General features: G+C 70.3%; 56 protein-coding genes (2 of these 56 running past the window's edge). 15 read left to right on the top strand and 41 right to left on the bottom strand.

Annotated features, from left to right (window positions below; genetic code table 11):
- Together LL946_RS05350 and LL946_RS05355 are read left to right on the top strand one after the other, a co-directional pair.
- Positions 1-27, top strand: partial view of a hypothetical protein gene (locus LL946_RS05350; RefSeq protein ID WP_404385531.1) — the 3' portion only. Its footprint begins 468 nt before the window's first position; 27 of the gene's 495 nt are visible here — the last part of the coding sequence; the start codon falls outside the window, past its left edge; it ends in the stop codon at positions 25-27.
- Positions 28-32: 5 nt separating this feature from the next.
- On the top strand, positions 33-524 hold the full coding sequence (locus LL946_RS05355) for a DinB family protein (RefSeq protein WP_404385533.1): 492 nt from the start codon (positions 33-35) through the stop codon (positions 522-524).
- Between the two features lie 24 nt (positions 525-548).
- Here LL946_RS05355 and LL946_RS05360 read toward each other — a convergent pair whose 3' ends face one another.
- Genes LL946_RS05360 through LL946_RS05380 form a run of 5 tightly spaced genes read right to left on the bottom strand, consistent with a single transcriptional unit; the run spans position 549 to position 7875 of the window.
- The gene (locus LL946_RS05360; RefSeq protein WP_404385535.1) at positions 549-968 is read right to left on the bottom strand and encodes a hypothetical protein; all 420 of its coding nucleotides are present in this window, start codon (positions 966-968) and stop codon (positions 549-551) included.
- A complete protein-coding gene (gene narI / locus LL946_RS05365; RefSeq protein WP_404385537.1) occupies positions 965-1702 on the bottom strand; it encodes a respiratory nitrate reductase subunit gamma in 738 nt (245 codons plus the stop codon). Before narI ends, LL946_RS05360 begins: the two co-directional genes overlap by 4 nt.
- Positions 1699-2418 (bottom strand): nitrate reductase molybdenum cofactor assembly chaperone, encoded by a 720-nt coding sequence (gene narJ / locus LL946_RS05370; RefSeq protein WP_404385539.1) that lies wholly within the window; start codon positions 2416-2418, stop codon positions 1699-1701. The genes narI and narJ overlap by 4 nt, the downstream gene beginning before the upstream one ends.
- Entirely contained in the window at positions 2415-4148 is a 1734-nt protein-coding gene (gene narH, locus LL946_RS05375; RefSeq protein WP_404385541.1) for a nitrate reductase subunit beta, read from the bottom strand. The genes narJ and narH overlap by 4 nt, the downstream gene beginning before the upstream one ends.
- Position 4149: 1 nt before the next feature.
- Positions 4150-7875 carry a nitrate reductase subunit alpha gene (locus LL946_RS05380; RefSeq protein WP_404385543.1) on the bottom strand — a complete coding sequence of 1242 codons (3726 nt, stop codon included), beginning with the start codon at positions 7873-7875 and terminating at the stop codon, positions 4150-4152.
- A 202-nt stretch (positions 7876-8077) separates the two neighbouring features.
- Here LL946_RS05380 and LL946_RS05385 point away from each other — a divergent pair, with 202 nt between their 5' ends.
- Positions 8078-9472, top strand: a complete 1395-nt coding sequence (locus tag LL946_RS05385; RefSeq protein ID WP_404385545.1) for a nitrate/nitrite transporter — start codon at positions 8078-8080, stop codon at positions 9470-9472.
- On the top strand, positions 9469-10869 hold the full coding sequence (locus LL946_RS05390; RefSeq protein WP_404385547.1) for an MFS transporter: 1401 nt from the start codon (positions 9469-9471) through the stop codon (positions 10867-10869). Before LL946_RS05385 ends, LL946_RS05390 begins: the two co-directional genes overlap by 4 nt.
- A gap of 24 nt (positions 10870-10893) precedes the next feature.
- Here LL946_RS05390 and LL946_RS05395 read toward each other — a convergent pair whose 3' ends face one another.
- Positions 10894-11178, bottom strand: a complete 285-nt coding sequence (locus LL946_RS05395) for a Rho termination factor N-terminal domain-containing protein (RefSeq protein ID WP_404385549.1) — start codon at positions 11176-11178, stop codon at positions 10894-10896.
- A 164-nt stretch (positions 11179-11342) separates the two neighbouring features.
- Here LL946_RS05395 and LL946_RS05400 point away from each other — a divergent pair, with 164 nt between their 5' ends.
- Positions 11343-12017, top strand: a complete 675-nt coding sequence (locus tag LL946_RS05400) for a DedA family protein (protein ID WP_404386797.1) — start codon at positions 11343-11345, stop codon at positions 12015-12017.
- A 6-nt stretch (positions 12018-12023) separates the two neighbouring features.
- Here the strand turns inward: LL946_RS05400 and LL946_RS05405 are convergent, their stop codons facing one another.
- The 5 genes from LL946_RS05405 to LL946_RS05425 all read right to left on the bottom strand — a co-directional run bounded on the left by LL946_RS05405 (position 12024) and on the right by LL946_RS05425 (position 16473).
- Positions 12024-12656, bottom strand: coding sequence for a response regulator (locus tag LL946_RS05405; RefSeq protein ID WP_404385551.1), 633 nt, complete (start codon positions 12654-12656; stop codon positions 12024-12026).
- Positions 12653-13867 (bottom strand): sensor histidine kinase, encoded by a 1215-nt coding sequence (locus LL946_RS05410; protein ID WP_404385553.1) that lies wholly within the window; start codon positions 13865-13867, stop codon positions 12653-12655. Before LL946_RS05410 ends, LL946_RS05405 begins: the two co-directional genes overlap by 4 nt.
- Positions 13868-13874: 7 nt before the next feature.
- The gene (locus LL946_RS05415; protein WP_404385555.1) at positions 13875-14672 is read right to left on the bottom strand and encodes an ABC transporter permease; all 798 of its coding nucleotides are present in this window, start codon (positions 14670-14672) and stop codon (positions 13875-13877) included.
- On the bottom strand, positions 14669-15559 hold the full coding sequence (locus LL946_RS05420) for an ABC transporter ATP-binding protein (protein WP_404385557.1): 891 nt from the start codon (positions 15557-15559) through the stop codon (positions 14669-14671). The genes LL946_RS05415 and LL946_RS05420 overlap by 4 nt, the downstream gene beginning before the upstream one ends.
- 137 nt (positions 15560-15696) lie before the next feature.
- Positions 15697-16473 carry an SDR family NAD(P)-dependent oxidoreductase gene (locus tag LL946_RS05425; RefSeq protein ID WP_404385559.1) on the bottom strand — a complete coding sequence of 259 codons (777 nt, stop codon included), beginning with the start codon at positions 16471-16473 and terminating at the stop codon, positions 15697-15699.
- 80 nt (positions 16474-16553) lie between these two features.
- On the opposite strand from LL946_RS05425, the gene LL946_RS05430 reads away from it, so the two are divergent.
- Positions 16554-18086 carry a DUF222 domain-containing protein gene (locus LL946_RS05430; RefSeq protein WP_404385561.1) on the top strand — a complete coding sequence of 511 codons (1533 nt, stop codon included), beginning with the start codon at positions 16554-16556 and terminating at the stop codon, positions 18084-18086.
- Between the two features lie 14 nt (positions 18087-18100).
- Here LL946_RS05430 and LL946_RS05435 read toward each other — a convergent pair whose 3' ends face one another.
- The 4 genes from LL946_RS05435 to LL946_RS05450 form a co-directional block, all read right to left on the bottom strand.
- Positions 18101-18529: an FHA domain-containing protein gene (locus LL946_RS05435; RefSeq protein ID WP_404385563.1), complete on the bottom strand. Its 429-nt coding sequence runs from the start codon at positions 18527-18529 to the stop codon at positions 18101-18103.
- Between the two features lie 9 nt (positions 18530-18538).
- Positions 18539-19294, bottom strand: coding sequence for a LemA family protein (locus tag LL946_RS05440; protein WP_404385565.1), 756 nt, complete (start codon positions 19292-19294; stop codon positions 18539-18541).
- A 68-nt stretch (positions 19295-19362) separates the two neighbouring features.
- Entirely contained in the window at positions 19363-19917 is a 555-nt protein-coding gene (gene pyrE / locus LL946_RS05445; protein ID WP_404385567.1) for an orotate phosphoribosyltransferase, read from the bottom strand.
- 10 nt (positions 19918-19927) lie between these two features.
- Entirely contained in the window at positions 19928-20713 is a 786-nt protein-coding gene (locus tag LL946_RS05450; RefSeq protein ID WP_404385569.1) for an SDR family NAD(P)-dependent oxidoreductase, read from the bottom strand.
- Positions 20714-20759: 46 nt separating this feature from the next.
- Here LL946_RS05450 and LL946_RS05455 point away from each other — a divergent pair, with 46 nt between their 5' ends.
- Together LL946_RS05455 and LL946_RS05460 are read left to right on the top strand one after the other, a co-directional pair.
- Positions 20760-21545, top strand: coding sequence for an exodeoxyribonuclease III (locus LL946_RS05455; protein WP_404385571.1), 786 nt, complete (start codon positions 20760-20762; stop codon positions 21543-21545).
- A complete protein-coding gene (locus LL946_RS05460; protein ID WP_404385573.1) occupies positions 21542-22411 on the top strand; it encodes an alpha/beta fold hydrolase in 870 nt (289 codons plus the stop codon). Before LL946_RS05455 ends, LL946_RS05460 begins: the two co-directional genes overlap by 4 nt.
- 13 nt (positions 22412-22424) lie before the next feature.
- Here the strand turns inward: LL946_RS05460 and LL946_RS05465 are convergent, their stop codons facing one another.
- The 3 genes from LL946_RS05465 to LL946_RS05475 all read right to left on the bottom strand — a co-directional run bounded on the left by LL946_RS05465 (position 22425) and on the right by LL946_RS05475 (position 25526).
- Positions 22425-24281: a hypothetical protein gene (locus tag LL946_RS05465; RefSeq protein WP_404385575.1), complete on the bottom strand. Its 1857-nt coding sequence runs from the start codon at positions 24279-24281 to the stop codon at positions 22425-22427.
- A gap of 82 nt (positions 24282-24363) precedes the next feature.
- Entirely contained in the window at positions 24364-24999 is a 636-nt protein-coding gene (locus LL946_RS05470; protein ID WP_404385577.1) for a hypothetical protein, read from the bottom strand.
- Positions 24996-25526: an RNA polymerase sigma factor gene (locus tag LL946_RS05475; protein ID WP_404385579.1), complete on the bottom strand. Its 531-nt coding sequence runs from the start codon at positions 25524-25526 to the stop codon at positions 24996-24998. The genes LL946_RS05470 and LL946_RS05475 overlap by 4 nt, the downstream gene beginning before the upstream one ends.
- A 144-nt stretch (positions 25527-25670) precedes the next feature.
- Between LL946_RS05475 and LL946_RS05480 the strand changes: the two genes are divergently transcribed.
- Positions 25671-26198 carry a superoxide dismutase family protein gene (locus tag LL946_RS05480; protein ID WP_404385581.1) on the top strand — a complete coding sequence of 176 codons (528 nt, stop codon included), beginning with the start codon at positions 25671-25673 and terminating at the stop codon, positions 26196-26198.
- A gap of 249 nt (positions 26199-26447) precedes the next feature.
- Here LL946_RS05480 and LL946_RS05485 read toward each other — a convergent pair whose 3' ends face one another.
- The 7 genes from LL946_RS05485 to LL946_RS05515 form a co-directional block, all read right to left on the bottom strand.
- Positions 26448-28085 (bottom strand): MFS transporter, encoded by a 1638-nt coding sequence (locus tag LL946_RS05485; RefSeq protein WP_404385583.1) that lies wholly within the window; start codon positions 28083-28085, stop codon positions 26448-26450.
- Positions 28066-28761 carry an LppX_LprAFG lipoprotein gene (locus tag LL946_RS05490; protein ID WP_404385585.1) on the bottom strand — a complete coding sequence of 232 codons (696 nt, stop codon included), beginning with the start codon at positions 28759-28761 and terminating at the stop codon, positions 28066-28068. Before LL946_RS05490 ends, LL946_RS05485 begins: the two co-directional genes overlap by 20 nt.
- Before the next feature lie 47 nt (positions 28762-28808).
- Positions 28809-29837 carry a hypothetical protein gene (locus LL946_RS05495; protein ID WP_404385587.1) on the bottom strand — a complete coding sequence of 343 codons (1029 nt, stop codon included), beginning with the start codon at positions 29835-29837 and terminating at the stop codon, positions 28809-28811.
- A 69-nt stretch (positions 29838-29906) separates the two neighbouring features.
- Positions 29907-31535, bottom strand: coding sequence for a D-glucuronyl C5-epimerase family protein (locus LL946_RS05500; RefSeq protein ID WP_404385589.1), 1629 nt, complete (start codon positions 31533-31535; stop codon positions 29907-29909).
- Positions 31536-31723: 188 nt separating this feature from the next.
- Positions 31724-34288 carry an ATP-dependent chaperone ClpB gene (gene clpB / locus LL946_RS05505; protein ID WP_404385591.1) on the bottom strand — a complete coding sequence of 855 codons (2565 nt, stop codon included), beginning with the start codon at positions 34286-34288 and terminating at the stop codon, positions 31724-31726.
- 100 nt (positions 34289-34388) lie between these two features.
- Positions 34389-35942 carry an LCP family protein gene (locus LL946_RS05510; protein ID WP_404385593.1) on the bottom strand — a complete coding sequence of 518 codons (1554 nt, stop codon included), beginning with the start codon at positions 35940-35942 and terminating at the stop codon, positions 34389-34391.
- Positions 35943-35972: 30 nt separating this feature from the next.
- On the bottom strand, positions 35973-36794 hold the full coding sequence (locus LL946_RS05515) for an SGNH/GDSL hydrolase family protein (RefSeq protein ID WP_404385597.1): 822 nt from the start codon (positions 36792-36794) through the stop codon (positions 35973-35975).
- A 133-nt stretch (positions 36795-36927) separates the two neighbouring features.
- Here LL946_RS05515 and LL946_RS05520 point away from each other — a divergent pair, with 133 nt between their 5' ends.
- Complete coding sequence (locus tag LL946_RS05520) at positions 36928-37827, top strand: SGNH/GDSL hydrolase family protein (RefSeq protein ID WP_404385599.1); 900 nt, start codon at positions 36928-36930, stop codon at positions 37825-37827.
- Here the strand turns inward: LL946_RS05520 and LL946_RS05525 are convergent.
- The 7 genes from LL946_RS05525 to LL946_RS05555 all read right to left on the bottom strand — a co-directional run bounded on the left by LL946_RS05525 (position 37787) and on the right by LL946_RS05555 (position 44246).
- Positions 37787-38305: a gluconokinase gene (locus LL946_RS05525; RefSeq protein ID WP_404385601.1), complete on the bottom strand. Its 519-nt coding sequence runs from the start codon at positions 38303-38305 to the stop codon at positions 37787-37789. The two genes, LL946_RS05520 and LL946_RS05525, sit on opposite strands and share 41 nt — an antisense overlap.
- Positions 38302-39243 carry a sugar kinase gene (locus LL946_RS05530; protein WP_404385603.1) on the bottom strand — a complete coding sequence of 314 codons (942 nt, stop codon included), beginning with the start codon at positions 39241-39243 and terminating at the stop codon, positions 38302-38304. Before LL946_RS05530 ends, LL946_RS05525 begins: the two co-directional genes overlap by 4 nt.
- The gene (locus tag LL946_RS05535; RefSeq protein WP_404385605.1) at positions 39240-39839 is read right to left on the bottom strand and encodes a bifunctional 4-hydroxy-2-oxoglutarate aldolase/2-dehydro-3-deoxy-phosphogluconate aldolase; all 600 of its coding nucleotides are present in this window, start codon (positions 39837-39839) and stop codon (positions 39240-39242) included. Before LL946_RS05535 ends, LL946_RS05530 begins: the two co-directional genes overlap by 4 nt.
- Before the next feature lie 44 nt (positions 39840-39883).
- The gene (gene dgoD / locus LL946_RS05540) at positions 39884-41035 is read right to left on the bottom strand and encodes a galactonate dehydratase (RefSeq protein WP_404385607.1); all 1152 of its coding nucleotides are present in this window, start codon (positions 41033-41035) and stop codon (positions 39884-39886) included.
- A gap of 5 nt (positions 41036-41040) precedes the next feature.
- Positions 41041-41856: a carbohydrate ABC transporter permease gene (locus LL946_RS05545; protein ID WP_404385609.1), complete on the bottom strand. Its 816-nt coding sequence runs from the start codon at positions 41854-41856 to the stop codon at positions 41041-41043.
- The gene (locus tag LL946_RS05550; protein WP_404385611.1) at positions 41856-42773 is read right to left on the bottom strand and encodes a carbohydrate ABC transporter permease; all 918 of its coding nucleotides are present in this window, start codon (positions 42771-42773) and stop codon (positions 41856-41858) included. The genes LL946_RS05545 and LL946_RS05550 overlap by 1 nt, the downstream gene beginning before the upstream one ends.
- 180 nt (positions 42774-42953) lie before the next feature.
- A complete protein-coding gene (locus LL946_RS05555) occupies positions 42954-44246 on the bottom strand; it encodes an ABC transporter substrate-binding protein (RefSeq protein ID WP_404385613.1) in 1293 nt (430 codons plus the stop codon).
- A gap of 137 nt (positions 44247-44383) precedes the next feature.
- On the opposite strand from LL946_RS05555, the gene LL946_RS05560 reads away from it, so the two are divergent.
- Positions 44384-45133, top strand: coding sequence for a FadR/GntR family transcriptional regulator (locus tag LL946_RS05560; protein ID WP_404385615.1), 750 nt, complete (start codon positions 44384-44386; stop codon positions 45131-45133).
- Between the two features lie 142 nt (positions 45134-45275).
- Here the strand turns inward: LL946_RS05560 and LL946_RS05565 are convergent, their stop codons facing one another.
- From LL946_RS05565 to dnaK, 8 genes are all read right to left on the bottom strand, one after another.
- Positions 45276-46379 (bottom strand): substrate-binding domain-containing protein, encoded by a 1104-nt coding sequence (locus LL946_RS05565; protein WP_404385617.1) that lies wholly within the window; start codon positions 46377-46379, stop codon positions 45276-45278.
- Positions 46380-46466: 87 nt separating this feature from the next.
- Entirely contained in the window at positions 46467-47717 is a 1251-nt protein-coding gene (mmsB, locus tag LL946_RS05570; protein ID WP_404385619.1) for a multiple monosaccharide ABC transporter permease, read from the bottom strand.
- Positions 47714-49240 (bottom strand): multiple monosaccharide ABC transporter ATP-binding protein, encoded by a 1527-nt coding sequence (gene mmsA / locus LL946_RS05575; protein ID WP_404386799.1) that lies wholly within the window; start codon positions 49238-49240, stop codon positions 47714-47716. The genes mmsB and mmsA overlap by 4 nt, the downstream gene beginning before the upstream one ends.
- Positions 49241-49450: 210 nt before the next feature.
- Complete coding sequence (locus LL946_RS05580; protein WP_404385621.1) at positions 49451-49720, bottom strand: hypothetical protein; 270 nt, start codon at positions 49718-49720, stop codon at positions 49451-49453.
- A 27-nt stretch (positions 49721-49747) separates the two neighbouring features.
- Complete coding sequence (locus LL946_RS05585) at positions 49748-50206, bottom strand: heat shock protein transcriptional repressor HspR (protein ID WP_404385623.1); 459 nt, start codon at positions 50204-50206, stop codon at positions 49748-49750.
- 2 nt (positions 50207-50208) lie between these two features.
- Entirely contained in the window at positions 50209-51246 is a 1038-nt protein-coding gene (locus LL946_RS05590) for a DnaJ C-terminal domain-containing protein (protein WP_404385625.1), read from the bottom strand.
- Positions 51247-51319: 73 nt separating this feature from the next.
- On the bottom strand, positions 51320-51979 hold the full coding sequence (gene grpE / locus LL946_RS05595; protein WP_404385627.1) for a nucleotide exchange factor GrpE: 660 nt from the start codon (positions 51977-51979) through the stop codon (positions 51320-51322).
- A complete protein-coding gene (gene dnaK, locus LL946_RS05600; protein WP_404385629.1) occupies positions 51976-53877 on the bottom strand; it encodes a molecular chaperone DnaK in 1902 nt (633 codons plus the stop codon). The genes grpE and dnaK overlap by 4 nt, the downstream gene beginning before the upstream one ends.
- Positions 53878-54069: 192 nt before the next feature.
- Between dnaK and LL946_RS05605 the strand changes: the two genes are divergently transcribed.
- The 4 genes from LL946_RS05605 to LL946_RS05620 all read left to right on the top strand — a co-directional run bounded on the left by LL946_RS05605 (position 54070) and on the right by LL946_RS05620 (position 56137).
- Complete coding sequence (locus tag LL946_RS05605) at positions 54070-54216, top strand: hypothetical protein (RefSeq protein ID WP_404385631.1); 147 nt, start codon at positions 54070-54072, stop codon at positions 54214-54216.
- A 78-nt stretch (positions 54217-54294) separates the two neighbouring features.
- The gene (locus tag LL946_RS05610; protein WP_404385633.1) at positions 54295-54915 is read left to right on the top strand and encodes a hypothetical protein; all 621 of its coding nucleotides are present in this window, start codon (positions 54295-54297) and stop codon (positions 54913-54915) included.
- A complete protein-coding gene (locus tag LL946_RS05615; protein WP_404385635.1) occupies positions 54912-55511 on the top strand; it encodes a hypothetical protein in 600 nt (199 codons plus the stop codon). Before LL946_RS05610 ends, LL946_RS05615 begins: the two co-directional genes overlap by 4 nt.
- Positions 55508-56137 carry a hypothetical protein gene (locus tag LL946_RS05620; RefSeq protein ID WP_404385637.1) on the top strand — a complete coding sequence of 210 codons (630 nt, stop codon included), beginning with the start codon at positions 55508-55510 and terminating at the stop codon, positions 56135-56137. Before LL946_RS05615 ends, LL946_RS05620 begins: the two co-directional genes overlap by 4 nt.
- On the opposite strand, the gene LL946_RS05625 is transcribed toward LL946_RS05620, so the two are convergent.
- A protein-coding gene (locus tag LL946_RS05625; protein ID WP_404385639.1) for a hypothetical protein crosses the window boundary here: on the bottom strand, positions 56115-56232 show its 3' end. Its footprint extends 1178 nt past the window's final position; only the last 118 of its 1296 coding nucleotides appear in the window; its start codon lies beyond the right edge, outside the window — the gene reads right to left on this strand; the stop codon is at positions 56115-56117. The genes LL946_RS05620 and LL946_RS05625 overlap by 23 nt on opposite strands.

The following is a 56232-nucleotide window of genomic DNA, read 5'->3' on the forward strand; positions in this document are numbered from 1 at the left end:
CGCCGAGGTGCCCGGCAGCCACAATGACGCTCATGACCACACAGCTGCTGGGCGAGAGGGACAACTACGCGGACTACCTCCGCAGCCGACGCGAGGGCTTCGTGCGCAAGTGCGAGGGGCTGACGCCCGAGCAGCTCGCGCTGCGGTCGGTGCCGCCGTCGACGATGTCGCTGCTCGGCATGGTCCGCCACCTCGCCGAGGTCGAGCGGGTCTGGTGGCGGCGCACTCTTGACGGTCGGCAGCCCGACCGGCTGTGGGGCCCGCGCGGCCACGACGACGACTGGAACGGCGCCGTCGGTGAGCAGGCGGCCGTCGACGATGCGTGGGCGGCCTGGCGCGAGGAGGTCGCCTTCGGCGAGCAGTGGCTCGCCGAGCATGACGACATGGGCGCCGTCGTCGACGGCGGGCACCACGGGCAGCTCAACGTCCGCGACGTCGTCGTCCACCTCATCGAGGAGTACGCCCAGCACCTGGGCCACGCCGACCTGCTGCGCGAGTGCATCGACGGCCGCACCGGGCAGTAGCCCTCGCCGGCTGGCGACGACGGGTCAGTCGACCGAGACGGTGAGGAGGCAGACGCTGTCCACGTCGGCCCTGACGTCGTGCCGCGCCTGCGGGATGACGCGGCCCGACCCGGCCGGCAGGGTCCAGGACCGTCCGCCGCTGCTGAGCACCACCTCGCCCGCGAGGCAGACGAGCGAGGCCGGACCCGGGGCGTCGTGGTCCGGCAGGCCGCCACCGGCAGGAAGCCCGAGGAGGAGCGCCTTCTGCCCCGGCTGGCGGACGACGACGCGGACCGCCTGGGCACGGCCGCCCTCGCGCGCCTCCGCGACGAGTCGTGCGCTCTCGTCGACGAGGTCGACGACCGGCTCGTCGGTGCCGACCACATCGGCGGAGCCCTCCCCGTGGTGGGTGTCGTGGGCCTCGCCGTCGTGGGCCTCGCCGTTGTGGGACCCGCCGTGGCTCACTGCACCTTCTCCCAGCCTCGCTTGGGGGCACGGCTTCCCGTTGCCCGTCCGGTCCGCTCGTCACGGCTGCGGTAGACGATGTAGGGCCGGGTGAAGTAGCCGAGCGGCGCCGAGAACACGTGCACGAGACGGGTGAACGGCCACATGGCGATGAGGACGAACGCGAGGAAGGCGTGCAGCTTGAACCCCAGCGGCGCCGAGGCCATGAGGCTCGCGTCCGGCTGGAACCAGAAGATCTGTCGGAACCACGGAGAGACGCCGTCGCGGTAGTTGTACTCGCCGCCGATCGTGAACAGGCTTCCCGCGATGGTGTTCCACATGCCCAGGACGATGACGGTGCCGAGCACGGCATACATGACCTTGTCGTTGACCGTGGTGGCCGAGAAGACCGGGCCCACGGTCCGGCGGCGGTAGACGAGGATCGCCAGCCCGACGACCGCCGCGATGCCGGCTGGGATGCCGCCCGCGAGCGCGATGACGTGGTAGGCCTCGTGGCTCAGCCCGACGGCGTCGGTCCAGTCCTGGGGCAGGAGGAGCCCCATGACGTGGCCGAGAACGACCCCGAGCATGCCGAAGTGGAAGAGCGGGCTGCCGATGCGCAGCAGCTTGCTCTCGTAGAGCTGGGAGCTGCGCGTGGTCCAGCCGAACTTGTCGTAGCGGTAGCGCCAGACGTGCCCGACGACGAAGACCGCGAGGCAGATGTAGGGGAAGATCACCCACAGGAAGGTGCTCAACGCGGGCCTCCGATCGTGACGGGCGTGGGACCGCTGGGCTGGTGGTCCTCGGACCCGGGCAGGGCGTACGGCGCGTTCATCTCGGTGCTCAGCCCCACGAGCTCGGCCGGCGGGCCCTCCTCGATGAGCCGGGCGAGCGCCTGGTGGTCGTCACCCGCGAGCACGGGCAGCGTTGCCCTGAGGGCCTCGACGACGTCGAGCCACGGCGAGGCGCGCTCGACGAGGGCAACCCGGAGCAGCTCGATGCCGACGCGGTGGTCGTTGAGCAGTCGCCAGGTCGTCCCAGCGTCCACGGTCGCGCCGAACTCGAGGACGACGCAGAGGTGGTCGGGCAGCTCGGCGTCCTCGTCGGTGAACTGCACGCCGTGACGCCGGTAGTCCTGCTTGATCCGCACGAGGGCCGCGCCACGGTTGCGGGTGTCGCCGTGGAGGAAGTAGGTGAGGTGCAGGCAGCAGCGACGGGTGACGTCGAAGGTGTCGACGTAGTCCCGCTGGAGCTCGCCCAGAGAGGTGTCGGCGACGTGGGCGAGGAAGCGGCGCAACGGCATACGGACGCGCTCGGGAAGTCCGTCGACCACCTCGGTGAGCATGGGCACCCGCTCGAGCAGGGTCTCGTCGGGGTAGTCGAGCAGGAGGGAGACCACCTGCCACGCGCTCGCCTGGTGCTCCGGAGACAGCGTGGAGGACGAACGGCGGTGACGCCGCCAGGGCATCATGACCGGGCCTCGCCGTCGGTGCCCGAGCCGGTGCCGCCGTTGCTGGGCTCGGGGAGGTCCTCGCCCTGGCGGTCGGCCGGTGTGGGCGGGAAGATCCCGGGCGGCGCGCCCTTGCCGTCCCAGTTGAGCAGGTTGACCCGGCCGCGCGTCGTGCCGCCGCCGACCAGGGTCTCGGAGGTCTGGCGCTCCTGGAGCATGCGGAAGTTCTCGACCGCCACCGGTGTGGCCGACCCCCGCCCGGAGCCCTCGCCGAACGGGCCCGACAGCTCCATCAGCTCGTCGTCGTAGCTCGTGACCGGGCAGTCGGTGGCCAGCTCCTCGAGCCCGTGCGCCTCCTCGACGTGAGCGGTCGGGATGACGTAGCGGTCCTCGTACTTGGCGATGGCGAGCAGCCGGAACATGTCGTACATCTCCTCCTCCGTCATGCCGACGGCGGCGGGGATGTGCTCCTGCGGGTCGCGCCCGAGGTTGATGTCGCGCATGTAGGACCGCATGGCCGCGAGCTTGCGCAGCACGAGGTCGACGGGGGGGGTGTCACCGGCGGTGAAGAGGTTCGCGAGGTACTCGACCGGGATCCTCAGGGCGTCGATGGCGCCGAAGAGGTTGTCGGAGTCCTCCGCGTCGTGGCCGGTGTCCTTGAGGACGTCGACGACCGGCGAGAGCGGCGGGATGTACCAGACCATCGGCATCGTCCGGTACTCCGGGTGCAGCGGCAGCGCGACCTTGTAGGTGTTGATGAGCGCGTTGACGGGCGACCGCTGTGCGGCCGAGATCCAGTCTCCCGGTATGCCGGCACGCTCCGCCTCGCGCTGGACCTCGGGGTCGAACGGGTCGAGGAAGACCGAGCGCTGCGCCTCGTAGAGGTCGTGGTCGTCCTCGACCGAGGCGGCCTCGAGCACCTTGTCGGCGTCGTAGAGCATGAGGCCGATGTAGCGCAGCCGCCCGACGCACGTCTCCGCGCAGACGGTGGGGATGCCCACCTCGATGCGGGGGTAGCAGAAGGTGCACTTCTCGGCCTTGCCGGTCTTGTGGTTGAAGTAGACCTTCTTGTAGGGGCAGCCCGTGACGCACATGCGCCAGCCGCGGCACTTGTCCTGGTCGACGAGGACGATGCCGTCCTCCTCGCGCTTGTAGATCGCGCCGCTCGGGCACGACGCCGCGCACGACGGGTTGAGGCAGTGCTCGCAGATGCGCGGCAGGTAGAACATGAACGTGTCGTCGAAGGCGAGGGTGACCTTGTCCTCGATGCCCTTGAGCATCGGGTCCTTGGCGGCGTGCTCCTGGCTGCCCCCGAGGTCGTCGTCCCAGTTGGCCGACCACTCGATGTTGACCGGCTTGCCGGAGATGAGCGAGTGCGGGCGGGCGACGGGGAAGTGCTTCTGGGAGGGCGCGGTCAGCAGGGTCTCGTAGTCGTACGTCCACGGCTCGTAGTAGTCGCTCAGCGCCGGCATCTTCGGGTTCGAGAAGATGTTGAGCAGCTTGCTCAGCCGGCCGCCGGCGCGCAGGGTGAGCCGTCCGCCGTTGGTCCGGGTCCAGCCGCCCTTCCACTTCTCCTGGTCCTGGTAGCCGCGCGGGTAGCCCAGTCCCGGACGGGTCTCGACGTTGTTGAACCAGACGTACTCCATGCCGGAGCGGTTGGTCCACGCCTGCTTGCAGGTCACCGAGCAGGTGTGGCACCCGATGCACTTGTCGAGGTTCATGACCATCGCCATCTGCGCCATGACCTTCATGTCAGTACTCCACCTTCGCGGTGCGCTTGCGGATCATCGTGACCTCGTCGCGGTTGTTGCCGATCGGCCCGATGTAGTTGAAGAAGTAGGCGAGCTGGGCGTAGCCGCCGACGATGTGGTTCGGCTTGAGCAGGATGCGGGTCAGGCTGTTGTGGATGCCGCCCCGCTTGCCGTCGCGCTCGGTGAGCGGCACGTCGATGAGCCGGTCCTGGGCGTGGTGCATGTAGACCGTGCCCTCGGGCATCCGGTGGCTGACGATGGCGCGGGCGGCGACCACGCCGTTGCGGTTGACCATCTCGATCCAGTCGTTGTCCTTGATCCCGGCCTTGGCGGCGTCCTGGTCCGACATCCACACCGACTGCCCACCGCGGGAGAGGGCGAGCATGAACAGGTTGTCCTGGTACTCCGAGTGGATCGACCACTTGTTGTGCGGGGTGAGGTAGCGGACCGAGACGGCCACCCCCTGGCCCTCCGCCTGGCTCATCTCACCGATCGGGGCCTCGCCGAAGAGCCGGGTCATGTTGAGCGGTGGGCGGTAGACCGGGAGCATCTCGCCCATCCCGAGGAACCAGTCGTGGTCGACGTAGAACTGCTGGCGACCGGTGAGGGTGTGGAAGGGCTTGTGCCGCTCGATGTTGATGGTGAACGGGCTGTAGCGCCGGCCACCGGACTCCGACCCCGACCACTCGGGGCTCGTGATGACCGGCACGGGGGCGACCTGCGTGTCCGCGAAGGTGATCTGCTTGCCCTCGTGCTCGGCGGCGAGGTCGGCGAGCTGGGTGCCCGTCCGCTTCTCGAGGAACCGGAAGCCCTGGGTGGCGAGGTGCCCGTTGGAGACCCCGGCCAGGTGAAGCATCGCGTCGGCCATCTGGATGTCGGTCTCGACCTTGGGCTGCCCGTCGCCGGCACCGCCTCGCCGAACACCGTTGCGGCCGCGCAGGATGTCCATCTCGCGCTTGACGTCGTAGGCGACGCCCTTGGTGAGCATGCCGACCTTCTCCAGGAGCGGGCCGATGCTCGTCATCTTGTCGTAGATGGCGGTGTAGTCGCGCTCGGCCACGGCGATGACCGGCATGGTCTTCCCGGGCACGGGCTCGCACTCGCCGGCTCGCCAGTCCTTGACCTCGCCGTGGACCGTCGCCATCGCCTCCGGGGTGTCGTGCCAGAGGGGCTTGGCGATGACGTCCTTGCGGGTGCCGAGGTGCTCGACGGCCAGCTCGCTGAACTTCTTGGCGATGGCCTTCCACGTGTCCCAGTCCGACTTCGTCTGCCACGGCGGGCTGATCGCCGGGTTGAACGAGTGGATGAACGGGTGCATGTCGGTCGTCGACAGGTCGTGCTTCTCGTACCAGGTCGCTGCTGGGAGGACGACGTCGGAGAGGATCGTCGAGCTCGTCATCCGGAAGTCGAGCGTGAGAAGCAGGTCGAGCTTGCCGTCGAGCGCCGTTTCGGCCCAATCGACACTCGTCGGCCGCTGGTCCTGCGACGCCTCGACCGCCGTGGCCGCGCTGTCGGTGCCGAGGAGGTGTCGCAGGAAGTACTCGTTGCCCTTGGCCGAGCTCCCGAGGAGGTTGGAGCGCCAGAGCGAGAGCACCCGGGGGTGGTTGGTGCCCGACTCCGGGTCCTCGACCGCGAAGCGCAGCCGGCCCTCCTTGAGCTCCTGCGCGACGTATGCCGGGGCCTCCATCCCGGAGGCCGCCGCGTCGTCGGCGAGGTCGAGCGAGCTGCGGTCGAACGTGGGGTAGCTCGGGGTCCACCCGAGGCGCACCGACTGCGACAGCAGGTCCATGACGCTCTTGCCCTCGAAGATCCCGGTGCCGGAGTCGAGGTCGTCAGCGGTGAAGGTGTCGTAGCGGTACTGCGAGGTGTGGACGTACCAGTACGCCGTCTGGTTCATGTGCCGCGGCGGGCGCTGCCAGTCGAGCGCGAACGCCATGTGCTGGAAGCCCATGATCGGGCGGATCTTCTCCTGGCCCACGTAGTGCGCCCAGCCGCCGCCGTTGCGTCCCTGACAGCCGGTGATCGTCGTGAGCAGCAGGATCGCCCGGTAGATCTGGTCGCTGTGGAACCAGTGGTTGGTGCCGGCGCCGAGCAGGATCATCCCGCGGCCGTCGGTGTCGATCGCGTTCTGGGCCCACTCGCGTGCGAGCCGCTCGACCTGCGCCGCCGGGACGCCCGTGAGCTCCTCCTGCCACGCGGGCGTCGCAGGCACGGTCGGGTCGTCGTAGCCGGTCGGCCAGGCGCCGGGGAGCCCGTCGCGGGCCACGCCGTACTGGGCGAGGAGGAGGTCGAGCACCGTCGTGACGACGCGGTCACCGATGCGGCGCACCGGCACCCCCCGCGGCTCGTGCGCGACCTTGCCGTCGGCGGCGTCGAAGCGCGGCAGCGAGACCTCGACCGCGTCGTCGTGGGTGCCGTGGAGGGTGAGCAGCGGGTCGACGTCACCGAGCTCGAGGTTCCACCTGCCCAGGCCTTCGTCACCGAAGCGGTCACCGATCGACCCGTTGAGCACGGTGAGCTCGCCGGTGCGGCCGTCGATGACGGCGGGCTTCCACATCGCGTTCTCGGAGTCGGACTTCGGCCCGCCGTCGACGTCGCCGGCGACGAGGTACTTGCCGGGGCGGTGCACGCCGTCCTCGCCGGGCACGAGGCAGACGAGGTTCGCGAGGTCGGTGTACTGCTTGTTGTAGTCGGTGAAGAACGGGACCTGCTGGTCGACGAAGAACTCCTTGAGGATGACGTGACCCATGGCCATCGCGAGCGCACCGTCGGTGCCCGGCCCGAGCGTCACCCACTCGTCGGCGAACTTGACGTTCTCGGCGTAGTCGGGCGCGACGGCGATGACCTTCTGCCCGCGGTAGCGGGCCTCGGTCATCCAGTGCGCGTCGGGCGTGCGCGTCAGGGGGACGTTCGAGCCCCACATGATGAGGTATGCCGCGTCCCACCAGTCGCCGGACTCCGGCACGTCGGTCTGGTCGCCGAACATCTGGGGTGAGGCGTTGGGCAGGTCGGCGTACCAGTCGTAGAACGAGAGCATCGGCGCGCCGACGAGCTCGAGGAAGCGGGCTCCCGACGCGTAGGACACCGGCGACATCGCCGGGATCGGTGAGAAGCCGGCGATGCGGTCGGGGCCGTGGGCCTTGACGGTGTAGACGTGGGCCGCCGCGACGATCTCGACGACCTCCTCCCAGGAGGAGCGGACGAGGCCGCCCTTGCCCCGCGCCCTCTTGTAGCGAGCCGCCTTCTCGGGGTCGTCCACGATGGAGGCCCATGCGAGCACCGGATCGCCACCGTGGGCCTTCTTGGCCTCACGGAACATCCCGAGCAGGACGCCACGGACGTAGGGGTAGCGGATGCGGGTGGGCGAGTACGTGTACCAGGAGAAGGCCGCTCCGCGCGGGCAGCCGCGCGGCTCGTAGTCGGGTCGGTCGGCCCCGGCGGAGGGGTAGTCGGTCTGCTGCGCCTCCCAGGTGATGATCCCGTCCTTGACGTAGACCTTCCACGAGCAGGACCCCGTGCAGTTGACTCCGTGGGTGGAGCGCACGACCTTGTCGTGGCTCCAGCGGTCCCGGTAGAACGAGTCGCCGCCGCGCCCGCCCTCGAGGCTGAGGGTGCGCCGATCGTCCGACACCTCGCCTCTGGTGAAGAACCTGCGGGTCCCCACGAGGGCGTCGGCGAGAGGGCCGTCGAATCCTGGTCGGGTGGTGGCCTGCTCGCTCGTGGTCACGGCTCTCCTCGTCGACGTTGACGCTGGTGCGCACAACGGTGCCAGCCAACCGGCTCCAGCGCCACCGTGGCAAGGACCAACGTCCCGGGTCGTGTCTTCTCATGACGGGACCTAAGACCCTGCGGCGGCGGCCCGAGGACTTCTACGGTCGACGTGCCGACGGTCGATCGCTACCGTCACGTCGAGGGTGGAAGGAGAGACCGTGTCGGAGCAGCACCGACCTGCGGGGGATGTGAGGGACGAGCGCCCCGCGCGCCGGGTCCTCGTGATGTCGACGACGGCCTTCACGGTGATGTTCGCCGTGTGGCTGATGTTCGGCATCCTGGGCATCCCGATCCGCAAGGAGTTCGGGCTCACCGACGTCGAGCTCTCGTGGCTCAGCGCGGTCGCCGTCCTCAACGGATCGCTCTGGCGCCTGCCGGCCGGCATGGTCACCGACCGGATCGGCGGCCGCAAGGTCTTCGCAGCCATGCTCGCCTTCACCGCGATCCCGGCCTACCTCGTCTCCCAGGCGCAGAGCTACGGGATGCTGCTCGTCCTGGCCTTCCTCGTCGGCTTCGCCGGCAACTCCTTCAGCGCGGGCATCTCGTGGAACTCGGCGTGGACGCCGCGCAACCGGCAGGGCTTCGCGCTCGGCGTGTTCGGTGCCGGCAACGTCGGCGCCTCGGTGACCAAGTTCATCGGCCCGGCGCTCATCACCGGCACGGCCGGCGCGACGTACTTCGGTGTCGTGGAGGGCGGCTGGCGCATCGTGCCCGTCATCTACGCGGTGCTGCTCCTCGTCCTCGCGGCCCTCGTCCTGGTCATCACACCGGCGCACGACCGCAAGCCGGGCCGCGGCCGGCCGTTGCGCGAGCAGCTCCGGCCTCTGCGCGAGCTGCGGGTCTGGCGGTTCAGCCTCTACTACGTCGCCGTCTTCGGTGCCTACGTCGCCCTCGCGGCCTGGCTGCCGAAGTACTACGTCGACAACTTCGACGTGAGCCTCAGCACCGCCGCCCTGCTCACCGCCACGTTCATCTTCCCCGCGTCCCTGCTGCGCCCGGTCGGGGGCTGGTTCAGCGACCGGTGGGGCGCCCGGCGGGCGATGTACTGGACCTTCGGCGCGATGATGGCGACGTCGCTCTTCCTGTCCATGCCGGGCGGCTACATCGTCCTGCAGACGCGCACCGGACCCAAGGACATCCTCCCGTACGAGATCGGCCTGTGGCCGTTCGCCATCGCCGTCTTCCTGCTCGGCTGCGCGATGGGCGTGGGCAAAGCCGCCGTGTTCAAGCACATCCCCGAGTACTTCCCCAAGGACGTGGGGGCGGTCGGGGGTCTCGTCGGCATGCTCGGTGGCCTCGGCGGGTTCTTCCTCCCGCCCCTCTTCGCCTACAGCCAGCGGTGGACAGGCCTGCCCTCGAGCACCTTCTTCGTCCTCTTCCTGCTCACCGCGGTCTGCAGCATCTGGATGCACTGGACCGTCGTCCACATGCTCCACACCCACTCCCCCGAGCTCGCCACGGCGCTCGAGGCTCCCGTCGACGGCCGTGACCCGGCTGCGGCCAGCACCACCCCGGCAGAGTCCCACCCCATCCCCCAGGAGGCACGCGCATGAGCAGCACGACGACGAGTCGCACAGGTGGTGAGTGGCTCGACGCCTGGGACCCCGAGAACGAGGAGACCTGGGACAAGAGGCTCGCCTGGACGACGCTCTCGATCACGACGTTCACCCTGACCCTCTGCTTCGCCTCGTGGTTCCTCGCCAGCGCCATCGCTCCCAAGCTCACCAACCTCGGGTTCGACCTCACCCAGAGCCAGCTCTACTGGCTCACGTCCCTGCCGGGCCTCGCCGGCGGCCTCATGCGGCTCGGGTGGATGGTCATGCCCCCCATCCTCGGCACCCGCAAGCTCGTCACGCTCACGACGCTGCTGCTCATCTTCCCGGTGCTCGGCTGGGCCGTCCGCATCCAGGACCCGACGACGCCCTACTGGGAGCTTCTGGCCCTGTCGTTCCTCTCCGGCATCGGTGGCGGTGCCTTCTCCGGCTTCATGCCGAGCACCTCCTACTTCTTTCCACGACGCCTGCAGGGCACGGCTCTCGGGCTCCAGGCCGGCATCGGCAACTTCGGTGTGTCCCTCGTCCAGCTCCTCACGCCGTGGATCATCGGCTTCTCGATGATCGGCTTCCTCGGCGCCTCGCAGACCATGCAGGGACTCCCGGGCAAGCAGGCCTCCGAGGTCTGGTACCAGAACGCGTCGTTCGTCTACATCCCGTTCATCCTCATCGGTGCCGCCCTCGCGTGGACGATGCTCAAGTCGGTCCCGATCACCGCCAACATCCGCCAGCAGTTCGACATCTTCAAGACCCAGGACACCTGGTGGATGACCCTCATCTACATCATGACCTTCGGCACCTTCTCGGGGTTGTCGGCCCAGTTCGGCCTGCTCATGAAGAACCTCTACGGCGCCGGCAACACCGACATCGTCCAGGGAGCCGGGGCGAGCGCCCAGCTGCTCATCGACGGCTACTCGGTGCCGGACCCCGTGAAGTACGTCTTCCTCGGCCCGCTCGTCGGCGCCGCCGCCCGGGTCGTCTTCAGCCCACTGACCGACCGCATGGGCGGCGCGCGGTGGACGCTCGTCTCGGGGATCGGCCTCGTGGCCTCCATCGCCTGGACGATGACCGCGCTGGTGCCCGACACCTCCTCGGCCGAGGCCCTGCGGAGTGACTTCAGCACCTTCCTCTGGGGGATGCTCGCGATCTTCCTCTTCAGCGGCATCGGCAACGCCTCGACGTTCAAGCAGATGCCGATGATCTTCGAGCGCCGCCAGGCCGGAGGCGTCATCGGGTGGACGGCAGCCATCGCGGCCTTCGGCCCGTTCCTCTTCGGTGTCGGCCTGACGGTCATGGAACCGACGACGTTCTACGCCATCGGCATCGCGTGGGCGCTCATGTGCATCGCCATCACGTGGATGCGGTACGCACGACCGGGCGCCCCCAAGCCGTCGTAGCCGCCGGTGCCGACGTCGGGGAGCTCAGTGGTTGCGGAGCGCGTCGATGAGCTCGTCCTTGCTCATCGACGACCGCCCCTCGATCCCGAGCTCCTTGGCGCGATCACGCAGCTCCTCGACGGTCCGGTCCTCGTAGTTCTCGGCCTCGCCACCTCGCTCGCCGACGTCCGAGCGTGAGGACGCGGCGGCGGCGTTGGAGATCCGCGCGGCCTTCTCCTTGCTCGCACCGTCGTCGCGCAGCTTCTCGTAGAGCTCGGGGTCCTTGATGCTCGGGCCCGGGTCCTTCGCACCGCTCCTGCTCTCCGGCATGGCTCCTCCTCGGTGTCGTGGGGTCCTTCCACCCTGTGCGCTGCGCGGACCGCGTGCAACCCCCGAAGGGAGGTGGCCCGCACCCCCCGGGTGGCCCAGCGCCCCCGGCACGGGAGCCGTCCAGCGGACACCCAGCGGCACGGCATACCCTTGCGCGCGTGATGATGCCTTCGCTCGGCCCCGACTGGATGGACCCCCAGTGGCTCCTCGACCGCTTCGGCTCCCAGTTCTTCTGGGTGAGCACGGCGATCGTCTTCATCGAGTGCGGGCTGCTCTTCCCGATCCTCCCGGGTGACTCGCTGCTCTTCGCGATCGGGCTGTTCATCAGCCGCGGCGACATCGCCATCAACATCGTCCTCGCCTGCGCGATCCTCAGCATCGCGGCCTTCCTCGGCAACGTCGTGGGCTACGAGATCGGCCGCGCCATCGGGGCGCCGCTCTACGAGCGCGACGGCCGGTTCATCAAGCGCCAGTACTTCGACCAGACCCACGAGTTCTTCGAGAAGCACGGCAACAAGGCGCTCGTCCTCGGCCGCTTCGTGCCGATCGTGCGCACGTTCATCACCGTGGTCGCGGGCGTCTCGCGGATGGACCGCGGCCGCTTCTTCCTGTGGAGCGGCGTCGGCGCGGTCCTGTGGGCCACCGGCATCACGCTGCTCGGCTACTTCCTCGGCGGTGTCGACTTCATCCACGACAACCTCGAGGCAGCCGTCCTCCTCATCGTCGCGGTGTCGGTCCTCCCGATGGTGTTCGAGTACCTCCGCCACCGCAGCGCGACCCGCGCGGCGGTGGAGGAGACCGCAGAGGTCGTCGACGACCTGCGTCACGACGAGCGCTGAGCCTCGTCACCGTCCGGGCACGGTGATCAGGCCGAGCCCGTATGCCGCGGTGACCGCTGCCGTCCGGTCCGTCACCTCGAGCTTCGTGAAGACCCTGAGCAGGTGCGTCTTGACCGTCGCCTCGCCGATGAACAGCTCGCGGCCGACCTCGGCGTTGGACAACCCTCGCGCCACGGCCCGCAGCACCTCGAGCTCGCGCGGGGTCAGCTCGACCCGGGCCGGCGCCCGCAGCCGCTCGGCGAGCCTGGCCGCCACGGGCGGCGCGAGGACGGTCTCGCCCAGGGCCGCCCGGCGGATCGCGTCGGCGAGCACGGTGGGCGGGGTGTCCTTGAGCAGGTAGCCGCGGGCCCCCGACTCGACGGCCCGCACGATGTCGGCGTCGGTGTCGTAGGTCGTGAGGACGAGCACCTGGGGTGCATCGGGCTGCTCCCGCAGCCTGGCCGTCGCGTCGGCACCGTCCATGACCGGCATACGGAGGTCCATGAGGACGACGTCCGGGGTCAGGCGCGGGACGAGCGCGAGCGCCTCGGCACCGTTGCCGGCCTCGCCGACGACGTCGATGTCGTCGAGCTCGCCAAGCAGCGCGACCATCCCGGCCCGCACGACGGGGTGGTCGTCGACGACGAGGACGCGGATCATCGGGGCAGCTCCATGACGAGCCTGGTGCCGTGGCCGTCGCCGCCGGTGATCGTGACCGCGCCGCCGAGCTCGGCGGCGCGGGCCTGCAACCCGTCGAGCCCGAACCCGGGCTGGGTCGTCGCGGGGTCGAAGCCGGCGCCGTCGTCGGTCACCTCGAGGGCGACCCGCTCCGGTCGGTAGGTGAGGGTCACGGCCGCGGACCGTGCGCCCGAGTGCCGCCGGACGTTCGACAGCGCCTCCTGGACGCCCCGCAGGAGGACGACCTCCGCGTTGCCACCCAGCGGGGCCGGCTCACCGTCGACCTCCGACGTGACCTGTATGCCGGTCTCCTCCGTCACCGTCCCGGCGAGCCTCGCGAGGGCCTCGACGAGGGTGCGCGACTGCAGGTGCCCCGGCGTGAGCTCGGCGACGATGACCCGGGCCTCGGCCAGGTTGTCGACGGCCGTGTGCTCGATCATCGCGAGCCGCTCGCGGGCGGTCGCGACGTCGTCACGGTCGAGGGCCGAGGTCGCCGCGCGCGACAGGGCGATGACCGACGTGAAGCCCTGCGCGAGGGTGTCGTGGATCTCGCGGGAGAGCCGGCCCCGCTCGTCCTGGACGCCGGCGGCCCGTTCGACGGCGGCGAGCTGGGCCCGGGTCGAACGGAGCTCGTCGATGACCGCCGCTCGGTTCTCGGCCTCGCCGATGATGCGGTGGATGAACATCCCCAGCGCCGCCGAGAGGGCGAACGAGATGACGACCGACACCAGGGCGCCGGGAACCTCGGCGCGGGGGTTCTCCGCCGGTGCGACGGCGGCGGTGAAGAGGGCGAGCAGCGCGAGACCGGTGGCGATGAGCGCCGGTCGCACCTCGAAGGTCGCCCAGATCTGCGGGAAGAGGCAGAAGAAGAGCAGCCAGGCCTCGAAGTCCGGGTCGAGGGCGATGATCGTGAGGAGACAGGTCCACGCCGTGAGCTGGTAGAGCACGGCATACACGGCCTCCTCGCGCATGATCGCGCGGCGACCGAAGAGGGTGTAGGCCACCGCTATCCCCAGGAGGAGCACGAGGGTGGGCCACCGCCCGTGCTGGCCGGGAGGTTCGAGGAGGGCGACGACGACCGCGGTGGCGACGATGGCGTAGCAGCCGAGGTGCCACCACTTCGCCTGGCTGCGCCACACCGCGGCGAGCTGGTCGCTCGACAGCTCCGGTGGGGGCAGGGGTGCAGCGGTCACGGTTCCATCATGTCGTGCCGCGCTTGAACCAGCGGAAGGTCAGGACGCACAGGACGAGCCCGACGACGGCCCAGGCGCCGAGCACCATCGCGGTGCGGCCGTGCTCCCACGCGCCGCCCATCTCGAGCGAGGCGAGGGCGTCGGGGAAGAACACCGAGCGCATGCCCTGGGCGATCCACTTGAGCGGGAAGACCGAGGCGACCTGCTGGAGCCAGCCGGGGATGTCGGTGAAGGCGAAGTAGACCCCGGAGATGAACTGGAGGATGAGCATCGGCGCGACGACCACGGCACCGACGGTCCTGGCCGACGCGAGCGAGCTGTAGGCCGTGCCGAGCACCGTGCCGGCAAAGGCCCCGAGCCCGAACACCCACGCGAAGGTCACCCACCGTGCCGTCGTGTCCGGCAGGTCCACCCCGAAGGCGAACCGGGCCACGGCGAGGAGCAGGACCTGTTGTGCCAGAGCGGTGCTCACGACAAGGCCGACCTTGCCCAGGAAGTACGACACCGGGGGCATGGGTGTGCTGCGAAGGCGCTTGAGGGTGCCGTCGTCGCGTTCGGCAGCAACCGACATGGCCATGGTCTGGAAGGACGTGAGGAGGATGCCGGCCGAGATCATGCCGGGCAGGAAGTACTCGGCGGCGCTCAGCTGCGCGCCGCCGGCCTCCATCGCGTCGCCGAAGATCACCGAGAACAGCGCGAGCATCATGATCGGGAAGAGGAAGGAGAAGAAGACCGCCTCCTTCTCGCGGGAGTACATCTTGAGCTCGAGGACGGTGCGGTCGAGCCCGAGGGCGACGGCGTTCATGCCAGCACCTTCCGTGTTGTTGTGGCGTGGTCCTCGACGTCGGCCTGCGTGACGTGCGGCGCGATGAGGGAGAGGTAGGTGTCCTCGAGCGAGGGCCGGCTCACGACGAGCTCGGGGACCTCGCCGACGAAGCGCTCGGACAGCCTCCTCACCTCGAGGGTGGGGGTGGCCGTGCGCACCGTGCGCCGGTGGCCGTCCTCGCTCCACGCGACCGTCGCCTCCTCGGAGGCCCTGCCGCCGAGGTTCGCCGGGGTGTCGAGCGCGAGCAGTCTCCCGGCGGCGATGACCCCGACGCGGTCGGCCAGCTGCTCGGCCTCGTCGAGGTAGTGCGTCGTGAGCAGGATCGTCGTCCCCTCGGATGCGAGGTTGCGGATGAGCTCCCAGAAGTCACGGCGTGCCTGCGGGTCGAACCCCGTCGTCGGTTCGTCGAGGAAGAGCAGCTCCGGGCGACCGACGATGCCGAGACCGACGTCGAGCCGGCGCCGCTGACCGCCGGACAGGCCGGCGATGCGCTCGTCGGCCTTCTCCTCCAGCCCCACCGCCGCGATGACCTCGCCGACCCCTCGTGGTGTGGCGTAGGTGTGGGCCGTCGAGGTGAGGATCTCGCGCGGTGTGAGCAGGTCGAGGCCCGCCGAGGTCTGGAGGACGATCCCGATCCGGTTGCGCCAGGCGCGGTCCGCGGTGCGCGGGTCTGCGTCGAGGACGCTGACCTCACCCTCGTCGGCCGTGCGGAAGCCCTCGAGGATCTCGACGGTCGTCGTCTTGCCCGCTCCGTTCGGCCCGAGGAGTGCGAAGACCTCGCCCGTCTCGATGTCGAGGTCGAGGCCGTCGACGGCCCGCCGGTCGCCGTAGGCCTTGACGAGTCCGCGGATGCTGATCGCTGTCATGCCTCCAGCATGGTCCTGTCATGTGCCGGTCCGGACCGACTGCCGGGTGGACGGGCCGTCCACCGACCGGTGGACGCCGACGCGAGCGCGTGCGCGGAGCTGAAGGACCAGCCCCGGAGAAGCGGTGACGGCGACGGTCAGAAGGTCGTGTAGCCGCCGTCGACGACGACGACGGACCCGGTCATGAAGCTCGACGCATCCGAGGCGAGATAGACGACCGTCGGCGCGATCTCCTCGGGGAGGGCGTAGCGCTGCATGGGGGCGTCGTCGATCCAGCGGGGCTTGAACGCCGGGTCGTCGACGGGGGCCATCTCGGTCTTGACATAGCCCGGCGCGACGGCGTTGACCCGGATCCCGAGCGGCGCCCACTCGGCCGCGAGCGACTTCGTGAGCTGGTGCACGGCCGCTTTCGATGCGTTGTATGCCGGCTGCCACTGGGGCCTGTTGACGATGAGTCCCGAGATCGAGCCGATGTTGACGATGACACCTGTCCCTGCGTCGGCGAAGTGCCGTCCGGCGACCTGGCTCATGATCCACAGCCCGCGCACGTTGGTGTCGAAGACGCTGTCCCACTCCTCGTCGGTGACGTCGAGGGCCGGGCGGTGGACGCACGCCCCCGCGTTGTTGACGAGCACGTCGAGGCGGCCGGTGGCCTCGATCGCAGTGGCGACGACGCGCTCGGCGCTCGCCCGGTCGGTGACGTCGAGCCCGACTCCGACCACGGTTCGTCCCGTGGCCGACGCGAGGTCCGCGGCCGCAGCGACGGAGGACTCCTCGTCCCGGGCACCGATGACGACGTCGGCGCCGGCTTCGGCGAGGGCACGGGCGAAGGCGAGGCCGAGCCCGCGGTATCCCCCGGTGACGAGCGCCGTGCGGCCGGTGAGCGAGAACGTGTCGAGAACTGTCGAGGTCATGCGCCATTGTGGCGTGGGTTCGGTGCGGGGGATGCTTTCGGGCGACGGTGACTGTCGGTGGTCGCTCGTAGTGTGGGGTCATGGAGGGGACACCAGCACCGAGCGGGCCTGAAGGGCTCGTCCGATCGGTCGTGTCCGCGCTTGCTGTGATCTCTCCGGAGGGGTTGACCGAGGCGGACCGTGTCTCCGTGGTCTCGGCGCTGGAGTCGATGAAGGGTGCTGCGGCGGCCACGCAGGCGCGGCTGACGGCGGCTGCCGTGGTGGACCGCGAGGCGCTGGGTGAGGACTCCCGCAGCGTGCGCGCCGACCTGGCGTTGGCGCGGCGGTGCTCGCCGACGCTGGCCGACCAGCATGTCGGGGTGGCTCGGGCACTGGTGGACGAGCTGCCCGAGACTCTGGCGGCGTTGACGCGTGGGGAGATCAGCGAGCGTCGCGCCACGATCGTCGTCCGTGAGACGGCCTGCCTGTCGCGGGAGCACCGCGGCGAGGTCGACCGCAGGCTGGCGCCGGTTCTCGGTTCTCTGGGTGACAAGGCACTGGCTGCTGCAGCCCGTCGGGCGGGTGCGGCGCTGGATGCGGAGTCGTTGGCAGAGCGACACCGTCGTGCGGTCGCTTCCCGCCGGGTGTCGGTGTGTCCGGCCGCGGACGGCATGGCGTGGCTGTCGGTCCTCGGCCCGATGAAGGACGTCATCGGCGCCCACCTCGCCCTGGTCGGTGATGAGGGCCGCCGCCACGTCATCGACCCCGACCTGCCCGACGACCAGTGGGAGGCGGCCGCTGCCGTTGCTCGTGCCGACACCCGCGGCAAGGGTGCGTGGCTGGCCGACCGCGCCCTCGAGCTCCTCAGCGGCCGCGCCAAGGGTCAGCCGCAGCCGGTCGAGGTCAGCCTGGTCATGACCGACCGGGCGCTGGTGCCGGCCGCGTTCGGTGGCACCGCGCCTGCAGATGACTGCGCAACGATCCCCGGGTGGGGACCGGTCCCCGGCGCCGAGGCCCGCGCCTGTGTGGCCGACTTGCTGGACCGTGGCGAGGGCCTCAATCACAGCGGCCGACGTCGGGCGACGAGCGACGGCGCCAGAGCCGGAGCCGGAGCCGGAGGCCCGGCTCCGTTCGTGTGGCTGCGTCGGCTGTTCACCGACCCGACCGGACGCGACCTCGTCGCCCTCGACTCCACCCGCCGGAAGTTCCACGGTGGGCTGCGGCGGTTCCTCGAGCTGCGCGACCCGACCTGCCGCATCCCGTGGTGCGACGCCCCCGCCATCGAGTCCGACCACGCCATCGCAGCCGCCGACGGCGGTCCCACCTCCGCCGCCAACGGCGAGGGCCTGTGCCAGCGGCACAACCAGGTCAAGGAGGCCGACGGCTGGCACGTGCGCGTCGAGTCGACTGGGCTCGACGGCACCGGATCGCCACGTACCGGACCACACGGCATACGGGTCACGACCCCGACCGGGCACACCTACGACTCGACCGCGCCACCCATCCTCGGCCAAGGCTGGTCCCCGCGATGGCTGGACGACCTCGAACCGCCCTACGACCCGACCGACGAGCGCTACCTGCCCGACGACTGGGTGCCCGACGACGAGTTCTGGGTCGACGCCCGGGCGGCCTGACGTCAGCCCCGCGGTCAGGGGGTGAGCGACTCCTGCTTGAGGACGATCCGGGTCCACGACCCGAGGTAGAGGACGTGCCCCGAGCCCACCGGGTGGCCCGCCTCGATCGGGTCGTCCGGGATGTCGCCGATCGTGGAGCTCACGTAGGTGCCGTTGGCCGACCCCAGGTCCTCGACGACCCAGCCGAGACCGTGACGGGTGAGGCGCGCATGGCGCCGGCTCACGCCCGCGTCACCCTCGCAGTCGATGTGCGGCGTGACCGCCTTGGCCTCGCTGTGCCGACCGATGAGCACCTGGCTCTCCCGGAGCGGGACCACCGTGGGAGGACCGAACGCGGGCAGGCGGTCAGGGCTGCTCTGGCACTCGTACCATTGCGGGTCGACCCAGACCTCCGCCACCCAGGGCGAGGCTGCGGCGGCGCGGGAGCCGGAGACGAGCGACACGCGTCGGCCTCAGACGCGGGGCGCCGGTGGCGCCGGTGGGGTGTCGCCGGGCGTCGTCGGGTCGATCGGCTGGGTCTGCTCGACGGGCGGCGCCGGTGGCGCGGCCGGCGCCGCGGGGGTGTCCGCGGGTGACTGCGGGCCCGGCGGCGTCGAGGCGCTCGGCGCGCTCGGGGCGTAGCCGCTCGGCGGCGGGATCGTCGCGTCGCGCTGGCCGAAGTCGACCTTGGGGGCCTCGCGCTGCTCGCCGACGGCCTCGAAGTACTCGGCCGTCTTGATCCCGAACATGCCGGCGATGAAGTTCGTCGGGACGGTCTCGACCTTGGTGTTGAGGTCACGGACGGTCGCGTTGTAGTAGCGACGCGACGAGGCGATCCGGTCCTCGGTGCTCGTGAGCTCCTGCTGGAGGGCCATGAAGTTCTGGTTGGCCTTGAGGTCGGGGTAGGCCTCGGCGATGGCGAGCAGGCGACCGAGGGCCTGGCTCAGCATGTTCTCGCTCTCGGCCTGCTGGCCCGGCGACTGGTTGGGCGCCATCGCTGCGCTGCGGGCCTTGATGACGTCCTCGAGGGTGCCGCGCTCGTGGGCTGCGTAGCCCTTGACCGTCTCGACGAGGTTGCCGATGAGGTCGTGGCGCCGGGTGAGCTCGACATCGATCTGGCGCCAGGCCTCCTGCACGAGGTTGCGCAGCTTGATGAGGCCGTTGTACATCCCGACGACGACGCCGACGAGCAGCAGGACGACGACGATGATGATGATGGCGGTGATCATGTGAACTCCCCTGTTGGTGGCGTCTCGCTCGCGATCCTAGGCCCTGGGCGCCCCCGCGCCCGGGATCCTCAGGCGAGTCCGAGGTCCTCGAGCCCGAAGGCGTGCCGGTAGCCGAGCCCGGCGTCGGCGAACACCTGGGCGGCACCCGTGGCGCGGTCCGCGATGGTCGCGACACCGACGACGGTGGCGCCCGCCTCCTGGGCTGCCTTGGCCGCGTCGAGCGGCGAGGCGCCCGTGGTCGAGGTGTCCTCGACGATGAGGACGCGCCGGCCCTCGATCGACGGGCCCTCGATGCGCTGCTGGAGTCCGTGCGCCTTGCCGGCCTTGCGGACGACGAAGGCGTCGAGCCGCTCGCCCGCGGCGGCCGCCGCGTGGAGCATCGAGGTCGCGACCGGGTCGGCCCCGAGCGTCAGCCCACCGACCGCGTCGAACTCGAGGTCGGCGACGAGGTCGCGCATGACCCGTCCGACGAGCGGGCTGGCCTCGCCGTCGAGGGTGATGCGGCGCAGGTCGACGTAGTAGTCCGCCTCCTTGCCCGACGACAGCGTGACGCGGCCGTGGACGATGGCCTTGTCCCTGATGATCTCGAGCAGGCGGGCGCGGTCGGCAGCGATGTCAGTCACGGCCCCGAGGCTACCGACCTGTGCCGGCGACGGACGAGGGGCGGTGCGCCGAGCGGGACGTCGCACGCACGAGCGGGCGCGGGATGACCCGCAGCGCCGCGACCGCCGCCTTGTAGAGCGGGCTCGGCACCGACACGACCTTGCCCTTGGCCACGTCGGCCAAGGCGTCGCGCACGAGCCGGGGCGCGTCGAGCCACACGAACTCCGGCAGCCTCGACATGTCGACGTCCGCGCGCTGGTGGAACTCGGTGTGCGTGAAGCCGGGGCAGAGCGCGGTGACCGTGACACCCGACCCGGCGAGCTCGCTGGCCAGCCCTTCGCTCAGGACGGTGACGTAAGACTTGCTCGCCGAGTAGGCGCCGGACGCGATGAAGGACGCCACCGACGAGACGTTGACGATCGCGCCGCGCCCGCGCTCCCTCATGGCCCGACCCGCGGCGTGCGAGAGGACCAGCACGGCGCGGGCGAGCACGTCGAACTGGGCCTCCTCCTGCGTGATGTCGTGCTCGAGGAAGGACCCCTTGAGCGAGAAGCCGGCGTTGTTGACGACGAGGTCGACCGGTCGCTCGGTCGACGCCACTCGCTCAGCCACCGCGCCGAGCGCCCGGCGGTCGGTGAGGTCCGCGGGAAGGACCTCGACGTCCACCCCGTGTGCGGCCCGCAGCTCCGCTGCCAGGGCCTCGAGCCGCGCGAGGTCGCGCGCGACGAGGACGAGGTCGTCGCCCCGTGCGGCGAGCTGGAGGGCGAACTCCCGGCCGATCCCGGCGGTGGCTCCCGTGACGAGTGAGGTGGTCATGGGCACGACCCTAAGCACGCGACATACCCGTGGGTAGTGTGGCCGGGTGCGTATCGCCACCTGGAACGTCAACTCCATCCGCTCCCGCATCGACCGTGTCGAGGCCTGGCTGCAACGGACCGACGTCGACGTCCTCGCGATCCAGGAGACGAAGTGCCGCGAGGACCAGTTCCCGTTCGAGCGCTTCGCGGACCTCGGGTATGCCGTGGCGCACCACGGCCTCAACCAGTGGAACGGCGTCGCGATCGCCTCCCGCGTCGGCCTCGACGACGTGAGCCGGGGCTTCCCCGACCTGCCGCACTGGGGTGAGCCGGCCGTCGAGGAGGCGCGGGCGATCGGGGCGACGTGCAACGGCATCCGCCTCTGGTCGCTCTACGTCCCCAACGGGCGGCACATCACCGACCCGCACATGCAGTACAAGCTCGCCTGGCTCGACACGCTGCGCGTCCAGACCGCTGCCTGGGCCGCCGAGGAGGTGCCGTTCGCCCTCATGGGCGACTGGAACATCGCGCCGCAGGACGACGACGTCTGGTCGATGGAGTACTACCTCGACAAGAGCCACGTCAGCCCGTCCGAGCGCGCGGCCTTCCAGGCGGTGCTCGACGCCGGGGTCAGCGACGTCGTCCGCCCGCACACCGAGCCCGGGACCTTCACCTACTGGGACTACCAGCGGCTGGCGTTCCAGAAGCGCCGAGGCATGCGGATCGACTTCATCCTCGCGTCCGACCCGCTCGCGCGACGAGTGCAGGGCGCGGCGATCGACCGGGAGGAGCGCAAGGGCCAGGGTGCGAGCGACCACGCCCCCGTCGTCATCGAGGTGGCCGACCAGTGACCACCCGGACCACCGAGCGAACGCTGACCATCCCCGCGGCCCACAGCGCGTCCCTCGCCGCGACGGAGTTCGTCCCGGCGACGGCCCCGGACGATGACACGCCCACCCTCGTCCTCGCCCACGGCTGGACCCTCGCCCGCGCCAGCTGGGAGCCGGTCGTGCGAGAAGTGCAGTCGCACAGGGCAGTTCGCGTCGTCACCTACGACCAGCGAGGCCACGGCCGCTCGACGTGGGGCTCCACGAAGCAGCAGTCGATCAAGGGCCTGGCCGACGACCTCGCGGCCGTCATCGCGGCCACCGCGCCCTCCGGTCCCCTGGTCCTCGGCGGCCACTCGATGGGTGGGATGACCGTCCTGGCGTATGCCGGCCGGCACGCCGACCAGCTCCGCGACCGGGTCCGTGGGGTCGCCCTCCTCTCGACCACCGCGACCGTGGAGGGTCGGCCCGAGGTGCGCGGCGAGGCTCTCGCGATGGCCGTCGCCGCGCGAGTTCCGTTGCTGCGCACGGGAATGCTCATCCCGAGCTCGGTGCTCCGCGGCCTCAACTTCGGCGAGAGCGCGGACAAGCAGGTCGTCAGCGACATGGTGCGCACCATGGGCAGGACCTCGCTCGCCACCACCGGTCGCTACTTTGCTTCGATCCGCGACCACGACGAGACCGAGGCTCTGGCCGAGCTCGCCGGCATACCGACCCACATCCTCGTCGGCACCAAGGACCGGCTAACCCCGGTGCGGTGGGCACGCAGCCTGCACGACGGCATACCGGGTTCGCGGCTCACCCTCCTGCCCGGCAAGGGGCACATGCTCACCCACGAGGCGACCGACATGGTCGCCGACGCCCTCATCGAGCTACTCGATCAGCGCTGAGGCGCCGGCCGGCTCACCCGAGCGAGAGCGCCTCGCCGTCGCCGAAGGTGTTGAGCAGTGCGTTGACGGCACCGATGGCGCCGTTGGGGCCGGTCCAGAACTCGGCGCCGCGCGGGTCGAGCGCGACGACCGATCCGTCACCGACCACCGCTGCTGCAGCACCCGGGGTCAGGCGGACGGCGGTGTCCTCGCCGATGCCCCAGACGACCTGGTCACCATCGAGCGCGCCCAGGTCGAACAGCTTGCCCCAGCGGTAGTCGAGGGTGAGCGAGGGCACGAGCGAGCCTGTCACGAGCCCGAGTCCGCGCTGCCACTGTCCGTCACCGGTGCGGAAGTTGGCGATCGCCTCGTCCTCGTAGTTCGTGTCCGTCGGGTCGGCCTTGGTCGAGAACCACGTGCCCAGACCAGCGGTGAGGTGGCGGTCGGCGAGGACCACCGGAGTCGTGAGGACGGCAGTCCTCACCTGCGCCGCGAACGCCGGGTCACCCAGGGCCGTGTCCACGGATGCCGGTGTCTCGCCGACGAGCAGCACGCCAGCGGCTCCAGTCATCATGACCCTGGAGCGCTTGCCCTGCTCGACCACCTCGGTGGTCCCGGTCCACCCGGCGGCCTTGAGCGCGTCGGTGTAGGCCCTGGTCGCCTTCCTGTCCTTGAACGACGCTGCGAGGACGACGACCCGCGACTGCGAGCCGGACGCGACGGCGGCCTTGACGTCGGCGACGAACCGGCTGACGACCGTCGTGGAGGCACCGCCCACGACGTCGCCACCGAGGTAGACCGTCCCCGCCGCCCCGTCGATCTCCGGACCCACCGCAGGGGCCGGGGCCGGCACGGCGACCGCGGTCCCGTTGCGCGTGACCGCGCGCCCCACGAGGTCGTATGCCGTCACGCTCCCCTGCGCGTCCGGCGGCAGGAGGTGGGCCAGGACGTTGCGGGTGGAGAGGACGCTGTGCGGTCCGACCCACGACACCCGCGACGAGAGCGACTCGAGGTCGAGCACGGCCACCGACGAGGCGCCGAAGGTCCGTGACAGGGTGGCGTCGCCGGTGTTGTGGGTGCCGGTGGCGTAGTCCACGCCGACGCCGACCTTGCTCACCCCGCCGAAACGCTCGTCGGAGGTGGCCAGGGTCGACAACAGGCGACCGAAGCGCCCGCGCTGGTAGAAGTGCTGGTCGTAGATCGCGCGCTCCGAGCCGAACCGCAGGCCCCGCTCCCGGTCGGTGTCGTCGCCCCACCACATGAGCGAGCTGCCCCGCCGGAGGCCGTCCCACGGGCCGAGGTCGCCGACGTAGCCGTTGATCATGCTGCGCGACTCGACGGCCGCACCTGCACTGGTGCCACCGACGGCGGCGCCACGGGTGAACGCCGCCTCGAGGGCGGCCTCGGCCGGTGACTCGGCGAGGACCGACATCGCCAGGCCCTGGTCGCCGCCGAGGATGAACACGCCGTCGGTCTGCTCGGTGAGCATCGACGAGTTCGCCGGGTCCTCGGCGTCCGCGCGGTTGAGCAGCGGCGCGAGGACGGCGGTGCACCCGGTGAAGGGTGCCGCCACGACGGCGTCGCAGGCGGCGTCGACCTCGTCGGTGCGCTGCTGGGCGAGGGTGAGGTTCGCGTCGCGGTCCGCGGGTGCGTCACCGTAGGAGGAGGGCACGACGACGATGTCGACACTCGGCCCGCTCGCACCGTCGGCGGCCGCGCGCGAGAACCCCTGCAGGGTCTCGAGGGTGTAGCCCCCACCGATGGGCGTCATGGTCGTCGGTTCGGCCGCCCGGGCAGCACCTCCCCCGGCGGCGAAGCACCCCGCGCCGGTGGCGAGGGCAAGGGCGAGGGCGGCTGGGCGAGCGGTGCGCGAGCGCGAAGGCGTGGCCATGGACCCAACCTAGGTGCGCCGAGCCGGCGGCGCCCGCCGAGCAGGAGTCGGCCGTCACGCCCCGGGCAGACGACCGCTTCGCTCAGTACTCGACCCGGTCCCGCGCCGGCCCGACGCGGTCGGGCAGCCGACGGTTGAGCGAGAACAGCCGGCCGAGGACCGGCATGAGGACGATGTTGAGCCCGTGCAGGATGCCGATGATGAGCAGGATCCCACCGATACGGCTGAGCGAGTAGGTCACCTGTGCAGCCGAGACGGTGACCGGCTCGACGTAGTCCCATCCGGCCTCCGGTCCCACTTTGAGCGTGAAGAGGATGTAGGCCGTGAAGATGAGGTAGTAGACGATGTCCGTAAGGACGATGTAGCTCTTGCCCGTGAGCGGATTGTCGTGGAAGACGTCTGCGGCATAGGCGCGTCCGAACCTCTTGATGAACGGACCGAGCCACAGTGCGATGGCGACGAGGACGAGGTTCGTGGCGACTTCGAGGATCCACCAGGGCATGGCAAGGGTTCCGTTCTCGTGACGGGGAGTGAGGATGAGGACGGCCGCCACGGTCGCGGCGATGACGAGCAGTCCCACCAGGGACCATTGGACGAGGATGCGGCGGCGCGCGCGATCGGCCGCGATGCTCTCGACGACCCGCTCGAAGAGGTCCGGCGAGGGCTCGGCCGGGTAGTCGGTCAGGGCTCGGGTCAGGCGGTCCTCGAGGTTGCTCATCGGTCGACCTCCAGGGTCTGCGCGAGGCTGGCCATCCCCCGTTGGAGATGGGTCTTCACGGTGTTGGCGGACAGGCCCAACGTCTCGGCGATGTCGGGGATCCCGAGGTCGAGGTAGTAGCGCAGGGTGACGCAGTCACGCTGCCGCTTCGGCAGGGCCCGCAGCGCGTCGATGACCTCCTGCCGCTCCGCGCGGCTGTGCGCGTCCTCCTCCGCCGACGGGGCGTCCTGGACGGCCGGCGGCCGGTGCCGCAGCGAGACGAGGCCGCGCCGGTTGTGGTCGCGGGCCAGGTTGATGATGATCGACCGAAGGTATGCCGCTGCGCTGCCCCGCTGGCGGATCCGTGCCGACGACCTGGTGAGCCTGATGAACGCCTCCTGGACGAGGTCCTCGGCGGCCGTGCGGTCGTCGAGGTAGAAGCTGGCGAGCCGGGTGAGGGAGGCGCCCTCCTGCGCGAAGAGCGCAGGGACATCGAGGCTGGGCCCGACGTCGAGCGGGTCGAGCGCGAGCTCGGCGACGGTCTCCATCGCCCTGACAGACGCGCGAGCAGGGGTGGTCGGGTGACCGCCGGAACGGTCTTTTTTTCGTCGGTTTCCGGTGTCACCCACAGCGCGTGCGGCTGCGTCTGCATCGGTGTCGGCACCTCGCCGATCCTTCAGAAAGGACACCCGATGCCCACCTCCTCACAGCTCAAGATCACCGCCGTCGCTGGCGCCATCGTCCTCCTCACGGCCACCCCCGCGCTGGCACTTGGCGGACTCATCCGCACCGGCGGTCCGCTCAGTGACTTCGCCCCGGCGTCCTCCGGACCCTTCGACGAGGCTCGTGCGCGGGTGCAGATCGTGGAGTCGGCGAAGGGCAGTCACGCCGTGCTCACGGTCAAGGGGATCGACACCTCGGTCGACGGTGACACGTTCGGCGCGCACCTGCACGACGGCCCCTGCATCGCCGGCGACGGAGCCGCGGCCGGGCCGCACTACAACTCGTACGTGCACGGTCAGACCCCGGTCTCCGGGATCAGCGACCGCACCGAGATCTGGCTCGACTTCACCGTCGAGGACGGCGCTGGCACGAGCACCGCGAGCGTCCCGTTCGTCCCGGAGTCCGGGAACCGGTCGGTCGTCGTCCACGCGGCTCCCACCAACCCGCAGACCGGCGGTGCGGGTCCCCGTCTCGCGTGCCTGACGGTGTCGTGGTGATGACGGCGCTGCGCCACCTTGCTGCCGCCCATCGTCGGCATGGCCGTCGTGGCCTCGCGCAACCGGTGGGCGCGGGCCTGCGGAGTGCTGGTGCTCATCGGGTTCGTCGCCCTCATGCCCACCCTCGTGGGATCGTCCGAGGAGCCCTTCACGGCTCGGACGCTCGCGGGCTTCACCGTGATGTTGGGCGTGTGCGCCGTGGTGGCCGCGGGGTTGCGGGTCGCCCCGACGGGCTGGGCGCCGACGCGGTCAGGCGCTGAGCCGGCGGCGGCCGAGGCCGAGCATGACCGACGCGACGGCCCCGACAGCAGCGGCGACCGCGGCTCCGCGGAAGACCCACTCGACCTGAACGATGGCAGCGTCGAGCAGCGCCTGGGTGTCGGTCTGGTCCGGGAGGGCGGCGACCGCGGCGTAGTACTGGTGCAGTCCGATGGCGGTCAGGAGGGCCAGACCCACGACCATGCCGATCATCCGGGCGACGACCACGAGCGCGCTGGCCGTGCCGTGGGCGTCCTCGGGTGAGTCGGCGAGGGCGGCATTGTTGACCGGCGCCAGCGCGAGGCCGATCCCGAGTCCCACGAGCGCGAGCACCACGGTTGAGGACCACTCCGCGAGCGAGCCACGGCCCCAGGTCGACATGACGACGAGGCCGACAGCCGCCAGCGCGAGGCCGAGCCCGCTCACGAGCCCGTCACCGAGCCGGCGCAGCGACCAGCCACCGAGCAGTGCGCCGACCGGCACGGCGACGAGGAAGCGGACGAGGACGAAGGCCGCGACCGTCTCGCTCTCGGTGTACACCAGCCGGGCCAGCAGCGGCACGTCGACGACGACGGCGACGAGGGCGACGCCGACACACAGCGAGACGAGCAGGGCCCAGCGCGTGCGGCCGAGCACGACACCTCGGGGCACCAGGGGCTGTGCAGCGCGCCGGTGGTGCAGCAGGTAGAGGCCGGCGAGCACCGCACCGAACGGCAGCAGCGCGAACCCCAGGGGGCCGACGATCTCCTTCTCCGGGTCGGCTGCGGCGAACGTCAGCACGATGCAGCCGAGCGCACCTCCGAGCAGCAGGGCTCCCACCAGGTCGGCACGGCGCAGCACCGGCCAAGAGCCGCGCACCCACAGCGCCACGGCCAGCGCCGCGAGCACAAGCGCCACGACACCGACCGGGGTGACGAGGCGGGAGGTCGCGTCACCGAACGGCACGAACGGCACCCCGAGCGACACCGAGGTCACGAGCGGCTCGGGGGCTGCGAGCGCCAGCCACCCGACCACCGCGGCGACGAGCGTGACGGCGACGGGCAGCGCTCGGGGACGGGACGGCATACCTCCGCCGACGGCGACCACGGCGGCAGCGAGCAGGACGCCCAGCGCGGCGTTGAGCCAGAAGATGGCGCGCCAGTCCGCGACGGCGAGGACGGCCGCCCCGAGCACGGGACCGAGCACCGACCCGAGCTCCTGCACCGCGCCGACGACCCCGAGCGGGGTGCCGCGCCGGTCGCGGTCCCACAGCTGGGCGACGATCGCGAGGGTCGCGGGGACGAGACCACCACCGCCGACGCCCTGGATGACGCGTCCCGCGACGAGCACCGGCAGCTCGACCGCGAGCGCCGTGATGGCCGAGCCCACGACGAAGACCGCGAGGCAGCCGAGCAGCACGCGCTGTCGTTCGGTGAGGTCGGCGAGCCGGCCGATGAGCGGCAGGACGGCGATGTAGCCGAGGAGGAAGCCGGAGATGATCGGCGTCGCGCGCTGGAGCGAGTCGATGCCGATGCCGACGCCGGACATCATGTCGGTGAGGGCGAGCACGACGACATAGGTGTCGGCCGCGGCGAGCGCCACCGCGACCGAGGCCGTCGCGAGCAGCGCCCTAGGGGCGGGTGATCTCAACCGCGGTCCCGTAGTTCTTGAGGCGCAGGGTGAACGTCGACGTCGCGCCGGCGAAGAATGGGCCGGTGAGCTCGGCGAGCTGGAGCCGGTCGCCCTCGGCGATGCCGTAGGTCACCTCGAAGGTGCCCGTGCCGTCGCCGAGGTTGAACAGCTCCTTGATGCGCGGGCCCGGCAGCGTGCCCGAGTACTGCTGCAGCACCGCCGCGCCGTCGCGCACCTGCTTGCCGGTCGTCGGCCCAGCCGTGTCGACGAGCAGCTGGGAGATGCCCTTGGCCGGGTCGAAGAAGTTCGAGGGGTTGGGCGCGCCCAGCTCCGCGAGGTCGGTCGGGTTGTAGCCCGGGGTGAAGAACTTCATGTATGCCGTGTCACCGATCGTGATGACGTCGGCCGAACCGCTCACGCCCTTGATCGTCGCCGTGACACTGCCCTTGAACTTGGGCTCGGTCGCGCTGATCTCCCCCGTGCCGAGGGCACCGGTGACGCCGTTCTCGGTCTGCGGCACGTTCTTGCTCGACAGGGTCAGGCCCACGAACTTGGCGCCGTCGAAGTGGGCCTTGGCCGCGGCGAGCGCGGCCTTCGGGTCCGCCTTGGGCTCGGGCTCGGCATCACCGGAGCACGCGGTCAGGATCCCGAGGGTGGCGGCAGCCGCACCGGCCAGCAGAGTGCGTCGTCGCATGGCGCACACCCTACTGGCCGGTGCTGGCACCTCTGGGTGGCCGGCCGTCAGTCGAAGATCAGGCCGTGGGCCCGGCCACCGATCCTGCCGACGACGGAGATGTCGGACCCGTTGAGGTTGCTGCCGTTGAGGTCGCGGTAGGCATAGACGTCACCGACACGGTTGACGCCGATGATCGGCCGGGTCGCATTGCTGCAGCTGCCGGCGGAGACGTGGACGAACCCGGCCCAGCCCGTGCTCCTCAGCCGGAAGCCGTTCCAGCCGGTGCCGTCGGCCTTGAAGAGGTACTCGTGCAGGGCCCCTGCCTCGGTGATGGCGAGGAAGCCGTCGACGACCGCGCCGTTGTAGGTGCCGACCCCGGTCGGTGCGAGCGAGTACACGGTGCCCCAGCCGGCGGTGCTCATGGCCCGCACGCTGGTGACCGCGCCGCTCGTGTTGATGCCGTAGCGCGCCACACCGCCGCTGTTGTTGAGGGCGTAGAGCCGGCCGACGCCGCTGCCGGCGATCTCACGGACGCTCTGCCACGCCGTCGTGCCGGCGATCGTGCCCGACACCACCGGCCCACTCGATCCCCACACGACCTTGACGAACATGAGCCGTCCGTCGGGGCTCACGGCGGCGTACTGCTCCGTGTAGGGAGCGGAGGACAGGACACGGACGAAGGCCATCGTCCTCGGCTGGACGGTCACCTTGACGCCGGCGGGGTCCGTGACGGTGATCGACCCGACGGGGTAGCCGGACGGAGCCGAGCCACGGATAAGGTACTCGCCGAGCACGCCGTTGAGGGCCCGGTGGAAGACCGTGATGCAGTCGGACGGCAGCGAGGCAGCCGTCGTGGCCAGGGCGAGCCGGTTCGATCCGCTGTCCGGGCTCGTGACGGCGGATGTGTGGTTCCTGCCCAGCGGTGCCGCGTCGACCGCCTTCCACGCCACGTCCTTCTCGATGGTCGCGGACTTGCGGACCACGGGCCTGTCAGCAGCACCCGCAGGTGCGACCAGTGCGACCAGCGCGAGCGAGGCGATGCCGACGGTCGCGACGGCCGCGATGCGCGAGCGCAGGGAGCGAAGGTGGGTCATGGCGTGTCTTCCCCTTGGACATGAGCGGCCGCCGGACGCGGCAGGCGCAGAATAGCGGGACTGCAGAGATCAGTACAGGGGGTTGATGCCGGTCTGCATCGGCACCCAGAGGCCGGCGAAGGCGCCGTCCGGGAAGTACCAGGCGGGCCGGCCCTGCACCGTGGCGCTGTGGGGTGAAGGTGCGTTGGAGTTCCGCGTGATCGTGAGGTTCTTGTAGCCGGAGACGTTGCCCGCGGCGTCCAGGCGGTAGGCCGTGAACGTCTTCGGGGTGAACTGGATGGTGACCTTCGGGAGGTAGGCGTGGGCGTCGACCGCTCCCCTGGCGAAGGCCACTCCGAAGCCCTCCGGCACGAACCACCCGGTGTGCGTTCCCGCGGACAGGCGAAGGCCGATCGGACCGCCCTGGAGCCGGACACGGTGGTCGAACGGCGCCCCGGTCGTGCGACCGAACGACACCGCCTTGGTCGCGGTGATCTTGCCGAAGTTGTCTGCCTTGTACATCTTCGTGACCCGGGGGGTGATGACGGCCGTGCCGGTGCCACCACGGAGGGGGTAGTCGGAGCGGTAGGTGTTGGCGGTGTTGACGTAGAAGACCTGCGACTTCGTCAGTCGCCACAGCTCGAGGAACTGCCGGACGTGCACGCTGTGGTACGAGTGCGTGGAGACCTTGTGCCGCAGCGAGTAGACGCTGACCGCCCCCTGCCGCCTGTACTCGGCGGGCACGGTGAGCTCGACCGTGCGCAGGGCGCCGAGGGTGAGGGCTCGCACCTCCTCGTTCTGGGTGAGGACCCAGTAGTCGTGCAGGCCGTAGAGCGCGAAGATGTGGCCGTTGAGGACCTTCTCGCTGTTGACCACGGGGTAGCGCGGGTACTCCTCGAGCCACAGGCGGCCCTTTTCGTCGACCCAGGACGCGAAGGGTGCCTCACCTTCGGGCGTCTGGCGCATGCTGGCGTAGGTCGCGTCGGCAGCGGTCTTCCACTTCTCGTCGCCCGTCACCTGGAAGAGGCGGACGAAGACCGACAGGGCCTGGCCCTGGGCCATCCCGGAGTACCACGGTGCCTTGAGCGTCTCGGTGGTGTCGCCGTGGACGGCGAAGTCGAAGTCGTAGGGGTAGTACCAGGCGCCACCGGACTCGACCCTGCGGTCGACGAGCCGCTGGGCGTTCTTGGCCGCGCTGTCCAGGTAGGCCTGGTCCTTGGTCAGCCGGTAGGAGTTGAGGCTGTAGAGGGCGTACTGGGCCTGGCCCACCGGGTGGTTCCACTGCTTGGTCTCACCGACGAACGAGAACATGCGCACGTCCGTCGAGTCACGGACGCCCCAGCCCTCCCCCGGGGTGATCTTCGTCGTGTCGTACGGACGGGCGGCGGTCGGCGCCTCCACGAGCGTGGCGCCCGACGAGAGGAAGCCCGAGATCGGCGGGTCGGTCGGGAGGCGCAGGCCTGGTGAGGACTGGGTGGTGGTCTCCCGGACAGCCGCCTGACGCTTCTTGACAGCGGCAACGTCCCGGGTCGGCCGCAGGGGCGTGCCGTCGAGCCCACCCATGTCGAGCAGGTTGTCCCCGGGTTCGGCGGCGGTGACCGCGACGGTGGGAGAGCTCGCCGCCACCGCTGCTCGGGGCTGGGCCCCTGCGAGCGGCGTCGTCGCGGCGACCGCCGCGGCAGCGAGCAGGCTGATGAGAGTGGTGCGCGATCGACGCATAGCCGGTCCTTGAGCTCGAGAGGTGGAGAGACAGGCGACGCCGCAACCGGTTTTCACCACCACGCCGCCAACCCGACGCTTCCCGCGGACTCAGGCCCCCTGGCCAGTCAACGGCGACAGAGTATCGCGTTGTCACAGAACTCGTGACCATCTTGGGAAAAAGTCACGAGACCCGTGGCATCGCTGGATCAGCGCAGGGTCAGCCCTTCGCCGTCGCGGTCCACCGTGACCTCCTGGCCGTCGCGCACCTCGCCCGCGAGCAGGGCCCGAGCCAGCCGGTCACCGATCTCCTTCTGCACCAGGCGGCGAAGCGGACGAGCTCCGTATGCCGGGTCGTACCCGGTCTCGGCGAGCCACTCCCGCGCCGCGTCGGTCACCAGGAGGTCGATGCGCCGGTCCTTGAGGCGCGTCCCGAGGGCCCGGACCTGGAGCTCGACGATGTGGGTCAGCTCCTCGCGGCTGAGCGGGTCGAAGACGACGACCTCGTCGAGGCGGTTGAGGAACTCGGGCTTGAACGCCGCCCGCACCGCCGCCATGACGGCCTCCCGCTTGGCACCCGGGTCCAGTGTCGGGTCGATGAGGAACTGGCTGCCGAGGTTGCTCGTCATGACGAGGATGACGTTGCGGAAGTCGACGGTGCGGCCCTGGCCGTCGGTGAGACGGCCGTCGTCGAGCACCTGGAGCAGGATGTCGAAGGTCTCGGGGTGGGCCTTCTCGACCTCGTCGAGGAGGACGACGGAGTACGGCCGGCGACGCACCGCCTCGGTGAGCTGGCCACCCTCCTCGTGCCCGATGTAGCCCGGAGGTGCACCGATGAGCCGCGCGACGGCGTGCCGCTCGGAGTACTCGGACATGTCGATGCGGACCATGGCGCGCTCGTCGTCGAAGAGGAAGTCGGCGAGCGACTTCGCGAGCTCGGTCTTGCCGACACCGGTGGGGCCGAGGAAGAGGAAGCTGCCCGTGGGTCGGTCGGGGTCGGCGATGCCGGCCCGGCTGCGGCGGACCGCGTCGGAGACGGCCTGCACGGCCGCGGTCTGGCCGATGAGGCGCGAGCCGATGATCGACTCCATCGAGAGCAGCTTCTCGGTCTCGCCCTGGAGGAGGCGGCCGGCCGGGATCCCGGTCCAGGCCGAGATGACCTCGGCGATGTCGTCGGCGCCGACGCGCTCCTTGACCATGAGGTCGTCGCCGCTGCGGGCGACCTCGGCCTCGCTCGCGGCGGCGAGCTGCTTCTCGAGCTCGGGCAGCTCGCCGTAGAGGACGCGGGAGGCGGCCTCGTAGTCACCGTCGCGCTGGAACCGCTCCGCACGGGTGCGGGCCTCGTCGACCTCGGCCTTGAGGTCGCCGACCCGGTTGAGGCCGGACTTCTCCGCGTCCCAGCGGGCGTTGAGAGCCGTGAGCTGCTCGGACTTGTCGGCGAGGTCCTCGCGAAGGCGGGCGAGGCGCTCGACCGAGGCGTCGTCGGTCTCGCGCTCGAGGTGGAGCTCCTCCATCTTGAGCCGGTCGACGGCACGACTGAGCTCGTCGATCTCGACCGGGCTGGAGTCGATCTCCATGCGCAGCCGCGACGCCGCCTCGTCGACGAGGTCGATGGCCTTGTCGGGCAGCTGGCGGCCGGAGATGTAGCGGTCGGACAGGGAGGCCGCGGCGACGAGAGCGGTGTCCTCGATCTCGACCTTGTGGTGCGCCTCGTAGCGCTCCTTGAGACCGCGCAGGATCGCCACGGTGTCCTCGACCGAGGGCTCACCGACGAAGACCTGCTGGAAGCGGCGCTCGAGCGCCGGGTCCTTCTCGACGTGCTCGCGGAACTCGTCGAGCGTGGTCGCACCGACGAGGCGGAGCTCGCCGCGCGCCAGCATCGGCTTGAGCATGTTGCCGGCGTCCATGGCGCCCTCGCCTGTCGCACCCGCACCGACCACGGTGTGCAGCTCGTCGATAAAGGTGACGATCTGGCCGTTGCTGGCCTTGATCTCCTCGAGCACGGCCTTGAGCCGCTCCTCGAACTCACCGCGGTACTTCGCGCCGGCGACCATCGCGCCGAGGTCGAGGCTGATGAGGCGCTTGTCCCTCAGCGACTCGGGGACGTCGCCGTCGACGATGCGCTGCGCGAGGCCCTCGACCACGGCGGTCTTGCCGACGCCGGGCTCACCGATGAGGACCGGGTTGTTCTTCGTCCGGCGCGAGAGCACCTGGACCACGCGGCGGATCTCGGAGTCCCGGCCGATGACGGGGTCGAGCTTGCCGTCGCGGGCCATGGCGGTGAGGTCGGTGCCGTACTTCTCCAGCGACTCGCTGCCACTCTCCTGCGCCTCGGAGGTCACCTTGCGCCCGGCACGGAGCTCGTCGATCCGGGCCTCGACGTCCTTGGCCACCGAGCGCTCGACGCCGGGCAGCGCGCCCTTCTCGACGAGGGCGAGGACGAGCAGGTCGGTCGCGAGGTGGGTGTCACCCTTGGCCGACATGAGGGTGCTCGCCTGCTGGAGGACGGCCAGGGCCGCCTGGCCGAGCGACGGGGTCGTGGTGCTGGGACCGGAGCTGACCGGCATACGGGAGAGCGCGGAGCGCGCCGCGGAGGCAACGGCGTCGACCGTGGTGCCCGCAGCCTCGAGGAGGGCGGGGGTCGAGGTGTCCGGCTGCTCGGCGAGGGCGAGGGCGAGGTGGTCAGGGGTGATCTCGGGGTGGCCGGCGCCCTGCGCGGTGCGTTGCGCAAGCGCGAGCGCCTCGGCGACCCTGGTCGTCGGCGTGAGGTCCATCGTGGCAGTCTCCTGAAGGTCGTGAGTCACGGGTTCGTCAGGTGCAACGAGCACAGAGTTGAGTTGATTCCGCTCAACTTTGAGTTTCTTTGGGTCGAGCTCAGCAGGCCGTGGCCAGGTCCTGGACCTCGTCGGTGGGCTCGCTCGGGGTGGGGGTGGCTGCCGGCTCCGACTCGCTCGGGGTCGGCGTGGCGGCAGGCGCGGACGACGACGGAGCCGCGGTCTGCCTCGGCGGGTTCAGGGCCGACTGCACGAGCCGCCGGATCTTGGCGTAGTCGGGGTCGGCGACCCTGACGACCTTGTTGGTGATCGGCAGGCTCCGGATCGAGCCCTCCTCTTGGATCGTGCCGACGAGCTCGGCCCACGCGGGCAGCTCGCTGGTGGGGATGTCGATCGTCAGGTTGTCCTTGACGACGTTGGCGAGCGCCGGGTAGTTGCGCAGCAGCTGGACCGGGTCGGCCTGGTCGATGATCGCGCCGGTCACGCAGCGCTGGCGGCGCATCCGGCTGTAGTCGTCACTGCCGGCGCGGGAGCGGGCGTACCAGAGGGCGTGGTAGCCGTCGAGGCGCTGCTGGCCCGTCTCGATCCAACGTTCCTTGTCGTCGGTGAAGACGATGCGACCGTTGACGAGCTTGCACGACACGCAGACCCGCTCCTTGACGTTGATGTCGATCCCGCCCATGGCGTCGACGAGGGACTGGAACCCGCGCAGGCTGACGACGAGGCTCCGGTCGATCTCGAGGCCGAGGATCTCGCCGATGACGTCGCGCGTCGACGTCAGCCCCGGGTTGTCGTCGCCGGGGAAGAGGTCGGGGTGGTCGGTCGCCAGCGTCCAGATGCCGTTGAGGAGGCACTCGTCGCCGCAGTCGTAGCCGCTGGGGTAGAGCCTCGACAGCGGGTTGGTGGACGGGATCGGGGCGAACTCGAGGTTGCGCGGCAGGCTGAAGAGCACCGTCTGGCCGGTCTGGGTGTCGATGCTCGCCACCATCATCGAGTCGGTCCGCACGCCGACACGGTCGTCCGCCGCGTCCGAGCCCAGGAGCAGGACGTTGACCCGGGGCTTGTCCGCCCAAGCGTTGGCGTCCTCCTCGTCGGCGTCGTTGCTGCCGGTGAGGACACTCACGACGTCGTGCTGGATCGTGAGGTAGCGCACCGCGGTGACCGCGGGCGCGACGACGAGCAGGCAGCAGACCGCGGCGAAGAGGGCCCGCCAACCCCGCCCGGGACCGCGAGGTGCGGTCTCGCTCGCGGTGAGCAGGATCCCGGCGCACCAGAGGACGGCGCCCACGACGGTCGCGACGAGCAGGGTCACGAGGATCCGGGGACGCACGGCGAGGTCGAGCGCAGCGACGACGAAGCCCTTGCGCCAGGCGTAGAACAGGGTGAGCGCGCCGAGGAGCAGCGCGCCCAGCAGGAGGAGCAGACCGAAGGAGCGCCGGCGTGTGGGGATGAGCCCGGCACCGGGCAGGACCGTGCTCAGGGCGGTCAGGCCGAAGAACCGGCCCGACCCGGCGTGGGTGTCGTACTCGTCGTAGTCGTCAAGGTCGCCATCGCCGTCGAACCCGTCGTACCCATCGAACCCGTCGTCGGCGGAGGAACCGGGGGCCCGATGATGCCGGGCCCTGCGGGAGCGGCGCGGCTCGTCATTGTGCACGAGCACATCATGCCGCGCCCCGCCGCTGCATCACCGTGACTGCGCCGAAGTCGCGTCCACATCGTTGCCGCCGAAGCCGACCCACGGGGACGCTCCCGCGGGTCGCACGGGCACACCCCATTTGGGCAGGACGAGGTCGCGACGGGAGGCGCCGGTCGCCCACCTCGCCACGTGAGGTGCCACGTGGTGGCGCCACCACCGCGCCTCCTCGGCGAGGGTGTGCGAGAGCCGACCGGCGCGGAGCGGTTCCAGAGGACGCGGCTGCGGAGCGGAGGGGTGGAGCCCGAGGAGCCCGGCGACGAGGGCGGCGAGCCGCCGGTGACCCAGCGCGGACGGGTGGACCCGGTCCGCCGCCCACAGGCGGCGATCCCCCCACTCCTCACGGCCGGAGACATCGGCGAGCAGCGCGCCGTGGTCGCGCGCGAGCACCCGCAGCCCGGCGTTGAGCTCACGCACCCGTGCGCGCACCGGACCGAGGACGGGCGAGCCGGTGACCTCGAACCCGGTGAACACGATGACGGTCCCCGCCGTCGCGGTGAGCCGACCCAGCGCGACGTCGACGGGTCCGAGGACGTCGTCGAGCCGCAGCACCGGACGCAGGATGTCGTTGCCGCCGGCCCAGACCGTGGCGATGTCGGGCCGCATGAGCAGGGCGGCGGGCAGCTGCTCGGTGGCGACGTCCCGTGCGGTCCGTCCCCGCAGTGCGAGGTTGGCGTACTCGGTGCCCGGGTCCCTCTCGGCGAGCAGGGCGGCGACGAGGTCGGCCCAGCCGCGCAGCCCGTTGGGCCAGGCGGGGTGAGGGTCGCCGACACCTTCGGTGAGGGAGTCGCCGAGGGCGACGAACCTGGTCACGACCGGACCGTATGCCGTCCGCCCACCGTGACCGCGACTCCCACCTGTCGCGTCGGGAACCAGTCGGCGAACATCAGCCGACACCTGCCGGTTCCTCTGGTGGGAGGTGGCCGGCCCGTGACATGCATGTCACATGGACACTGGTCGCTTCGTCGCTGTCGGCGACTCCTTCACGGAAGGGGTGGGTGACCCGAACCTGCACTACCCCAACGGTTTCCGGGGGTGGGCGGACCGGATGGCGCGCCAGCTCGGTCGGGCCGACCCGCGGTGGGAGTACGCGAACCTCGCGATCCGGAGCAAGGTTCTCGACCAGGTCGTCGAGGAGCAGGTGGAGGACACGCTGGCGATGGCACCGACGCACATCTCGTTCTATGCCGGAGGGAACGACATCCTGTCGCTGCGCGCGGACCTCGACTCGCTCGTCGCCCGCTACGAGGCGGCGCTCGTGCGGCTCGGGTCCGGTGGGGCGCAGGTGCTCGTGTTCACCGCCTTCGACATGCGGACCACCGCCCTCCTCGAGCCGCTGCGGCGACGGGTCCTCACCTTCAACGACGCCGTGCGCGACCTCGCCGCCACGCATGACGCCACCCTGCTCGACCACACCCTCATGAGGGAGTACGAGGACCGGCGGCTCTGGGCGCCGGACAAGATCCACATGAACCGACAGGGCCACAAGCGCATGGCCGCCTTCGTCCTGCGCGAGCTCGAGGTCCCGCACACGCTGCGGCTGCGGGACCTCGGCGACACGGAGCCGAGAGCCTGGCGACAGGCCATCCGGGACGAGGGCCGGTTCGTGCGCACCGAGGTGCTGCCCCTCGTGCGCCGGCGCCTCAGCGGTCGCTACGACGGCGACGCGGCGCTCCCGAAGTGGCCACAGCCGATCCGGCCGGCCGACGGCATGAAGCGCCTGGCGCGCGAACGCTCCCGTGCCCGGGAGCTCGAGCGGGAGCTGGCCTGGGCGGGTGCCCGTGACGCGTCCGCGGACGGGACCGTCAGCGGCGGCCGGTCAGCCAGTCGACAGCGTCGTCGATGAGCTCCTCCGGTGAGCGGCGCAGGTCGAGGATGACTCCGTGCTCGTCGGCGTCCAACGGCTCGAGGGTGTCGACCTGCGACTGCAGCAGGCTCGCCGGCATGAAGTGACCCTGGCGCCCGGACATCCGTTCACGGATGACGTCGACGGGACCGTCGAGGTGGACGAACGTGACCGAGGGCGGGCCCTCGCGCAGGACGTCGCGGTAGGTCCGCTTCAGCGCCGAGCACGTGATGATCGTCGACACCCCGTCACGAGACCTCGACTGCATCCACTCTGCGAGGGCGGTGAGCCAGGGCCAGCGGTCGTCATCGGTGAGGGGCGTGCCTGCCTCCATCTTGGCGATGTTCTCGGGAGGGTGGAACTCGTCGGCCTCGGCGAACTCGAACCCGGTCGCGGCGGCGATCCCGCGGGCGACCGTCGTCTTGCCACTGCCGGAGACACCCATGACCACGACGTGCGTGGTGGCCTCGCCGCTCATCGGTGGGTCTCGCCCGGACGGACGGAGAGGAGCTCGCCGAGCTCTGGACGGGTCGGCAGACCGGTCCAGTCACCCGTGGTGCTCGCAGCCCAGGCGCCGAGCAGCACAGCACGGTCCAGTGCCTCGGGGAGCGCGGCGCCGTCAAGCACTGCAGAGAGCAGGCCGGCGCAGAAGGCGTCCCCGGCCCCCACGGTGTCGACCGCGGTGACGCCGACGGCGTCGGCGTCCACGCGACCCTCACGGGTGTGCAGGGTCGCACCGGCGGCGCCACGCTTGACGGCGACCTGCTCAACGCCCAGCCCGAGCAGCGCCGCGACGGCGTCGTCCTCGGAGCCGTCCGCGACGACGTCGAGCTCGTCCTCCCCGGCGACGACCTGCCAGACCCGGGGCAGCAGCGCGCGCAGCACGGGCGAGGCCTCCTCCCGGCTCCACAGGCGGGTGCGGTGGTTGACGTCGAGCGAGACCCGCACGCCCGCCTCGTGGGCGACGGCCACGGCCGAGCTCACGGCCTCGGCGGCCTCCGTCGACAGGGCGGGCGTGATCCCGGTGACGTGGAGCAGCGAGGCCGACCGGATCGTCTCGACCGGCAGGTCCTGCGCCGACACCTTGGAGCCGGCTGATCCCGAACGGACGTAGTGCACGCGCGAGAGGTCCGCCGTGCGTTGCTCGACGAACATCAGACCGGTCGCGGCGGAGTCGTCCACGACGGCTGCCGTGACGTCGACGCCCTCTCCGCGCAGGGTGCGCAGGACCTCCAGCCCGAAGGGGTCCGCGCCCACCCGGCCGACCCACGACACGGAGTGGCCGAGACGCGCCAGCCCGATCGCGACGTTGGCCTCGGCACCCGCGAGGTGCGGGGTCAGCGTCTGGCCGAACCCGATCGGACCCGCGGACCTGAAGGAGGCCAGGCTCTCCCCGAGGGTGACGACAGCGGTCATCGCCGGTCCCCGGCGTCCCCGGCCCACGAAGCGAACGCCCGGGCCCGAGCGCGCAGGGCGTCGAGCGAGCCACCGGATGCGGCGTCGCCGACGAGCGGCCCGCCGACACCGGCGCCGATCGCGCCAGCGGTGAGGTAGGCCCTGGCCTCGGAGATCCCCACCCCGCCGACGGCCATGAAGGGGATGTCGGGGAAGGGGTCCCGCAGGGCCTTGAGGTGGCCAGGGCCACCGACCGACGCGGGGAACAGCTTGACGACCTCGGCACCTGCCGACCACGCGGCATACGCCTCGGTTGCCGTGAACGCGCCTGCGGCACAGGGAAGTCCGCGTCGTGCGGCCTCGGCCACAGCGGGCGTGACGGCAGGTGTCACGACGAAGTCGCCGCCAGCGGCGGCCACCCCGGCGACGTCGTCCTCGGTGAGGACGGTACCGACACCGACGAACGCACCCTCGGGTGCCGCCTCACGCAGCGCGGCCACGGTCGAGAGCGCCCCCGGGGTCGTCAGGGTGACCTCGACGAGCCGGATGCCCTCCTCGAGGAGGACGCGTCCGGCATCGAGCGAGGCCTGCTCCGACGTGCCCCGGACGATCGCCATGACGGGATGCGAACGCAGGGTGGCGACGAGCTGCCCGGGCCCCATCACCACTCCGCGAAGGTGCCGTCGGGCTGGCGCCAGACCGGTCCGCGCCAGGCGTGACCGACCTCGGCGGCCCTGCGCACGGCCGCCTCGTCGATCTCGATCCCGAGGCCGGGACCGGTGAGCCGCTCGATGTGGCCGTCGACGAACTGCAGTGGCTTGGTGTCGACGAGGTAGTCGAGGACGTCGGCACCCTGGTTGTAGTGGATGCCGATGCTCTGCTCCTGGATGAGGTGGTTCGTCGTCGCGAACGCGACCTGGAGCGACGAGGCGAGGGCCAGCGGACCCAAGGGGCAGTGGGGCGCGAGCGCGGCGTCGAAGGTCTCGGCGAGCGCGGCGATCTTGCGGACCTCGGTGATCCCGCCGGCGTGGGAGAGGTCCGGCTGCACGACCGCGACCCCGGCCTGGAGGACGGGCAGGAACTCCTGCCGGCAGTAGAGCCGCTCGCCGGTCGAGACGGGCGTCGTCGTCGACTGGACGAACTGCGCGATGAGGTGCGAGTTCTCCGGCGTCACCGGCTCCTCGAGGAAGAGCGGGCGGTAGGGCTCGAGCAGCGGCGCCACCCGACGCGCGTTGGCGAGGCTGAAGCGGCCGTGGAAGTCGACGGCCACGTCGCCGTGGTCACCCAGGACCTCCCGAGCGGCCGCGACCCGCGCCACGACGCCGTCGATCTCGGCCACCGTGCCGAGGGGTGACATGCGCCCGCTCGCGTTCATCTTCACGGCGGTGAGCCCGGCCGCCACCTGCTCGGCGATGTGGTCGCGCACCTCGTTCGGCTCGTCGCCGCCGACCCAGCCGTAGACCCGGACGCGGTCGCGGACGGCGCCCCCGAGCAGCTGGTGCACGGGTGCGGCATACCTCTTGCCCTTGATGTCCCACAGCGCCTGGTCGATGCCGGACACGGCACTGCCGAGGATCGGACCGCCGCGGTAGAACGACCCCTTGGTCATCACCGCCCAGTGGTCCTCGATCCGCTCGGGGTCGCCCCCGACGATGATCTCGGCGAGCTGCTCGACGGCGGTGCGCACGGTCTCGGAGCGGCCCTCGCAGGTCGCTTCGCCCCAGCCGACGATGCCGTCGGAGGTCTCGATGCGCACGAAGAGCCATCGAGGGGCGACGAGGAAGGTCTCGACCCGGTCGATCACGGAGGCCATCGGCGTCAGCCCTTCGTGGCACCGGCGGTGAGGCCGGAGACGACGTACTTCTGCGCGAGGAGCGCGATGACCATGATCGGCACCGTGACGACGGTGGCCGCGGCCATGAGACCGCCCCAGTCGATCGCGGCGTAGCCGACGAAGTCGAAGATCGCCACCGGCAGGGTCTTGGTCTTCGCACCCGACAGCACGAGGGCGAACATGAAGTTGTTCCACGAGAAGATGAAGGCGAGGATCCCCGCGGTCGCGATGCCGGGCGTCGAGAGCGGCAGGGTGATCCGCCGGAACGCGCCGATCGGGGTGAGCCCGTCGACCTGGCCGGACTCCTCGAGCTCGGTGGGCAGCCCGTCGAAGTAGCCCATCATGATGTAGACGACGAGCGGCAGCGACACGAACATGTGGCTGAGCACGAGCACCGTGAAGCCGCCGACGAGGCGCAGGTTCGAGAAGATGTAGAACCACGGGACGAGTAGCGAGACACCCGGGATGACGCGGGCCATGAGGACGACGAGCGCCGAGCGCTTCATCGAGAACCGGCTCATCGAGTACGCCGCCGGCACGCCGAGCAGGAGGGACAGCACCGTCGACGCGAACGCCACCCAGAGGCTGTTGATGATGAAGGTGACGTAGTTGGCCTGCTCGAGGACGGTCTTGTAGTTGTCGACCGTCGGCGAGAAGAGCAGCGCCTTGCTCGTGTCGTAGATGTCGACGTTCGTCTTGAGCGACGCCGCCACCATCCAGATGAGGGGCATGAGCAGCCCGAGGACGACGAGGACGAGTGCCCCGACGCGGAACGTCTTGTATGCCGTGCCGCCGCGCATCAGTACTCCGCCTTCCGACGTGAGGTGAGGGCCCACATCGAGCCGATGATGATGAGGAAGAAGAGGATGAGGACGGTCGAGCTCGTGCCGTACTCGTTGTAGTCGAAGCTCAGCCCGTAGGCGTAGACGTTGAGCGTCTCGACCTCGTGGTAGCTGCCACCGCCCTTGCCCTTGGTGGCGTAGAGGATGTCGAAGGTCTTGAGGGCGTCGATCCCGCGCAGCAGGATGGCGACGATGACGGTCGGCATCATCAGCGGCAGGGTGATGTAGCGGAACCGCTGCCACCCGTTCGCGCCGTCGATGAGCGCGGCCTCCTGCGGCTCGTCGGACAGCGCCGTCAGCCCGGCGAGGAGGATGAGGACGACCATCGGCGTCCACTGCCAGATGTCGATGAACATCGTGGTCCACAGCGCCGAGGTGCGACCGGCCAGCCACGGCTGCTCGGGGATGCCGAACCAGCCGATGACCTGGTTGGCGATGCCGATGTTGGGGTCGAAGATGAGGCGCCACATCATGCCGACGGCGACCGGGGTCGCGACGAGCGGCATGAGGATGGCGACCCGCACCCACTTCTCACCGCGGAACGGCCGCCACAGCAGCAGGGCGATGGCCATGCCGAGGACGACCTCGACGATGAGGACGACGCCGGTGAACTGCACCGTGCGCCACACCGCCGGCCAGAACCGGGCCGTGTCGGCGAGGACGTCGAGGTAGTTCTGCGCGCCCACGAACTCCTTCTCGGAGCGCACCGACCCCTCGGCGTCGGTGAGGCTGAGGTAGAGCGTCCACGCCACCGGGAAGATGATGAGCACGACGACGAACGCCATTGCGGGAGAGGCAAAGAGCCACTTGCGATGGGTGTTGGCCCATCGGGAGAACCCGGACGTTCCCGTCACGGGGAGTGCGTCAGCAGACATGGGATATCGCCTTCGTTGCCGTGGGTGCGTGGTGCGGTGACACGGTCGTATGCCGCGTGGTCCGGCCGCGTGCCGGCCGGTGGTCCGGCCGCGTGCCGGCCGGTGGTCCGGGCCCGGGTGGCCGCACGCCTGGTGCGGTGCGACCACCCGGGTGGTCCGGGATGCCCTGGGGTCAGGGCGTCACTTGTTCTCGTCGTCGAGCAGGGCCTGGAAGGCCTTGGCGGCCTCGTCGGCCGCGGCCGCCGAGTCCTTGCCCGTGATCGCGTCGACGATCGGCTGGCCGACGAGCTCGCGGGCCTCGGGGACCTTGACGACCTGGGGGCGGTCGAAGCCGACACCGTTCTTCGCGCCGGCTGCTGCGGCCTCGACGAGGTCCTTGGGGTAGGTCGAGGTCGCGTCGGCGTCGCTGGCGACGGAGGTGCGAGCGCCGGGGACACCGGCCTTCTGGTTGGCGAGCGTCTGCTCCTTGCTCGTCGCCCACTCGATGAACTTCCAGGCGTTCGCCTTGTTCTCGGACGCCTCGTTGATGCCGAGGGCCCACGACGGGACGTTGTAGGGCTTGGAGCCGGCCGGGCCCTCAGGGAACGGCGCGAAGCCGACGGTCTCGGAGACCTTGGACTTGGCCGGGTCGGTGGCGTTCTTGTAGAGCGAGCTCGCCTCCGTGTAGAACGCGGCCTGGCCCTGGGTGAAGATCGCCATCGCCTCGGGCCAGCTCATGTCGGTGCTGACGTTCTTGGGGCCGTGGTCGTGGATGAGCCCGCCGTAGTAGGCGTAGGCCTGCTTGGCCTCGGCCGAGTCGACCGCGGCCTTGCCTGACTCGTCGGCCCACTGCCCGCCGAAGCTGTAGAGGAAGCCGGAGAACTGGGTGACGGCGGCGGACTTGCCGGTGCGCGCGATGAAGCCGGCGACTCCCGGGTTGGCGGCCTGCACCTTGGCGGCGGCCTCCTTGAGCTCGTCGAGCGTCTTGGGCGGCGCGGAGTAGCCGGCCTTGGCGAGCAGGTCCTTGCGGTAGTAGAGGACCTCGGTCTCGGTGATGAGCGGGACACCCACGACCTTGCCGTCGTAGGTCGTCGCCTCGACCGGGCCGGACTGGAAGTCGCTCCAGTTCCACTCGGAGGCGCCCTTGGCGTCCTTCGTGATGTCGGACAGGTAACCGTTCTTGCCGAAGAGCTTGCCCTCCTGGAGGGGGCGGTACATCATCACGTCGAGGTCGCTGGTCCCCGCGTTGAGCTTGACGTTGTACTGGTCGGAGAGTTGGTCCTCGCCGAGCTGGGTGAGCTCGACCTTGAGGCCGGTCTCCTTCTCGAACTCGGGCAGGGCCGCCTTGATGTTCTCGGTCCACACGTGGTTGGCGAGGGTCACCTGGATGGTCTTGGACCCGGTGCCCTCGTCGTCGCCACCGCCACCGCACGCCGAGAGGCTGAGCGCCGCGGCGAGTGCGAGGGTCGATCCGATTGCTGTGCGTCGCAACACGTCGATCTCCTTGGATATCCGGCCGCCCCGCCATTGGAGCCGTCGCCGCGGCGGACTCTCGTCCGTCTTGTCGGCGAGCATAGATCCATAAATCCGACTTGTGCAAGAGGCAAGCCCTCATGCGTATGATTTGTGACGTGCCCACCGACGCGCCTCCCGCAGACGACCAGTCCGGCCTTCACGGGCGCCTCGTCGAGTCGCTGGGACTCTCGATCTGCGGCGGTGAGCTGGCTCCCGGGACGATCCTGTTCATCGACGACCTCATGGCGCGCCACGCGGTCTCACGCTCGGTCGTGCGCGAGGCGCTGCGGGTGCTGTCGTCGATGGGGCTCGTGACCTCGCGGAGGCGCGTGGGCACGCTCGTCCTCGACCGCTCCGCCTGGAACGTCTACGACCCGCTCGTCATCCGATGGCGGCTCGCCACCGGGGGGCGCCTCACGCAGCTGCGCTCGATCACCGAACTGCGCACGGCCGTCGAGCCCCAGGCTGCACGCCTGGCGGCCGAGCGCGCCCGACCGCTCGAGGCCTCCGAGCTCGTCACCCTCGCCGGGCAGCTCTGGGCCGCCGGACAGGACGGGCGGATGGACGACTTCCTCCGCCTCGACATCGAGTTCCACACGCGCGTGCTGGCCGCCTCGGGCAACGAGATGTTCGAGCACCTCCACAAGCAGGTCGCCGAGGTGCTCGCCGGGCGCCACGCCTACGGCCTCATGCCGCACCACCCGCACGTCGACGCGCTCCAGCTGCACAGCGACGTCGCCGCCTCGATCCAGCGCGGTGACGGCGACCGCGCCCACGAGGCGATGGTGGCGATCATGGACCGGACCATGGGTGAGACTCGCCAGCTCTGGGAGGAGCAGGAGGGCGTCCCGGCCGCCGGGGTCTGACACACCTCGCTCGGCGACCCATCGCGCACGGCCACCGGCGCACCCCGGCTGGGCGGACGGCATACGGGCAGGGTCCGGACGCGCCGCGGCCCCGCCACCACAAAGGTGACGGGGCCGAAGCAGGGACCGCGAGGGTCTCAGCTCACTGGGTGAGCGCCGACAGGGTCGGGTCGTTGGCGTAGGCCTCCTTGGCGTTCGCCTTGGTGACGATGAGCGGCTCGAGCAGGTTGGCCGGGACCACCTTGACGCCGTTGTCGTAGGACTTGTCGTCGTTGACGGTCGGCTTCTCGCCCTTCTGCAGGGCCACGACCATCTCGATCGTCGCCTTGACGAGGTTGCGGGTGTCCTTGTTGATCGTGGAGTACTGCTCGCCGGCCATGATCGACTTCACCGACTCGACCTCGGAGTCCTGACCGGTGACGACCGGGACGGGCTTGCCGGCGGCCTTGACCGAGGTGATGATCGCGCGGGCGAGGGTGTCGTTCGGGGAGAGGACGCCGTCGAGAGCGGCCGACGAGTAGGACGCCGAGAGGAGGGTGTCCATGCGCTTCTGCGCGTTCTCGGCCTTCCAGCCCTGGGTGACGGCCTGGTTGAAGGCGGTCTGGCCCGAGGTGACCTTGAGCGTGCCGTCGTCGATCTTCGGCTTGAGGACGCTCATGGCGCCGTCGAAGAAGACCTGGGCGTTGGCGTCGTCGGGCGAACCGGCGAAGAGCTCGATGTTGTAGGGACCGTTGGGCTTCTTGGCCGCCATGCCCTCGAGGAGCGCGTTGCCCTGGAGCTCGCCGACCTTGAAGTTGTCGTAGGCGACGTAGTAGTCGACGGCGTCGGTGTTCTTGAGGAGACGGTCGTAGGCGATGACGGTCGCGCCGCCGTCCTTGGCTGCCTTGACCTGGGTGCCGAGCTGCGCGCCGTCGATGGCACCCACGACGATGACCTTGGCGCCCTTGGTGACCATGGACTGGATCTGGTTCTGCTGCTCGCCGACACCACCGTTGGCGAACTGGACGTCGGCCTTGAAGCCGGCCTTGGCGAGGTCGTCCTTGAAGAGCTGCTCGGCGAGGACCCAGTTCTCGGAGGTCTTCTGCGGGAGCGAGACGCCGATGAGCGAGTCGCCGGCGAAGCCACCGGTCGCCCCGGAGGCCGTGCTGTCGGAGCCCGTGGGGGTCTCCTCGTCGGCCCGGCCGCAGCCGGTCAGAGCGAGGGCGGCGACGGCGGAGACCGCCATCAGCTTGGTGAGGGAACGCATGTTGTCTCTTTCTTTCGTATGCCGTGACGCACCCGGGGCGGAGGCGTCACTGTCGTGCGTATTCAGTTGTGGTGCGGACGGCCGACCTCAGGACTCCTGCTTGACCGTCTCCGTCGTCTCCTTGGTCGCCCGACCACCGAAGTTCTGCATGATGAGGCCGGTGATCGAGCGCCGGCCCTGGGACTTGTTGTAGACGTCGAACGCGACGGCGGTGAGGAGCACGAGGCCCTTGATGATCTGGGTCATGTCGGCCCCGACGCCGAGCAGCTGGAGGCCGTTGTTGAGCACGGCCATGACGAGACCACCGATGACGGCGCCGACGACGGTGCCGACACCACCGGTGACCGCGGCGCCACCGATGAAGACGGCGGCGATCGCGTCGAGCTCCCAGCCGACGCCGTCGAAGGGGCCGGAGGCGTTGGAGCGCGCGACGAACATCATCCCGGCGAGGGCCGCGAGGATCGACATGTTCATCATGACGAGGAAGTTGACCCGCTTGGACCGCACACCGGAGAGCTCGGCGGCGTGGCGGTTGCCACCCACGGCGTAGACGTGACGACCGATGATCGTGCGCGTCGAGATGAAGCCGTAGAGGAGGACGAGCGCACCGAGGATGAGCGCCGAGATCGGCAGCGACGTGCCCGGGCGGCCGGAGGCCATGAGCATCGCGACCGCGAGGATCGCGATCGATATCAGCCCCAGCCGGATCCACATGACCGTGCCGTCCTCGAGGTCGGCACCGATCTTGGCCTGGTTGCGGCGGTTGCGCAGGGTCCCACCGATGATCGCCGCACAGACGAGCACTCCGATGAGCACGGTGAGGTTGTTGTAGCCCGTCTTGGGCCCGACCTCGGGCAGGTAGCCGGCGCCGATCCGCTGGAACTCCTCACCCACGGGGACGGTGTTGGACTTGCCGACCCACTGGTTGGCCCCACGGAAGATGAGCATGCCCGCGAGGGTGACGATGAAGGCGGGGATGCCGATGACCGCGACCCAGAAGCCCTGCCACGCACCGACCAGGGCACCGATGGCCAGGCCGAGCAAAATGCCGATCCACCAGGGGATGCTCCAGTCGCGCATCGCGATGGCGACGACGATGCCGGCGAACGCCGCGACCGAGCCGACCGAGAGGTCGATGTGCCCGGCGATGATGACGAGCACCATGCCGATCGCCATGACCAGGATGTAGCTGTTGCCCTGGAAGATGTTGATGACGTTGCCCGGGTCGAGCGTCAGGCCGTCGGTGAGGACCTGGAACAGCACGATGAGGAAGACGAGCGCGAAGATCATCCCGAACTGACGGGTGTCTCCACCGAAGATCTCCTTGAGCTTGTTCATGCAGCGTCCTTCGGGGTCGTCGAGGTCTTGGTCATGAGCCGCATGAGCGACTCCTGGTCGGCGTGCTCCTTGTCGAGGACTCCGGTGATCCGGCCCTCGCTGATGGTGTAGATCCGGTCGCTCAGGCCGAGCAGCTCTGGAAGCTCGGAGCTGACGACGATGACGCCCTTGCCCTGGCTGGCGAGGCGCTGGATGATCCCGTAGATCTCGTACTTGGCGCCGACGTCGATGCCACGGGTGGGCTCGTCGAGGATGAGCAGGTCGGGGTCGGTGAAGAGCCACTTGGCCAGCACGACCTTCTGCTGGTTGCCACCGGAGAGCTTGGCGACGTCGTAGTCGACCGACGGCGTCTTGGTGCGCAGCTGCTTGCGGTAGTCGTCGGCCGCGGAGTGCTCGGCACGGCGGTCGATGACGAGGTTGTGCGCGATCTTCTTGAGCTTGGCCGACACCGTCGTCGTCTTGATGTCGTCGAGGAGGTTGAGGCCGAGAGACTTGCGGTCCTCGGTGACGTAGCCGATGCCCGCGTCGATGGCGGCGGGGACGCTGCGCAGGTCGACCTTCTTGCCGTTGAGCGTCATCTCGCCGCCGAGCCACGTGCCGTAGGAGTGGCCGAAGATCGAGCGCATGAGCTCGGTGCGGCCCGAGCCCATGAGACCGGCGAAGCCGACGATCTCGCCGCGTCGCACGAAGAAGTCGGACTGCTTGGCGACGAGCCGCTCGGGGACCTGCGGGTGCGAGACCGTCCAGTCCTTGACCTCGAACATGACCTCGCCGATCTCGGGCGTGTGGTCCGGGAAGCGCGACTCGAGGGACCGGCCGACCATGCCGCGGATGATGCGGTCCTCGTCGACGGCACCCTCGCGCACGTCGAGGGTCTCGACCGTCTCGCCGTCGCGGATGATCGTGATGGCGTCGGCGATGGCCTCGATCTCGTTGAGCTTGTGGCTGATCATGATCGAGGTGATGCCCTTGCCCTGCAGGCCCCGGATGAGGTCGAGCAGGTGGCGCGAGTCCTCCTCGTTGAGGGCCGCGGTGGGCTCGTCGAGGATGAGCAGCTGGACGTCCTTGGCGAGGGCCTTGGCGATCTCGACGAGCTGCTGCTTGCCGACGCCGATGTTCTTGATCGGGGTCTCGGGGTCCTCGGCCAGGCCGACGCGGGCCAGGAGGTCACGGGCGCGGTTGTTGGTCTTGACCCAGTCGATCGCTCCGCGCTTGGTCTCCTCGTTGCCGAGGAAGATGTTCTCGGCGATGGAGAGCTCGGGGATGAGCGCCAGCTCCTGGTGGATGATGACGATGCCCGCGTGCTCGGAGTCGCGGATGTTGTTGAAGGTGACGTCGGCGCCGTTGAAGCGGATCGTGCCCTCGTATGACCCGTGGGGGTGCACACCCGACAAGACCTTCATGAGGGTCGACTTGCCGGCGCCGTTCTCGCCACAGATCGCGTGCACGTCACCGCGCCGCACCGTGAGGTTGACGTCGGACAGGGCCTTGACACCTGGGAATGTCTTGGTGATGCCCGTCATCTCCAGGATGGGCGCCGGATCGGCCACGTCTTCTCCTCGTCAATCACGTCCGAGGACCTCAGTGGCCTCGGATTCCCGATGCTAGACCCACACTCTGTCAGGCACGCGCACTTCCGGAGTCGGACGCCGGGCTTGTCCGGTGGACAAGCTCAAGTGGACATTTCGGAGCTCGGCCGCACGCCACCGGACGAGGGCCCGGCCAGGCACGGGTCAGGGGACCGTCGGCTCCGGGTCGTACCAGCCGCCGCGCTCGTCGGCGAGGGCCGAGAAGCGGTCCCGCAGGCCACTCTCGACCGGGCTCGCCTGGTCGTCGACCATCTCCTCGCGGACGTGGACCGCCCAGTCGGCGTCCTCGGCGTCGTCCTCCCCGGCGTGCGCGACCCGGATGACGCGCACCTCGGTGAAGCCCTCGTCGGCGAGCTCGGTCGCGATCTCGTCGGCGGTCTCGCGCTCGGGAAAGAGAAGCAGGTGCTCGGTCACGAGCCGCAGCGTATGCCGTCCGCCCGGTCAGGGACGCCAGAGGACGAGCGCCTGCGACGCCGAACCCGGACCCGGGCGGCGTCGGGGCCGCTCGCCGAGCCGGCTGGCGAGGATCTCGCCACCGGGCCCGACCGAGAAGATCCGCGAGCCCCCGGACGTCGTGGCCCGCAGCCGCTCGACCTCCTCGGTCAGCTCGGCGACGCGGGACCGGAGGGCGTCGACGTGGTTCTCGAGCTCGAGGATGCGAGCGATGCCGGCGAGGCTGACACCCTCGTCCTGCGAGAGCCGCTGGACCTGGCGGAGCAGCTCGACGTCGCGGGCCGAGTAGCGCCGCCCGCCACCGCGGGTGCGCGACGGCGTGACCAGACCGAGCCGGTCGTACTGGCGCAGCGTCTGCGCGTGCATGCCTGCGAGCTCGGCCGCGACCGAGATGACGAAGACGGCTGCCTCGTCATCCGGTCGCGACTTCCCCTGGCGCGCAGCCATGCTCAGGCCTTGGCCTGCTCGACGAGGGCGGCCCTGGGGTCGACACCCCCGGACTCCGAACGGAGGACCTCGACGGCCTCGCGAGCCTTGTCGGAGAGCTCGTCGGGGACGATGACCTGCACCTTGGCGAGCAGGTCGCCCGTGGCGGACTTGCCGGCGACCCCAGAACCCTTGACGCGCAGCACCCGACCCGACGGTGTGCCCGGAGCGATCCGGACCTTGACGCTCGACCCGTCGAGGGTGGGCACGGCGACCGTGGCCCCGAGCGCCGCCTCGGCGAACGTCACGGGCAGGTCGATCGTGAGGTTGTCGCCGTCGCGGCCGAAGACGGGGTGCTTCTCGATGGCGACCGTGAGCATGAGGTCACCGGCTGCAGCACCGGGCTCACCGGGCTGGCCCTTGCCGCGCAGCCGGATCTTCTGCCCGTCCTTGACGCCCGCCGGGATGCGGGCCGTGATGGTCCGCCCCTCGGCGGTACGCAGGGTCACGGTCGAGCCCTCGACGGCGTCCCGGAACGGGAGCGTCGTCGTGGCCTGGACGTCGGCGCCCTTGCGGGGACCGCGGGGAGCGCCGTAGCCGGCATACCCGGGTTGTGGACGGCCACCCCCACCCGCCGCACCGCCGAACATCTGCGACAGGAGGTCGTTGATGTCGTCGCCACCACCGGGGTAGCCGGCACCATAGGACTGGCGCCCACCGGTGTCGAAGCGGACCCGCGAGCCGCCTCCGCCCCCGAATGCGCTGAAGATGTCCTCGAAGCCGCCGTTGCCACCGGGACCGCCGGCGGTGAAGCGGGCGCCGCCGTGCGCCATCTGGCGGACCACGTCGTACTCCTCGCGCTGCTTGGCGTCGGAGAGCACAGCGTGTGCCTCACCGATGTCCTTGAACTTCTGCTCGGCGCCGGCGTCCCCGGGGTTCTTGTCGGGGTGGTGGGTGCGCGCGAGCTTGCGGTAGGCCTTCTTGATCGCGGCGGCGTCGGCCTCCTTGGGGACGCCGAGGATCGCGTAGAAGTCCTTCTCGAACCAGTCCTGGCTCGCCATCAGCGCCTCCTTTCGGTCATCGTATGCCGTTGCGCCACAGGGGCGTTCGGCTCGCGGTCAGTCTTGCCCAACCTCACTCGGGATCGGCGACGGCCACGCGCGCGGGGCGCAGGACCTGCTCGCCGCTGCGGTAGCCCGGCTGGAGCACCTGGACGACCGTCGTCGAGTCGGCGTCCGTCGGCAGGTCCGGGTTCGACGCGTCCCAGGCGGCGTGCATGAGCGCCTCGTGCCGGGTCGGGTCGAACACCTCGCCGACAGCCCCGAAGCGGGTCAGGCCGAACTTGCCCAGGCTCGACTCGAGCTTGTCGGCGATCGCCGCGAACGGGCCGTCGGTGAGGTCACCGTGGTCGCGCGCGAGCTGGATGTCGTCGAGCACCGGCAGCAGCGAGTCGAGGACGTCACGCACCGCTCGCTCCTGGACCGCGGCACGGTCCCGGTCGACCCGGCGCTTGTAGTTGACGTACTCGGCGTTGAGCCGCTGGAGGTCCTCGAGCCGCTGGGCCGCGAGCACCGTGTCCGGGTGCTCGCCGCTGTCGCCGTAGACGGGGATCTCGTCCGCCGCGGGGGCGGTGGCCCCGGCCTGAGCCGGAGCCACCTCCTCACCGTCGTTGGCCGACTCGGTGTTGATCGCGTCGTCGGCCGAGTCCTCCTCAACGGAGTCGTCGACGACCTCGGCGTCCACGATCTCGCCGTCGAAGACCTCGTCCTCACCCGGCATACGGGAGTCGGTCACTTCTTGTCCTCGTCGTCCTCGACGACCTCGGCGTCGACCACGTCACTGTCGTCGTTGTCCTGGGCACCGGCCTGCTCACCGGCGTCGGAGGACTCGCCACCGGGGACGTCACCGGACTCGCCCTGCTCGGCGGCAGCGGCGTACATCGCGGCGCCCATCTTCTGGGACTCCTCGTTGAGGTGGTCGATCTTGGCCTTGAGAGCGTCGACCTCGACCGCCGAGTCGGGCTTGATGGCCTCCTTGAGGTCGGCCAGGGCCGTGTCGACCGGCGCACGCTGGTCGTCCTTGAGCTTGTCGCCCGACTCGCTGAGGAACTTCTCGGTCGAGAAGACGAGCGACTCGGCAAGGTTGCGGGTCTCGGTCTCCTCGCGACGCTTCTTGTCCTCGTCGGCGTGGGCCTCGGCGTCCTTGACCATGCGCTCGATCTCCTCCTTGGACAGCGCGCTGCCGCCCGAGATGGTGATCTTCTGCTCCTTGCCGGTGCCGCGGTCCTTGGCCGTCACGTGGACGATGCCGTTGGCGTCGATGTCGAAGGTGACCTCGACCTGCGGGACGCCGCGCGGGGCGGGCGCGATGCCGGAGAGCTCGAAGGTGCCGAGCGCCTTATTCTGCTGGGCGATCTCGCGCTCACCCTGGAAGACCTGGATGAGGACCGACGGCTGGTTGTCCTCGGCCGTCGAGAAGACCTCGGATCGCTTGGTCGGGATGGCCGTGTTGCGCTCGATGAGCTTGGTGAAGAGCCCACCCTTGGTCTCGATGCCGAGCGAGAGCGGCGTGACGTCGATGAGGAGGACGTCCTTGCGCTCACCCTTGAGGACACCGGCCTGGAGCGCGGCGCCGAGGGCCACGACCTCGTCCGGGTTGACGCCCTTGTTGGGCTCCTTGCCGCCGGTGAGCTCCTTGACGAGCCCGGTCACGGCCGGCATGCGGGTCGAGCCACCGACGAGGACCACGTGGTCGATGTCGGAGAGCTGGATCCCGGCGTCCTTGATGACGTTCTGGAAAGGCTGCTTGGTGCGGTCGAGCAGGTCCTTGGTCATCTGCTCGAACTGGGCGCGGGTCAGCGTCTCGTCGAGGTGGATGGGGCCGTTCTCGCTCATCGAGAGGTACTGCATCGAGATCGTCGTCGAGCTGGCCGAGGAGAGCTCCTTCTTGGCCTGCTCGGCGGCGTCGCGCAGACGCTGCATGGCGATCTTGTCCTTGGACAGGTCGACGCCGGTGTTGTTCTTGACCGTGGTGAGCAGGTGCTGGACGACGCGGTCGTCCCAGTCGTCACCACCGAGCTGGTTGTCACCGCTGGTCGCGCGGACCTGGATCGTCGAGAACCCGTCCTCCGGATCCTTGCCGACCTCGAGGAGGGACACGTCGAAGGTGCCACCACCGAGGTCGAAGACGAGGATGAGCTCGTCCTCCTTGCCCTTGTCGAGGCCGTAGGCCAGGGCCGCCGCGGTCGGCTCGTTGACGATGCGCAGGACGTTGAGGCCCGCGATCTCGCCGGCCTCCTTGGTGGCCTGGCGCTCGGCGTCGTCGAAGTAGGCGGGGACGGTGATGACCGCGTCGGTGACGGGCTCACCGAGGTAGGACTCGGCGTCGCGCTTGAGCTTCTGGAGCGTGCGGGCGCTGATCTCCTGGGCGGTGTACTTCTTGCCGTCGATGTCGGCGCTCGTCCAGTCGGTGCCCATGTGGCGCTTGACGGAGCGGAGGGTGCGGTCGGCGTTGGTCACGGCCTGGCGCTTCGCGATCTCGCCGACGAGGACCTCACCGCCCTTGGAGAACGCGACGACCGACGGGGTGGTGCGGCCACCCTCGGCGTTCGCGATGATCGTGGGCTCGCCACCCTCGAGGACGGCGACGGCCGAGTTGGTGGTTCCGAGGTCGATACCGACTGCACGGGCCATGTGGGGCTCTCCTTGCGTAGTGCTTGCGTTGAGTTGCTCTCACTCAAGTTAGGAGCCGGTATGCCGTGTGGCAAATCCGGGTGTCAAAACTTGCGTTCACTCGACTCAACTCTTGGTGGCCCCGACATGTTCCCGCCCGCCCACCGGGATGGGACGGGGCGGCTGTCGGTGCTCCGCCCTACCGTTCTTTGCATGGCAGAGGACATGACCGCGCGTCGGCTCCGGGTCGTCCGCGCAGCACGCCGGGCAACGGACGCCGACGAGCCGGCCGACCGGGCGGCCTACTGGGCGCGGATGCAGACCCTGCGCGCAGAGCGTCAGCGCCTGCGCGCCGGCTGAGCTCGACGTCACCGCGTCGCCCCTCACTGCTCCGGCTCCGGGCGAACGTCTGGTCCCGGATTCCCTACACTCCCTGCCATGGGGGAGATCACGACGGCCCGTCGGGGCGTGCTGGGACGCGCCCGAGGGTTCGTGGCGGGCCGGCCGACGAGCCAGAAGGTCGGCGGCGGGGTGGCCGCGGCACTGCTCGCGAGCGCACCCTTCGGCGGGTTGGCCGGAGTCCCCGAACCGGGACCCGAGCCGATCACCGCGGGCACCGCCATGATGGTCGGCCCCTACGAGGTCGTCATCGACCAGGTCGTCGAGCTCCCCGACCTCGCGCCGGCCGTGGAGCCCGAGCCGTCCGAGCGCGTCATCGTCCTCGACGCTCGGGTGACCCTGACCGGCGACCGGCCCGAGTACGCCGTGACGCTGACGAAGAACGTGTCGGTCTCGGGAGGTGGCGTCGAGGTGGTGGAGGCGCCCGGGCTCTACTTCGTTGAGGACTCGACGCGGATGTCAAGCTTCAACCCCGGCCTCACGTACCGCCTGGCGCTGACCTTCACGACGTCGGGCCCGTGGCAGGGGGACGAGGTGACGGTCAGGACCAACCTCGTGGAGTTCCGCGAGGAGGACAAGCAGACCCTCGACCCGAACGCGTGGGTCGCCCGCGACGAGATCCAGGGCGAGGGATCGCTCCCACTCGTGAGGCGACGGTGAGGCGCGCCATCGCGTCGGCGGCGCTCGTCATCGCCGCCATGGGCCTGGGTCGCCTCATCAACGACCACGTCCCGTTGAGCGACGTCGCCGACCAGCCCTTCGTCCACGCCGGGACCGTCGGCGAGACCGTCCGCCTGGACCAGGTGGAGGTCACCGTCACCGGCATCCACGTCACACCGACGGTCATGGGCAACCCCGCCTCCGCCTCGGGCGGGCGCTGGCTCGTCGTGGACACCGAGCTGGTGGCGACCCGGCAGCCCACGACCGTGGCCGGACTGTTCCTCGTCGACGCGCAGGACCGCCGCTGGATCGCGTCGACGCGCGGGAGCGAGTGCGTCCAGAACGCCAACCTCGCCACCGGCGTGCGGCACTACGCGAGCGTCTGCTTCGACGTGCCCCGGAGGGCGCTCGAGGGAGCCCGCCTCATGGTGACGCGGGGAGCCTGGGACTCGCACGAGTCGGAGTTCCGCCGGGACGACCTCGCCCAGATCGACCTCGGCATCGACAGGTCCGAGGTCGACGGCCTGTGGGCGCAGACGGACCCGGTCGACGTCAAGGAGAGCGGTCCCGTGCCACCCGAGGAGGCCCGGCGATGAGCGCGGTCCCACCCAGCAGGTGGTGGATGGCCGCGGCACCCGTCGCGATCGTCGCCATGCTCGCCGCCAACGGCTACCGCGTGCCGGTGTTCTGGTATCAGTCCGGGCAGCACCACGAGATCGCCGACGGAGAGGCAGGCGAGTGGGTCACCGTCACCGAGCAGACGTCCGACGCGCACGGGGACCTCACCCGCGGCTACTCGGTGAGGCTCGCCGGGCTGGGAGGCGAGGACACGGCATACGAGAGCAGGTACTCCGACGAGTTCACGCTGGCCGACGGCATGGTGGCGCGGACCGTCGACCTCGACTTCCGCGCCGAGCCGGACCAGACGCTCAAGAACTGCGCACTCACCCTCGTCGACGACCAGGGCCGGCAGTACCGGGTCGGGCACGTCTTCGACGCGATCGGCCCGAGCGTCACCGTGTGCGTGCCCGAGGACCGGCCCGGACCGAGCCTGGCCGTCCTCGACTCGATGGAAAGAGGGGCGCTCCCGCCGGATGAGCAGCCGCGCCCGCGCGAGTGGTCGGTCTCCCCCGCCATCGCCGTGCCGAAGGACGCCCGGCTGGTCGAGCTGCGGATCTCGTTCGAGAACCCGGACTACGTCACGCTCCGGCTTCCGCGATGACCTCTCGCACGGCGGACGGCCGCGGCTCGTCGTCGGGAGCAGGACCGAGCTTCGGCCCGAGGAGCCAGTCGATGGCCGCTGCGAGGAGGGCTGCC

It is taken from the genome of Knoellia locipacati, assembly GCF_044791685.1.
Taxonomy (GTDB): Bacteria; Actinomycetota; Actinomycetes; order Actinomycetales; family Dermatophilaceae; genus Knoellia; species Knoellia locipacati_A.

Excerpts from the sequence above, each read along its gene's own strand:
- LL946_RS05355 (WP_404385533.1), top strand. The coding sequence starts at position 33 with ATGACCACACAGCTGCTGGGCGAGAGGGACAACTACGCGGACTACCTC.
- narJ (WP_404385539.1), bottom strand. The coding sequence starts at position 2,418 with ATGATGCCCTGGCGGCGTCACCGCCGTTCGTCCTCCACGCTGTCTCCG.
- narH (WP_404385541.1), bottom strand. The coding sequence starts at position 4,148 with ATGAAGGTCATGGCGCAGATGGCGATGGTCATGAACCTCGACAAGTGC.
- LL946_RS05390 (WP_404385547.1), top strand. The coding sequence starts at position 9,469 with ATGAGCAGCACGACGACGAGTCGCACAGGTGGTGAGTGGCTCGACGCC.
- LL946_RS05395 (WP_404385549.1), bottom strand. The coding sequence starts at position 11,178 with ATGCCGGAGAGCAGGAGCGGTGCGAAGGACCCGGGCCCGAGCATCAAG.
- LL946_RS05400 (WP_404386797.1), top strand. The coding sequence starts at position 11,343 with ATGCCTTCGCTCGGCCCCGACTGGATGGACCCCCAGTGGCTCCTCGAC.
- LL946_RS05405 (WP_404385551.1), bottom strand. The coding sequence starts at position 12,656 with ATGATCCGCGTCCTCGTCGTCGACGACCACCCCGTCGTGCGGGCCGGG.
- LL946_RS05415 (WP_404385555.1), bottom strand. The coding sequence starts at position 14,672 with ATGAACGCCGTCGCCCTCGGGCTCGACCGCACCGTCCTCGAGCTCAAG.
- LL946_RS05420 (WP_404385557.1), bottom strand. The coding sequence starts at position 15,559 with ATGACAGCGATCAGCATCCGCGGACTCGTCAAGGCCTACGGCGACCGG.
- LL946_RS05425 (WP_404385559.1), bottom strand. The coding sequence starts at position 16,473 with ATGACCTCGACAGTTCTCGACACGTTCTCGCTCACCGGCCGCACGGCG.
- LL946_RS05430 (WP_404385561.1), top strand. The coding sequence starts at position 16,554 with ATGGAGGGGACACCAGCACCGAGCGGGCCTGAAGGGCTCGTCCGATCG.
- LL946_RS05440 (WP_404385565.1), bottom strand. The coding sequence starts at position 19,294 with ATGATCACCGCCATCATCATCATCGTCGTCGTCCTGCTGCTCGTCGGC.
- LL946_RS05450 (WP_404385569.1), bottom strand. The coding sequence starts at position 20,713 with ATGACCACCTCACTCGTCACGGGAGCCACCGCCGGGATCGGCCGGGAG.
- LL946_RS05465 (WP_404385575.1), bottom strand. The coding sequence starts at position 24,281 with ATGGCCACGCCTTCGCGCTCGCGCACCGCTCGCCCAGCCGCCCTCGCC.
- LL946_RS05470 (WP_404385577.1), bottom strand. The coding sequence starts at position 24,999 with ATGAGCAACCTCGAGGACCGCCTGACCCGAGCCCTGACCGACTACCCG.
- LL946_RS05475 (WP_404385579.1), bottom strand. The coding sequence starts at position 25,526 with ATGGAGACCGTCGCCGAGCTCGCGCTCGACCCGCTCGACGTCGGGCCC.
- LL946_RS05480 (WP_404385581.1), top strand. The coding sequence starts at position 25,671 with ATGCCCACCTCCTCACAGCTCAAGATCACCGCCGTCGCTGGCGCCATC.
- LL946_RS05490 (WP_404385585.1), bottom strand. The coding sequence starts at position 28,761 with ATGCGACGACGCACTCTGCTGGCCGGTGCGGCTGCCGCCACCCTCGGG.
- LL946_RS05495 (WP_404385587.1), bottom strand. The coding sequence starts at position 29,837 with ATGACCCACCTTCGCTCCCTGCGCTCGCGCATCGCGGCCGTCGCGACC.
- LL946_RS05500 (WP_404385589.1), bottom strand. The coding sequence starts at position 31,535 with ATGCGTCGATCGCGCACCACTCTCATCAGCCTGCTCGCTGCCGCGGCG.
- clpB (WP_404385591.1), bottom strand. The coding sequence starts at position 34,288 with ATGGACCTCACGCCGACGACCAGGGTCGCCGAGGCGCTCGCGCTTGCG.
- LL946_RS05520 (WP_404385599.1), top strand. The coding sequence starts at position 36,928 with ATGGACACTGGTCGCTTCGTCGCTGTCGGCGACTCCTTCACGGAAGGG.
- LL946_RS05525 (WP_404385601.1), bottom strand. The coding sequence starts at position 38,305 with ATGAGCGGCGAGGCCACCACGCACGTCGTGGTCATGGGTGTCTCCGGC.
- LL946_RS05530 (WP_404385603.1), bottom strand. The coding sequence starts at position 39,243 with ATGACCGCTGTCGTCACCCTCGGGGAGAGCCTGGCCTCCTTCAGGTCC.
- LL946_RS05535 (WP_404385605.1), bottom strand. The coding sequence starts at position 39,839 with ATGGCGATCGTCCGGGGCACGTCGGAGCAGGCCTCGCTCGATGCCGGA.
- dgoD (WP_404385607.1), bottom strand. The coding sequence starts at position 41,035 with ATGGCCTCCGTGATCGACCGGGTCGAGACCTTCCTCGTCGCCCCTCGA.
- LL946_RS05545 (WP_404385609.1), bottom strand. The coding sequence starts at position 41,856 with ATGCGCGGCGGCACGGCATACAAGACGTTCCGCGTCGGGGCACTCGTC.
- LL946_RS05550 (WP_404385611.1), bottom strand. The coding sequence starts at position 42,773 with ATGTCTGCTGACGCACTCCCCGTGACGGGAACGTCCGGGTTCTCCCGA.
- LL946_RS05565 (WP_404385617.1), bottom strand. The coding sequence starts at position 46,379 with ATGCGTTCCCTCACCAAGCTGATGGCGGTCTCCGCCGTCGCCGCCCTC.
- mmsB (WP_404385619.1), bottom strand. The coding sequence starts at position 47,717 with ATGAACAAGCTCAAGGAGATCTTCGGTGGAGACACCCGTCAGTTCGGG.
- mmsA (WP_404386799.1), bottom strand. The coding sequence starts at position 49,240 with ATGACGGGCATCACCAAGACATTCCCAGGTGTCAAGGCCCTGTCCGAC.
- LL946_RS05585 (WP_404385623.1), bottom strand. The coding sequence starts at position 50,206 with ATGGCTGCGCGCCAGGGGAAGTCGCGACCGGATGACGAGGCAGCCGTC.
- LL946_RS05590 (WP_404385625.1), bottom strand. The coding sequence starts at position 51,246 with ATGGCGAGCCAGGACTGGTTCGAGAAGGACTTCTACGCGATCCTCGGC.
- dnaK (WP_404385629.1), bottom strand. The coding sequence starts at position 53,877 with ATGGCCCGTGCAGTCGGTATCGACCTCGGAACCACCAACTCGGCCGTC.
- LL946_RS05605 (WP_404385631.1), top strand. The coding sequence starts at position 54,070 with ATGGCAGAGGACATGACCGCGCGTCGGCTCCGGGTCGTCCGCGCAGCA.
- LL946_RS05610 (WP_404385633.1), top strand. The coding sequence starts at position 54,295 with ATGGGGGAGATCACGACGGCCCGTCGGGGCGTGCTGGGACGCGCCCGA.
- LL946_RS05620 (WP_404385637.1), top strand. The coding sequence starts at position 55,508 with ATGAGCGCGGTCCCACCCAGCAGGTGGTGGATGGCCGCGGCACCCGTC.